Genomic DNA, 55,573 nt, shown 5'->3' on the forward strand with positions numbered 1-55,573 from the left:
AGTTAACCGTCCATCGTCTGGTGAGCATCACGGCAAAACCCTTTAAGGGCACCGGGACGGAACTCGGTGTCGCCGAGGTCTCCGGTAAAAAAGGCGACAGCGTACCGATTAATGTGCTGGGCATCATGGCGGTAGAAGCCGGTGCCGCGATTAGCGCCGGTGAACTGCTCAAGGCCGACAGTGAAGGCCGGGTGGTATCAGAAAGCGCATTAACCGGTGGCGGGCTGCCCGCTTCAACGGTGGGCGTGGCCCTGGATGCCGCCACCGCCGCTGGCGAGATTATCCGCATGGTCAGAGGTATCTGATGGCCTACTGCACGTTGGAGGATATCGGGCAATTGCTCTCACACCATACGCTGGTTCGGTTGACGCAGGATGTCTCAGGCGAAGCGCTGATGGGTAGCCTGCCCAATGTGATTCACGACAAGGTGCTGAGCGACGCTATCCGCTATGCCGATGAGCTGATTGATGCTGATCTGCGCGGGCGTTACGTCTTGCCGCTGCAGACCGTTCCCACGGTACTGCGCGATATGGCGGTCAATCTGGTGACGCATCGATTGTACCTGCGTCGTCCCGAAGGCCAACTGCCCGAGGCGATAAAAGAGGTGTATCGCGGCAGCCTGAAAATGCTGGAAGCCTTGCGTGACGGAAAATTGACGTTAGGTATCGCCGCAAGTGGTCAGGTGCTCCCCGAGCCGGGGGCTTTTCATGTCCGCGCCCGTCCGGCGCGCTTTAGCGGCCCCGGCGGCTTACTGGAGGACTTTGAATGACGCTCGATATCATGCGCGCCCTCCTGGGCCTGCTGAAACAGCGGTTGCCGCAACTGGACGTCACCTTCTTTCCTGAGCAGCCGGAACGCTTTCATCTCAATCATCCGCTCGGCGCGGTGCTGCTCAGTTTTGCCCGCTCGCGTTTTGGCGACATTCAGGATGTGGGTAGGGTGTTTCAGCCGCGGGTGCTGCATTTCACGCTGACCTTGGTGATGCGCCAGCTTAACGGTAACGAGGGGGCGATTGCCCTGCTCGATACCCTGCGTCAGGCGGTGGGCGGCTTTATGCCGCCGGACTGTCGCCGCCCACTGTGGCTGATTGATGAGGTTTTTTTGGGGCAATCGGAGGGTTTATGGCAATACGCGCTGACGGTCGCGACAGAAACCTGGTTTGTGCAGGACGCCCCGCACGACGCCTTACCGCGTACTCGGGAAGAGTTCATGAAGACAGAAAGTAATGAGGTGGTCTATGGCGAAGTTTCGCTACAACGGTGAATCCCCGAATGGGGCCCCCCTGCGTCTGGCTGATGGCCGTACCCAGGATGTGATGTTTTATCCCGGTCAGGTGGTCGATGTGCCGGTCGATCATCCGTTTATTGTCTCGCTGGAAGCGCAGGGCTATCTGACTTTTCTGGGCTTTGATTATCCCGATCCGCCCGTTGAACCGGCAAAACCGTTGACTGATTTTGAACAACGATCACAACAGGCTCAACAGCCGACCGGCAAACCGGCCCGTTATCGTTATGACGGCGAACAGATGGGGGGTGCTTCATTACGTTTACCGGATGGCCGCATCCTGGATGTGATGTTCTGGCCGGGTCAGGAAGTGACCTTGCCGATGGATAACGATTATGTGCTGGGGCTGGAAGCCCAGGGCTATTTAACCTTTCTGGGTCAGGAAGCAGAAACCCCCGTCAAACCCATCGTGGCTGCACCGTTGGCACCGGCAATCACCTCATCGGGCGACACCGCTGCTCCCCGCCCTGATGAGGCCAAACCCGTCGAAGTGCCGGTCAGCTCATCGTTAGCGATGCCCGCCAGAAAACGCGGCAAAGTACCAGCAGACACCAAAAGTAACGAGGTCACCCCATGAGTAGAGAACACCATCACGGCGTCGATACGCTGGAAATTGAACGCGGGACCCGTCCGGTCAAAACGGGAAAATCGTCCGTGATTGGCCTGGTCGGTACCGCGCCCAAAGGCCCGGTCAATACCCTGACCCTGTGCCTGTCGGAAGAGGATGCGGCGCAGTTTGGCGATGAGCGAAGTGGATTTACCCTGCCACAGGCATTGCGCGCTATCTATGACCACGGTGTCGGGACCGTTTTGGTGGTCAATGTGTTTGACCCCAAAAGCCATCAGAAAACGATAACCGCAGAAAGTGTCACCTTCGATAGCACGCACCACAGTGCCACACTGAGCCAGTTACCCGTGGGCGATATGGTGGTGAAAAGCGTCGATGGGCAGACCCCCTATCAGGTGGCGACCGACTATACCATGGCCGCCGCAACGGGCAACGTCACCCGTGTTACCACCGGCGGTATTGCCCAGGGGGCCACCGTCAGTGTGACCTATAACACCCCGGATGTCTCAAAAATCACCGCCGCTGACGTTTTGGGTGCCACCAATGCCGCCGACCAGCGTACCGGCATGAAAGCACTGGAAAATGCCGACAGCCTGTTTGGCTTTCGCCCAAAGCTGCTGATTGTGCCCGGCTTCTCGCACCAAAATGCGGTGGCTGCCGCCATGATTGCCCTGGCGCACCCCTGTGAAGCCATCGCCTATATTGATGCGCCTGCGGGGACGACGTTTGCCCAGGCGATAGCCGGACGCGGGCCACAAGGCACCATTAATTTTAATACCGCCTCTGACCGGGTACGCCTGTGTTATCCGCAGGTCAAGGTCTATGACAAGGCGACGAATCAGAATCGTCTGGAGCCGCTCTCAGCGCGCGCGGCGGGCCTGCGGGCAAAAATTGACCGGGAAAAAGGGTTCTGGTGGTCGTCTTCCAATCAGGAATTGATGGGCATTGTCGGGATTGAGCGCCCGTTAAGTGCGCGCATTGATGATGCCAATAGCGAGGTCAATCTGCTTAACCAGAACGGCATTACCACGGTGTTTAACCGCTTTGGTAGCGGATTACGCCTGTGGGGCAATCGCACCGCGGCCTGGCCGACCGTGACGCATCTGAAGAATTTTGAAAATGTGCGGCGCACCGGGGATATGATTAATGAATCTATCCGCCATTTCAGTCTGCAATATATTGATCGCCCCATTAATCAGGGGCTGATTGATGCGCTGACCGAATCCGTGAATGGCTATGGTCGGAGGTTGATTGCCGATGGGGCGCTGCTGGGTTTTCACTGCTGGTATGACCCGGCGAAGAACACCAAGGATGCGCTCAGTCTGGGGCAGTTGAAACTGAATTACAAATACACCCCACCGCCGCCGATGGAGCACCTGACCTTTGAGACGGAAATCACTAATGACTATCTCACCTTCCTGAAAAGTGGGGTTTCCACATGAGCGTGACGCACAGGGTCAATAAGATAACGATAAGGAGGAGATGATGGCGGGCAATGCACTGCATTTTATGACCAATGCCAACGTCTACCTGGACGGCAATAGCCTGATAGGTCGGGAAAAAGAAATCAAGCTACCGGAAATCAACGTGGTGCAGCAGGAGCATCAGGCGCTGGGGATGATAGGCAAAATTCAGTTACCGGCGGGGTTTGACAAGCTGGAAGGGGAGATTCACTGGACCAGCCTGTATGAAGAAGTGGCGCTGCGTACCGCCAATCCCTTCAAGGCGTATCCGCTGCAATGTCGCGGTAGCCTGCAGCGCTATAACCCGGCACAGGGTCGCCAGGATGAATTACCCGTCGCGGTGTTTATGACGGTGATGTTCAGCAAAAATAGTCTGGGCAGCTTTAAGCAGCATGAGGTGCCGGAGATGAGCAGCAGTTTTACCTGCAGCTATATCAAGCAGGTGATGGATGGCCAGGTGCTGCTGGAGCTGGATGTGATCGCCAATATTTTTAAAATCAACGGTGAAGATATGCTCACCGATTATCGCGCCAATCTGGGCGCTTGACAGTAACAGGTAAGGAATAACCCTCATGACACCGTCTTTACATTACACCTTGCAATACCCTTATGCCCTGGGCAGTGGTGAAAGGCTAACCCAGGTCAGCTTAAACCGGCTCAAGGTCAGTGACATCAAGGCGGTACGCCGCTTAAGTGAAAACGCCAATGACTGGGACAGTCTGTTGATTGCCCGTATGACCGGCCTGATACCGGAAGATATCGACAATATGGATTTGGTGGATTATCAGCAGTTGCAAGACCACTTTCGCCAGTTTGCGGGGCTGGATGCACTCGCCGAAGGCGCTGCGTCAGGCGCAGGCCCTGTTGGCGAGATGGTTCCGTTGGCAGCCGAGTGAGCTGGATGCGCTGACCGTGGTGGAATTTGAGGACTATTTACAGGAAGCCGCCGCCCAAATCCGGCAGGAGCACGGGCAACGCGGGACAAGTACTTAACCGTTAATCAGACGTAACACAGGCAGGTGACTCGGTGGCCAACACATTTTCGATTGGGGGTGGTGATTAAGGGGGCGGTGGCCAGTGCCTTTCGCTCGGCGATGGGTGACTCCCGACGTAGCCTCAATCTGTTAGGGGACACCACCCGTCGTCTGCAGACTCGTCAGCAACAACTGACCCAGGCAATGACCCGCTACGGTCAGTTGGGCGGTCAGGCTGCGCGTAACCTTAATAGCGAGCTGGGTCGGGTGGGTCAGACACTTTCCCGTCTCGAGCAACAGCATCGCCGTTTGCATCACACTATGATGGCCAGTCAGATTGCCGGGCAACAACGACAGGCCCTGATGGGGCAAGGACTGGCGTTAGGGGCCACCACGGCGGCAGCGGTGGGCGCGGTCGCGCCGTCTGTCAAGCAGTCGATGACCTTTCAGGACAATCTGGTCGATATGGGTATCACCGCCGGTTACGACGGTGCCACCCAGGCGGCGCTGGGTAAAGATATCCGCGCCTGGAGCCAGCAATACAACCAGACGCAGGATGATTTACAGGCCGCCACCCGTGCGCTTATTGGCAATAACATTGACAGCCTGGACGCTATTCGCGCCTACCTGCCACACATCGCCCGCGGCGCAACCGCCACCCGCACCTCCGCTGAACTGTGGGCACAGGCGGCGGTGACCACCCAGCAGTGGTTGGGCATTGCCGCGAAAGATTTTGCTGTGGTACAGAACATCATGGCGCAAGGGGGTAAGGCTGGGTCATTTGAAATCGCTGACCAGGTGAAGTGGTTGCCGGAGCTGGCACCACAAATGGCCAACATAGCCCAGGGTAAAGCGGCGGTGGCCGAGATGGTCGCTGCCTTGCAGGTAGCCAAAATGGGTGCCGGTAGCACCGATAAAGCGGCGAACAATTTCAATAACTTTCTGGAAAAACTGTACGCCCCTGAAACTAAAAAACGTTTTGGTGATGTCGGTATCGATATTGAAAAATCACTCATGCAGCAAAAAGCGCACGGGATTTCGCCGATTGAAGGGATGATGAATACCCTGCAAACCTATCTGGCGCAAAAGAGTCCCGAGGCGCTGGCGCAATTTAAATCAGCGATGGCGCTGCAGGACGATACCGCCCGCGATAAAGCGTTACTGGCCCTGCAGCAGAACTTTGGCTTAGGTGAACTGTTTGCCGATATGCAGGTGATGGCCTTTGTGCGTCCGATGCTGGCCAATATGGACAAGTACCGGCAAATCCGCGCCCAGGCCCTGGCGGCCGCGGACAAGGATGTATTAGGCAGTGACTATAAAAAACGGCTTGAATCCCCCATTGAACAGATGAAAAAGTTAGGCATTGCCAGTCAGGATTTGTCGCTGAGTCTCGGTGATGCACTAAAACCAGCGGTAGAGAATTTAGCCGCCACGGTACTCCCTTATGTGAACGCCGCCAATGCCTGGGTCAAAACCCACCCCCAGCTGGTCAGTGGTATGGCTAAAACGGTGGGCGCGCTCCTGTTGTTTAAGGGGGGATTGTTGGCCACAAGGTTGGCGTTCAATCTGCTGGGTTCGCCGATACGCCTGCTGTGGGGCGGGTTTACCCGGCTGCGTACCGGTTGGTTATTACTCAGCACCGCCTTTGGCATGGGTGGGCGCTTAAGCCGCTTCGCGGGCAGTGCGGGACGATTAGGTAAGGTGTTGGCCGGCGGACTGGTGACGGGCCTGCGCCTCGCCGGACACGCACTGCTGTGGCTGGGGCGGGCACTGATGTTTACCCCTATCGGCCTGACTATCACCGCGATTGCCGCCGGCGCTTACCTGATTGTCCGCTACTGGACGCCGATAAGCGCTTTCTTTCAGGCCCGTTGGGCCGAGGTGAAACAGGCGTTTTCCGGCGGTATTGCGGGCGTTGGGGCACTTATCCTTAACTGGTCGCCAGTGGGTCTGTTCTATAAAGCCTTTGCCGGGGTGATGAGCTATTTCCATGTTGAACTGCCCGCCCATTTTACCGATGCGGGTCGCCAGCTGATTGAGGGTCTGGTCAACGGGATCAAGAGTCGTTTAACCGCCGCCAAAGAGACGATTGTCCATTTTGGTGACAGTGTGTCGGGCTGGTTTAAGGAAACGCTGGGGATCCACAGCCCTTCTCGTGTTTTCGCCGGATTGGGGGACAATATTGTGCAGGGGGCGGTGCTGGGCATTACCCGCACCACGCCCGCGTTAGAACGCGCCGTCGGCGGCCTGATGCCGCTGATGCAACCGCCGTCCCCGCGTGTGCCCCACTGGCCTGATACCCCGATCTCCCCTGCCGGTCAGGGGAAGGCTTTTTCAGGCATGCAGATCACCTTTGCGCCGCAGATTGTGATGAACGGTCAGTCGCAGACGACCCCGGCGGCGTTGCGTGATGCATTGGCTATCAGTGTGCGTGAGCTGGAAAAAACGCCTGGCGCAGCTGATGCACCAACAACAACGGCGGGCCTTTCACTGATGCTGGCGATACTCGGTGAGATTGAAGTGCAGTTACAGACCGGCTTTACCGCGCTGGAAGCCATCCTTGGCGGTGAGTTTGCCGAGCAGGCGCGCATTGGCCGTAAACCGGGTCTGCAGTGGGTCGGCGACAAGTGCGATGAATACAGTTTAAGCGTGCGGTTTCATCAGCAGTACTGTCAACCGACCGCGCAATGGCAACGGCTACAGGCCGCCTGTCGTGCCCACCAGGCACTGGCGTTTGTGCTCGGCAATGGCGAGTACCTGGGGCATTTTGTGATCACCACGCTTACCGGTCGTACGGTGTTGGCGCATGCCGACGGTATCGCCCAATGCCTGGAGGTCGATATCAGTCTGCGTGAATTTACCGGCGATCTGCGCCAACCACTTAAGCCGCCGGCGATGGCCACGACACTGAACAGAAAAGCCGCCGGGCTAACCCGGGCAATAGCCACCGGTACACCGCTATCGCGGGCGGTGGGGTCTGGCCCGTCAGGCGCAGTCGGCACTGGCCACGGCCTCACAGGCGATCCGGGTGGTGCGCCAGATGAAAACGGATCCGGTCGCGGCGTTAACGCGCCTCCCTGGGGTCATTACTAGCTTAGGTGAGGTGGCCACCCCGTTGATACAGGCGCAGCCGTTGTTGGCCGGCCTGGAAGCCCATTTTCCTGCGGCCAGTCAGCTGACCCGAGCGGCGGGCAAGGTGGCGACCACGGCCAGCCAGGCGAAAAACACGCTCAGTGCTCTGACCCCCGGTACCGGCCAGGCACTGCCCGGTGCACTGGATACGGTGGCCGGTCAGGTGGGCGGTGCCCTCAGTACCTGGAACGACGTCACCCCGCTGCTGAGCCGTCTGACGAGCCATCTGGTGACGCGCCGCTAAAGGAGAACAGGACGATGTTTGCAAGCCAACAGGAAGAAGAACATAAGCCAGGTGTCTGGCAGCATATTACCCGTGAGGGCGAGCGCTGGGATACGCTGGCCGCCTACTATTACGGTGACGCATTGGGCTATGTGCGGATCATTGCCGCCAATCCTGATATCCCCATTACACCGGTGTTGCCTGCCGGCATCACCCTGGCTATCCCGTTGATTAACGCACAGGACAGCGTTGAGGAGACACCGCCATGGTTGCGTTAATGACACAACGACAGCAGGCGGTACCGGCCCCGACCTGGACCCTGCATTATGGCCAAAAGGACATCACGCACGATATCACCCCGGACGTGCTCGGGATCCGCTTTACCGATCAGCTCAGTGGCCAGTCTGATGAGCTGACGGTCGAACTGGAAGACAGCGCCGGGCGCTGGCGTGGGGCCTGGTATCCGGGTAAAGGCGACACGCTCTCATTGGCGCTCGGCAGGGTCGGCGCGCCATTACGTCCCTGTGGCACCTTTTCGATTGATGAAATAGAGCTTAGTGGCCCGCCGGATACGGTGTCGCTGCGTGGGTTATCCGCTTCGGTGACCACCGCGCTGCGAACCCGGAGCTACCGGGCGTTTGAGCAGACCAGCCTGGCGGCCATCGCCCGGCGGATTGCCCCAAAAACACCACCTGACACTGGAAGGGCTGATTGCGCCGCTGCCCCTTGACAGGGTCACGCAGCAACATGAAACCGACCTGGCTTTTTTGCGCCGGCTGGCGGAGGAGTACGGCTATATCGTTAAAGTCACGCCGAGCAGGCTGATTTTTTCTGAGCGCATCAGATTGCGAGAAGCCTCGCCAGTTAACGTCATTACCCCGCAAGCCGTCAGTCATTACAGCCTGCGCGATACGCTTAACCGTATCTACCAGCAGGGCAAGGTGAAATACCAGGACAGCCAGCGCAAACAACTGGTCACGGTCGGTATCAAGGCCGATGGCACGATAGGCGACGTGGCGCGAGAAACGGCGCCTCAAAAACAGGGACGTTCAACCAGCGCCGATACCTTAAGACTGCACAGCCGGGCACGGAGCCGGGAAGAAGCGACTGCCAAGGTGTGTGCGGGGCTGAACCGGCATAATGAATATCAACGGGTGGCGACGGTAGCGCTGGCGGGCAATACGGCGTATCAAGCCGGGTTAACCGTGCGCCTGGCCGATTTTGGTCGCCTGTCCGGGGTGTGGCTTATCACCGAAGTCCGCCATGCCCTGTCGCGCCAAAGCGGGTACACCTGTGAACTCACCTTGGGCCAGGGGCCGATGGCGCGCATGAACAGGAAAACGATTCGCGCGGATCAGTCGGCGACCCCACCGGTGATGGGGGTGAAAGCCGATGGCAGCGTGGGGCCGCTGAGTGAAAAAGAGATGACAATCGGAGAAAAGCCACCATGAAAGCACTGCAATTGATGTTCGGTACCATCAGCCAGATTGATGAGCAAAACGTCCGGGTACGGGTACGGCTGCCGACCTGTGATAACCTGCGCACCGCCTGGTTGCCGGTATTGCAACGCAACACCCAGGATAACAAGGATTACGGGCTACCGGATTTAGGTGAACAGGTGAGTCTGCTGCTGGATGCTGACGGTGATGACGGCGTGGTGTTAGGGGCGGTGTATTCCGAGGTAGACCCCCCCACGGTGGCAAACCGCGATAAACGTCGGGTGGATTTTGCCGACGGGACTTTTGTCGAGTATGACCGCAAAAACCACGCGATGGCTATCGGGGGCGAGATACAGGCCCTGACGCTGACCACCCAGACCACGGTGCTGATTCAAACGCAAAATGCGACGGTGAAGGCAAGTAAAACCCTGTTTTTGGATGCACCCGATACGGTCGCGACGGGCAACCTGACGGTGCAAAAGCAACTGACGTACCAGGGCGGCATGAGCGGTTCGGGCGGCAGTGGCGCGACAGCCATCATTGACGGCACGCTCCAGGCCAGCGGCGATATCCAGGCAGGTCGGGTGTCGCTGCAAGAGCATCAACATAGCAACGGGCATGACGGTAAACCCACCGGCAAGCCGTTATAAGTGAGGGAGGAACGCGTTTGATGAACACAATGACCGTCCTCAGCGCCGCAGACTGGCAACCCGCGCTGCATGCATCGGGTGAGCGGGTCAGTGGCGTCGAAGATATTCAGCAGTGCCTGCGACTGATTTTAGGCACCCCAAAAGGCAGCGACCCGCATCGACCGGATTTTGGCAGTGACCTGCATCGCTATCTGGATATGCCGGTTGAGCGGGCCTTGCCGCATGTGGTACGGGAAACGGTGGAGGCCATCAGGCGCTGGGAGCCCCGATGCGAATTACATCAGGTGCGGCTTAATGCGCAGGGTGAGCGGGTGAATCTCCTGCTGCGCTGGCGACTGCCGGGCAGTCAGGTCAACGCACAAACGGAGGTGGCATGGCGTTAACCCTCGAGAAGCCGGTTTTTATTGCAGCGGATGCGCAGACCATTACCCGCGAGATGATCACGGACTATGAAGCGGCCAGCGGCAAGACCCTGTGGCCGGCGCAGGCTGAGCGGCTATTGATTGACCTGTTCGCCTACCGGGAAACCCTGGTGCGCAGTGCCATTCAATCCGCCGCCGAACAAAACCTGGTGGCCTTTGCCCGTGCGCCAATGCTGGATTATCTGGCCGAGCTGGTCGGCGTTTACCGTCTACCGGCTCAACGGGCACGCACCACGGTGGAATTTTCACTGGCGGCCCCGCCCTCGGTGACGATACCGATACCAGCCGGCACACGGCTCAGCGCCACGGACAGCCTGCTATTTACCACCGACAGCGAAGTCAGGCTGACGCCGACGGCATCCACGGTGACGGTGAGTGCGACCTGCAGCGAGGCGGGAACAAAGGGTAACGGTTGGCAACCGGCGCAAATCAGCACCCTGATGGAGGCCATCGATGACGGGGATATTCAGGTCACCAATACCACGCCAAGCGAAGGCGGCTCAGACGCGGAGGATGATGAGCATCTACGCAACCGTATCCGTCTGGCTCCGGCGTCCTTCAGTACCGCCGGTTCCCGTGAAGCGTACCGTTTTCATGCCATGAGTGCCCATCCGGGGATTTGTGATGTGGCGGTGACCCGCCCGAAACCCGGCACGGTCAATCTATATCCGCTGCTGACCAGCGGGCTGCCGGACAAGACGGTGCTCAGCCTGGTGACGGCCCTGTGCTCGGAAGAGCGGGTGCGCCCGCTGAATGATACAGTGCAGGTGCTGACCCCTGAAAAGGTTGACTATACGATTAGTGCGCAACTGACCTGTTATGCCAGCCAGCCGGGCGAGCCGGTACTGAAACAGGCGCGGCAGGCCGCTGAGCAGTATGCGGCAAGCCAGGCTAAACAGCTGGGTCGGGATATTGTGCCCAGCCAGATTATCGCGGCACTCTCGGTCCCCGGCGTTTACCGGGTGCAGCTCACGAGTTTCACTACCCTTGAGCCGACGGTACTGGCCGCGCAGCAATGGGCGCATTGTAGCGACATTCAGTTGACCCTGGGCACGGAGAGCGGCGATGACCGATAACAGCCTGTTACCGCCGCTGCTGGCGGCAGAGAGCCATTTTCAGGCGCTGGCGGCACAGGCCGCGCGGTTGCAGCAGATTGACCTGACGCCGCTGCTGGTTTATCTGCTGGATATGACCGAGGCGTCGGCCTTGCCCTGGCTGGCAGAGCAGCTGGCGTTAACCGGGGTCAATGGCTGGTCTCTGGCAGAATCGGATGATGCGCGCCGGGCGATGCTGAAATCGGCCATCACGCTGCATCGCTATAAGGGCACCCCCTGGTCGATTCGTGCCATGATACGGGCGCTGGGATTGGGGGAGGTGACGATAACCGAAGGGGGAGCAGCCCTTAAACCTGAACAGGCCACCGCGTATCCCGATGGCGAGACTCACTGGGCACTGTACCGGGTCATTCTTAACCAGCTGATCACCAATGACCAGGCAGCAAAATTGCGCGAGACGCTGGCGGCCTTTGCGCCGGCGCGGAGCGAACTGGTGGCGCTGGATTATACGGCAGTGCCGCTGCGCTATAACGCTCAGACGACCTACCATGGGCGCTATAATCATGGCAGCAGTTAAAAGTATGCAAAAACAGTTAATCCATACACGAAAAAAGACTACACTGTGACCAACAATCCACCCATGATGGAATAAGCACGATGGAGAAAAAAGACATGAGCTATTTAAAAGAACAGGCCGAATGGGCGGACGGTATCTACCAGATAGAGACCTCCGACCCGGTATTGGGTGGGCCAGACGGTATTACCAACCGGCCCGCGCGTGAACTGGCGAATCGCACCGCCTGGTTAAAGCAGCAATTAAAAGCGGCGGAAGCGGCGTTAAGGGCGCATACACGCTCCCGAAACCACCCGGATGCGAGCGTAAGTGAAAAAGGTTTTGTCAAGCTCAGCAATGCCAATCAGAGCAGCAGTGAAACGGAAGCCGCAACCCCCAAAGCGGTAAAAATTGTCAATGACAGGCTGAATGCGGTGGTCGACCATGCGCCTTCCGATTTAGATACGTTGAACAAGCTGGCCCAGGCCATCAGTAATAACCCGAAATTTGCCGAAAGCGTGACCCAACTTCTGAGCCAAAAGTTGGCAAAAAATGAGAATGGGGCCGACATCCCAGACAAGAATCTTTTTCTAGAAAACCTTGGTTTATTGGAAACAGTAAATCTGGCTAAAAATGCAACGCCAAGTCAGCGTAAAATTAACGGTAAAACACTCACTCAGGATGTGCAGCTAACCGCCACCGATGTTCATGCTGTTACACCCGAAGTATTGCGTGTGGAAATCCCTGTAGGTGTTCCCCTGCCGTGGCCTGCTGAAACAGCGCCAACGGGTTGGTTTATCTGCAACGGTGAGCCATTCGATAAGAAAAAATACCCGCTCTTAGCACTCGCCTATCCATCAGGAAAACTCCCTGATTTACGGGGCGAATTTATCCGGGGCTGGGATGCAGGACGAAAAGTGGATAACGGACGCGAAATATTAAGCGTACAAGTTGATACCCTTCAACATTTCACTGGAAACATAACCGGCATTCAATTTGTCGGTCAATCATCAGCCAGTGGGATTTTCAAAATGGGAAGAAGAATGGTCAGTAGTAGCATTAATGGAGGAACCAGCGGCGTATTCGCTGTTGATTGCTCAGCCAGTTTTCAGTCTGGTTTGAGAACCGCTTCAGAAACAAGGCCGCGAAATGTCGCGTTTAACTACATTGTCAGGGCAGCATAAAGTTTTTATCTTTTCGGAGCTTCCGGCCACGCAACATCCAGCGTTTTGCTGATATCGACACGGTTTAGCAGCACGCGGTATTTTTTCCAGGCCAGCAGTGAAGTTTTTTCGGCGTCTGTCGCCATATCGAGGTCTACCGCATCCTGTAGCGGAGCAATAGCGATGCTCGCCATCTGCATCAGCTCTGCTTTCTCACGCTTAGCTTTCGCAACAAATTCACCCTGGGTCGGGATGCGGGGGACTACTTTTTGACCATCAAATAGCCAGCCACCCGAGATATCCACCCCACCAGGCAGTTCATCGACGTCGACAACGGTAAACCCGGCGGGGTACAGGGTGGATACATCTTCAGCCATTGAGCGAATGATACCGGTATCGGGTTCTATACAGAGTGTGTATTTTTTGGTGAACAGGTTCAGCGATTCATAAAAATCCTGCCCCTCTTCACTCTTAAAATACTGGACACCATGACCATAGGGCATGTTATCCGGGGAATAGCGGGAGACATTTTTTAATTCCATAGTGACCTCATTTTGAATCAGAAATGTCAGAAATCGTGCGCCATGCGCCATTGATTTTAATCTGCAACGGGCAATAACGAACCTGATAAACATGTGTACCCGAAGAGCCGTCACCACTCAGTGTCACCCCTACCATGACACACCCCTTCGAGGCATCAGTGGATACACCTTCTGGTGTGTAGATTGCGCTCACGGCACCACGCTGTACATCCCGAACATACCGGGCGTCTGATTCCTCCTTGGTGTAAGCCTGACCCACCCCCTTGGGCTGGAAGGTTTTTTTCAGGTAAGCGTCCAGCCACTGATTTCCCCATTGACTGCCGTAGATATTGCCGTCATGGGCTATCCTTGCAGCTCCGGCATACACGGAAGAAGGGGCATGAAAACCGCCATCTTTATGGAAAACGTACTCACCACCACCGTCACTGCCGTTGTTCAGTCGAACACCATCACCGCCCTTGTCTTTGAAGAGCCACATGCGAACGCTACCATCCTGATTATGAATACCCAGATGCTTGCGATCATCCCCCTTCAGTGAGAGTACACCACCTTGTGAAATAATGTCGCCATTGACCGTTCCGCCGGTTCGTTTGTCCAGTGCGTTTTTTGCACAATCTACCGTCTCCAATAAACCAAGGTTTTATTGAATTCAGAATTTAGCTAATATTTTGACCAAAACCAGGCATAATAAGTCTTTTAGAGGAAGGTTAAGGGGCTAAAATGGCAAAAATAGGCTATATGAGGGTGTCAAAAAATGACCAAAACACCGATTTACAGCAAAAATCCTTGATTTGCGCAAATTGTGAACAGATTTTTGAGGATAAAATCAGCGGAAAAACAGACCAGAGACCCGGATTAAAACGTGCTCTAAACGCACTGAAATCGGGTGACACATTGGTGGTCTGGAAGCTGGATAGACTGGGTCGCAGCATTAAACATTTGATTACTTTAATATCCAAACTTGAAGATGAAGGCATTCATTTTCATAGTTTAACGGATTCTATCGACACCTCTTCGTCAGCAGGTCGTTTTTTCTTTCATGTGATGAGTGCCTTGGCGCAAATGGAGCGGGAGCTTATTGTTGAACGTACTCAGGCAGGTTTGGCTGCAGCGAGAAGCAGAGGACGAAGAAAAAAAACCGCTTTACCACGACGGCTGAACTTATGTTGCAACTCTCAACTGCAAAACGACAAAATAAGCTCAAACAATATCTATCACGTTCGGTGATGGCCCCGAAGTTATTGATCATAGATTAGATTGCATATCTACCGTTTGGGCGAGAGGAAGCAAACCTATTTTTCAATGTGATTGCCAAACGTTAGCAAAGACTTGAAAAATTTAGTGGAGTGTGAGACTAAAGAGACTGTATTTATTTAAGGGGGATAATAATGAGTGAATTTTCGGGAAAGGATTTATATCAAATAAAAATCACACTAATTGATAGTAAACCACTAATTTGGCGACGTTTGATCGTTCTGAAGACAATACCTCTTGATGAACTACACATGGTTATACAATTAGCTATGGGTTGGACAAATGATCATTTGTACAGTTTTGAAAAAGGAGATTTGCGATATGGAATGATTATGGACGATTTTAAAGAAACATATCTGCAAGATAGTACAGGTGTGCCTTTGAGCAAACTCCTTCGTAAGAAAGGAGAAAAAATGGTTTACTTATACGATTTCGGAGACAACTGGGATCATTGCATTTTGCTTGAAGAATCATCATTGCCTGATCAGGAATTACTCCAGCTCCCCATCTGTATAAAGGGAGCGGAAGCCTGCCCATCTGAAGACTCTGGGGGGCTTTGGGGATATTACCAAAAGCTCAAAGATATTCAAGATGTTGATAATCCAGAGCGTGAAGAATTACACGAGTGGCTAATGTGCGACATAGCTGAACGAGCATATGACCTTAAAACTATCAATCAGCGGTTGATTAATTTTTACTCTTGAAATATACACATGGAGTGTCCATAGTTCAAAAGGTAGCATTTTAAGTGCTACCTCTGAGACTAAGGTGAGAACATGAGTGCTCTATTGACGAGCAGTTTGGTTAATAAATATTCGCTATCTTGCCCTCGCTGGGACACAGCATCAAGAATTTAATCGGTTTAATCTCTGAATTGAAAGATAAAGGGATTCATTTTCATAGTTTGACAGATTCTATCAACATCTATTCGTAAGTAGGGCGTTCTTTTATGTGATGAACGCTTTGGGGCTAATGGAGCTTACAGCGGCGAGAAGCAGAGAGAGCGTATCGGCGGTAGGTCTTGCTCATTTATCTTATGTATAGGAACAGTAGGCTCAAGAATTACTTGAGTCCTGCCATAGTAGAAAAAAGCTTGTATTACTTTATCTAGTTTCATCGGCCATCATCTACAAATATTGTCCCGTTGATCGTACCACTAGAACAGACCAAAGTGCCTCCGATGAAAAATAACAGTGTAATTCCGTTGCACTGATGGAAACAAGAGTAGCTCACCATTTATCGCACGTTTTGGCTTCAAATATCGCACGCCGCATCAATATGTGCAAAATATCCCGATAAGGCACGTGAAATTGTCACCGGTGCATTTGAGGCTGTCGCCAGTGAGTGTTTTACAACGATAGAAAGCACAGCAGAGGGACGGGCAGGGTATTTTTATGATTACTGTCAATCGGCTGAGAAAGCGCAAATTCAGGCAAAACCGCTTTCGCCATTAGATTGGAAGTTCTTTTTTTTCCCCTGGTGGAAAAATCCTGACTATTCAATGACGCCTGTTTCGTTATTACCTCAACGGTTAATCGATTATTTCGATGAATTGGCAGGAAAGCACGGTATTGAGTTAACCGACAGACAGAAAGCGTGGTATTACGCCAAAGAAAAAACGCTTGGCGATGATATCAAACGGGAATATCCCTCACTGCCATCTGAAGCCTTCCAACAATCAGTAGAGGGCGCTTATTATGCTAAACAATTTCGCTATCTCTATCAAAACAAGTGTATTGGACAACTGCCTGATAACCGCCATTTGCCCGTTCACACTTTCTGGGATATTGGGGTGGGAGATTCAACCTCAATCTGGTTTGTGCGTGAGGTGGGTAAGGAATTTCATGTTATCGATCACTACGCAAATAGTGGTGAGGGCTTACGGCACTATATGGAAGTGCTAAAAAATAAAGGTTACCGTTACGCCAGTCATCATGCCCCCCATGATATCGATAATCGTGAATTTGGCTCGGATGCGAAATCACGGCGTGAAATTGCCAGAGAAGGCTATGATATTGGTGGACAGAAATACACCATACGATTTGATGTCGTGCCAAGATTATCGATCGATGAAGGGATTGAGGCGGTACGTGAAATATTACCCAATTGTGTTTTTGATGAATATCAATGTGCTGAGGGTATCGCAAATCTAGAAGCTTATCGCAAAGAATGGAATGACAGGCTCGGCTGCTGGAAAGACAAGCCACTGCATGATTTCACTTCTCATGATCCCGATGCCTTCAGGTATTTTGCGGTTAGCCGAAAAAATAAACAGCGGCCCGCCTTTGAGATTAATTTAGGAACCACATTCTAATGAGTACGACTAATGTTGATTTTATCCGTCCTGAATATAAATTGTTTGCTCTGCAATGGTCATTGGTTAGGACAGTCTGTAAAGGGGATGATTCAGTAAAAAACTATCTCCCGATATTAGAAGAGTCGGATAAAGAACGGAAAAGGAAGCGTAATAGCGATTATCAAGATCGCGCGGTGTTTTATCCCATAACGGGTAATACCCGTAATGGGATGATAGGAATGGCTTTTAAAAAAGATCCGCTCGTGGAGATTAATGAAAGGCTGGCTTATCTTAAAGAAGATGCAGATGGAGCGGGCTCCAGTCTTTATCAATTAGCGCAATCATCATTGGAATCGATATTGGAAGTGGGGCGGCATGGCTTGTATGTCGATTATAATGATGAGGCAAACCAAGTTTATTTTTTTCAATACAAAGCTGAAGACATTATTAACTGGCAAACCCAACGCATTAATGGTCGTAATCGCTTAACGTTGGTGGTATTACGTGAAACAGTAGAAGAAAAAGTGGGTTTTGGGTTTAAGGATGTCTTTCAATACCGGGTTCTGGCTATTGAAGATGGGAAATTTATCTGTCGAGTGTATCGTAAACCCGCAGGCAGCAGTGTTTACCAAATAGATGTTGAATATATTCCAAAGCGTAAAATTGGCGGTGCGTGGGATGAAATTCCGTTTACCTTTATCGGTACTCAAAATAATGATCACACGATTGATGAAGCGCCGTTACTAGGACTCGCCAAAATCAATTTGGGTCATTATCGAAATTCCGCCGATTATGAAGATTCGGTTTTTTTCTGTGGCCAAGTGCAACCCTATATCAGCGGCTTGAAAGATGAATGGCGTGACTGGTTAGAGAAAAAGGGCATATTAGTCGGCTCCCGTTCACCCATTTTGTTACCTGAACAAGGTGCCTGTGTCTACATTCAAGCACAGCCTAACATGCTGGCGAAAGAAGCGATGGACAGCAAGCGTGATTATATGGTGGCGTTAGGGGCGCAGTTAGTCTCTGCGGACAGTAAAGTCAAAACGGTTATCCAGTCGGTGGGTGAATTAAGCGCCCAAACGTCTGTTTTAAGTCTCCGTTGCTCAAATGTGTCAGAAGCATTGACCAAGGGATTAAAATGGTGCGCTGAATATGCTAATGCTGAACCGGATAAATGTTCATTTGAAATTAACCGAGACTTGGTCAATCACATTGCCGATAGCACGATGATACGTGAGATAGTGGCAGCCTGGCAATCTAGCGCCATCCGTCAGTCTGACATGGTTCGTAACTTGCAAAAATTTGACATTATCAATCCGGCTGATGAGGTTGATGATGTCATTGACGAACTTAACAATCAGCAACCCACTATGATAGGTGAGCAATGAGAACGGTGAATGAGCGACTGATGGATGAGTTACTTGCACATTCGCTGTTTACCGGCCGATACGGTAGTGGGGTTGCTAAAAAGATGGTTAACACCCTGAATGCATATGATGCCCAACTCAGTGCATCCTTAATTGTTGCACTGGATGACGCTAACATCGATGCGGAGAGTTTTACTGTTAGGCGATTAGAATCTTTGCTTGCCAGTGTTAAAGCTATTAATAAGAATGCGGTAGCCAGCGCGTTTTCATTGTTAAGCGATGAAATGAAAGCGCATACAGAGTATGAGGTAAAGTATTATCCGGCTTTAATTGATTTTCTAATGCCAGAGGGTGTTCTTCGCCGCTATCCACTGATGAGTCTCACGGCAGATATGCTCTATTCAGCGGTGATAGCGCGTCCATTTCAGGGAAAACGGTTATCTGAGTGGGCCGATGGTTTGGAAAAAGACCGCATGATTCGCATTAGTAATACGGTTCGCAATGGGTATTTGAATGGCGATAGCGCTGTAGAAATGGGTCGTAAAATACGTGGTCATGTCAAGCAAGGCTATAAAGACGGTGTACTACAAATCAGTCGGGCAAATGCAACCAGTATTGCCAAAACCGCAATTAATCACCTACAAGCCACCGCCCGAAATCAGTTTGCTGAGGCTAATAAAAAACTCCTTGAGGGTAAGCAGTGGTTATCGACGCTGGACAACAAAACCTCTCATACCTGTATTGTTCGTGATCGGCTGAAATACACCATTGAAGGTAAACCAATAGGACACAAAGTACCTTATCTACAAGGTCCGGGTAAGATCCATTGGAATTGTCGTTCAACTGAAACATTGATAACCAAATCGTGGCGACAATTAGGGATTGATGTTGATGAGATGAATGAAGGCACACGGGCCTCGATGGATGGAGAGATACCTGAAGGCACAACCTTTCTTGAATGGATACAACGCCAACCCGTTTGGCGACAAAAGCAGGTATTTGGTGAAGTACGTTATCGGTTAATGAAAGAGGGGGATATGCATCCATCAGAATTTTATACCGATAAAGGTGAGTTTATTTCTTTGGCACAATTACGAGAGATAGACGAACAGGCATTTAAAGAGGCAGGAATGGGAATTTAACCAATATGCATGTCAATCAAGGTCACTTCGGTGGCCTTTTTTGTTCGCTAAATTCGGCTGAGGGCTGAGTTAATTTAACGCGCAAGGCGCATAGACAACATCCCAAGGGGACATAATGAGCATTTTAAACATCGATCGCAACTATCATTCATCAGTAGAAGACCCAAATGGTGGCGGCGGGGCTAGTGGCTCAGCAATCACACCGGAAGTTCAAGCTATTATTGATAAGCAGATTAATGAGCAGTTGACAGGACTAAAGGCAAAAAATAGTGAATTACTCGGTAAGCTTAAAGAGCAAACCGAGAATTTAAAGCGTTTTGAAGGCATTGATCCTGAGCAAGTGAAAGGTATTTTACAACGTTTTGAAAATGATGAAGAAGCGAAACTCATTGCCGCTGGCAAGATCGACGAGGTTATCAATAAGCGCACGGAACGATTGCGCCATGATGTAGAAAAAAAGCTTCAATCTGAAAAGCGACGGGCGGAAAAGGCAGAAGAATTTGCCAATAAATTCCGTAATCGGGTTTTAGGCGATGAAATTCGTGCCGCTGCAAGTCAATCCGGCGCGTTAGCCAGTGCTCAGGAAGATTTAATATTAACCTGAGTTCGGGATAAGCATTATCAATTATACTTGAAGATACGTACCTGCAACAGGTATCTTTGGTTTAGATGGCATTAAACAATATGCAACCAGTCCGCCTAATAAATTCACTACAAAGTTAGCCGGAGAGCGATGTCGCGTATGCTCTATTTGACAAAGATTTTTTAACTCATCAAATACCGTTTCAATGACAGAACGATGACGCAAGATGGCTTTGTCGAAACAAGTCTGTTTAATAGGCTTCATTTTCTTCTTGATATTCGTTATAAGGCTAATTCCCATCGTTTTGAGTTGCTGTTTCAGTGAAGCCGATAAATACCCTTTATCTGCGTACAAACAACCAGAAAGATCCTTTGTCAGCTCAGGCAATGGTTTCCGATCATCGGTGTTTCCTGGTGTGAGTCGAAAACTGAGTATTTCCCCCAAATGATTGATAATTACATGAAGCTTGAAACCAAAGAACCAACCTGTTGAATTTTTTCCCCGTTCAGCTATCCCATTGAAGACTTTATGTCTGCGGATCCGTAAGTTATCACACACCGCTATCGGAGTAGAATCGGCAACCGATAGCCCCGTGCATTTTCCCTTAATTGACTCAAACAGTGCCGTTAACGCTAAGGCACTACGCGGAAGTAACTCTACACAGCGTGAATAGGATGGCAAGTTAGGAAATTCCTTCCGGAGATATAAGCGGACATAATAGAGATAAAATACCTTGAATTGCCTGAATCGGAGTTGATGAAACAACACAACCAGTGTCATCATTTCCGCCAACGAAAGCTGAGTAGACCGTCTACGACGCTTAGTACCGTTAGTCAGCAAATATTCATGCATTTTTGGCTCGAAGTCTTTGCAAAAATCATCCATCAGGCAATAAAGTTCAGTAAGATTTTCCATAATTGTTTAACAATGCTCTACTCTTTAACCAGACTGTTAGAGTATTTTAACAAAACAGGCTCATTCAACTATTTGAATATCAAGACTTTCTCTTTATTTCTTATCCCGAACTCAGGTTAATATTACGTGCCAAGGGCATATTTAACATCAATGATGAAGGTCAGGCCGTCGCGGTTGATGAAGAATGCAATCTGATCATGGGTAAAGATGGTCGTACACCTTTAACCCCCGTTGAGTGGATTGATTCGCTAAAAGAAAGTGCCCCGCATTTATTTCCTTCTGCATCCGGTACCGGTGCGGGGAATAGTAAGTCAGGGGTCGCACATTTTAAACGTTCTCAGATGTCTTCAGCGGATAAGGCCGCCTATATCCGGCGTTTCGGTCGTGAAGCTTATCTGGGATTACCTAAGTAAGGAATTGAGATAATGGCAACCACGGTGAATAGTGATTTAATTATTTATAACGATTTGGCTCAAACTGCATTTTTAGAGCGCAGACAAGATAATCTTGAGGTGTTTAATCAGGCATCTAATGGCGCAATTGTACTCGATAATGTTTTTATTGAAGGCGATTTGCGTAAACGGGCATTTTATCAAATAAGCGGCTCGATTGAACATCGTGACGTGAATTCTACGGATAAAGTCAGCGGTAAGAAAATTGGCGCGGGCGAATCCGTTGATGTTAAAGCCCCTTGGAAATATGGGCCCTATGAAATCACCGAAGAGTCTTTTAAACGACGTGGTCGGGATGTATCGGAGTTTTCTGAGCTTGTGGGCACGGATGCTGCGGATGCTTCGCTTGAAGGCTATATCAAGTATTCCCTGGCAGCATTGGGGGCAGCGATTGGGGCGAACACGGATATGGTAGTGACGGCGAACATTGCTACCGATGGCAAGAAGACCCTCACGAAGGGGTTGCGCAAATACGGGGATAAATTTAACCGTGTCAATCTGTTTGTCATGCACTCAACAACCTATTTTGACATTGTTGACCAGGCGATTGATAACAAGGTTTACGAAGAAGCAGGTGTGGTGATCTACGGAGGCCAGCCGGGAACATTAGCACGAGTTTCGCACGGGCATATAAAATTCTAGAAATGGCTTCAGAACAATAATTAATCTGTAACTTGCTAAGACGTATAAATTTACTTAAATTACAATAAGTTATTTTCAATTTATGAGATTTTTTCTATTTATATATTATGCTGAATTAAACTTAAAAATAGAGCGTTTTTTTATTGGTGCGAAACTCGTGATTAGGTAAACCCGTATTAGTCACCGATACGGCGCCTGTTGATGCCATATTTGGTTTAGTCCCAGGCGCTATCACTATCACGGAATCACAGGAACCCCATTTTCGCTCTTATGAAATCAACGATCAGGAAAATTTAGGCGTTGGTTATCGGGGTGAAGGCGTAGTGAATGTGGGCGTGCTGGGTTATAGCTGGGATGAATCAAAAGGGACGAATCCTGATCTGACAAAATTGGGCACAGCTGGCAACTGGAAGAAACATTTCACCAGTAACAAATTAACGGCAGGCGTAATGATAAAATTGCAGCATGAAGCGAGTTTGGGGTTATCAGTGGATAAAACCACCGCGACAGCCAATAACAGCGATGCGGTGACCATTTCACTTGATTACACAAAAGATAATCAACCTGTTTGGGGTAGCAATGTTGAGTGGTCAAGCACCGGTGGAAAACTGAGTAAAGCGGCGACTAAAACCGATGCAAAGGGTAAGTCCAGCGTCAAATTAACCGCCAGTACGGCAGGACAATTTACCGTCACTGCGAAAGTGGATGGTGAGATGCGCACCACAGAAAGTCTCACTTTTTCATAAAGAAAAATGAAGTTAAGGGGACTTTTGTCCCTTGTATCTTGAAATTTGGTTATAATAATAGCGATTAGATTTGGCAAGGTGTATGTAATCCGATTGTCCCTGGGGTTTATAGCCCGTAGCAAAGCGAATGATGCATACACTTAGCCACTCATCTGAAACCCGAACAGTTGTCCGTAATTCATAACGTATTTGCAAGGATGGGTAATATGAGTCAGCTAAATCCAATTTGTGTAGGAATTGATGTTTCTAAAGCTTCATTGGATATTGCAGGCACCAATAACATTGAGCAGTTCAGAGTCAGCAATAACCCTGACGGGTTCGATACCATCATTTATCAACTGAAAAAGAACAACATAGCCTTGATTCTGATGGAAGCTACAGGTGGTCTCGAGGCAGCGATTGCATGCGCTCTTCAGGCTGAAGGTTTTGATGTTGCCGTTATCAATCCCAGGCAAGCCAGAGACTTTGCTCGATCCATGGGCTATCTGGCAAAGACTGATAGAATAGATGCCAGAGTTTTAGCTCAGATGGCTGATGTCATTAACCGCCATCCTGAGCGGTCACGTTTTATCCAGGCTATTCCTGATGCAGAGCGTCAGATTCTTGCTGCTATGGTGGTGCGCAGACGCCAGCTGATTGCAATGCTTGTAGCTGAAAGAAACCGGATGCATCCATCTCACCCGCAAAACAGAAAAAGCATCAGTAACATCATCAATGCACTAGAAAATGAACTTAAACGGATTGACGAGGATATGCATAAGCATATTACGGATCATTTCAACGAGCTTGCAGAGCGGCTAAGTACTATCAAAGGCATTGGTATGATGACTGCTGCTACATTGCTGGCAGAAGTCCCTGAGTTAGGGAAACTCTCGCGCAGGGAGATCAGTGCACTGGTTGGGGTAGCTCCTGTTAATAGAGACTCGGGAACCATGCGTGGCCGACGAACCATTTTTGGCGGTCGGGCCGGAGTTCGAACCTCTTTGTACATGGCTGCACTGGTTGCAACTCGTTTCAATCCGGTGATAAAAGCATTTTACACACGGCTGGTTGCAGCAGGAAAAGCCAAAAAAGTGGCGCTGGTTGCCTGTATGCGCAAACTGCTGACTATCCTGAATGCGATTCTCAGAAAGAACCAAGAATGGGATGAGTCGTATCATAACGTTGCTCCATAAATATACTGTTCAAGACAGTTGCTTTCTTACGAGGTGAATATGATTGATTCGGATAAAAATTCGCCAACATTTAATAGTTATGCCAGCGTTGAGGATTTAAAACGCTATGCCCGTGAAAGAGGGATAGATATACCCACTGATGACTCACCTATTGAGTCGATGCTGGTGACTGCGATGGATTATTTAACGTCACAGCCATTGTTAGGAAAACGAACTCGCTTAACCCAACCGCTATCTTTTCCACGCACAGGGTTATTTTATGACGGCGTACCCGTTGCTAATGATGCCATCCCTAATCAACTCGTTATGGCGCAGTGTCGGCTAGCGATTGAGTCAGAGAACGAGGATTTGCAGCCAACGTTAGGAGGCGAAGTGACCACAGAACGTATTGAGTGGGCTATCACGGTACAATATGCCTCGGGGACAAATTCGGGTTCACCCAAGTTTCCCTGATTAAATGGTTTACTCAATGGCTTGTTAGATACCCGCTCTGGATTTGCCATCAATACCTTTTCGGTGAGGTGATAATGCATCTTTATACTCGAATGGGTAAAACTAGTGAGCGCTTGATAAAGCAGTACGGCATGGACTATGTTTTAAAAAGAAAAGGCAAATTTTATGTTGATAAAAAGGGTCAGGAGATTATCGAACCCGATATGGCATTAACGGTGGTCGGTGTAAAGACACAGTTTGCTATCAATGAAGTAGACAATTCCCTCATTTTAACCAGTGATATTAAATTTATTGCAGATGCAAAGAGTAATATTCAAAAAGGAGATATTATTATCATCGATAACAGGAATTATCGAGTGATCGCTGTAAAAGAGATAAAGCCCCAACGTCAAACTATTTGTTTCATTGCACAACTGAGAGCTTGATATGGCAAACAATTTTACAGCCGCCATTAATGCGTTTATCAGCAAATCAGAAGAGAAAATGGAAGCGGTTACCAAGGTGACATTCATAAAGATACTTGCAAGGTTGATCATGATGTCGCCTGTCGGTAATCCCTCTATCTGGCAAGTGAATGCTAAAATAGCCGAAAAAGGGAAAGGAAAAGAAAGGAAGCCAGCAGGATATACGGGGGGGAGATTTCGTGGCAACTGGCAAGTGACGTTTGATGAAGTACCAATGAAAGAAACGGGACGAATAGATAAAAGTGGCGAAGTAACACAAGCTGAGGGTAATCTTGTTATCGGTCAGTTTAAAGTGGGCATGAAGTCGGTCTATTTTGCCAACGTAGTTCCTTATGCCTATCGGCTTGAGATAGGGCATTCAAAACAAGCACCGAAGGGTATGATAAGGATTACGGCACAGGAATTTCAGCAGTTTTTTCATCAGGCAATCGCTGAGCGTAAAGGATGAACCCGTTAACCATTAATGCCGCCATCCGTGCGCATATTGCTCAATTTGCTGAGTCTGAGAATATCAAGGTGGCCTGGCCAAATTGTGAATTCGATGATATCAATGAACCCTATCTACAATTGCACATCATGCCAGCGCCAACGAAAAATTTAAGTTTATCGCTCGATATGCCTGTATTCACCGGTGTCATTCAGATAAATGTGGTTGGCAAAGCTGGAACGGGCGATACAGCCGTCATGAATATTGCAAACCGTTTAATAAACTATCTAACAAATGGCTTTTCGATGACCGATAGCCTTTTTTTAAGCGGTGAGCCAAGTTTATTTCCAGCCATCAGTGATCAGGTTAATTATATCCTCCCGGTCAGCGTTCCTTATCGTTGTCACTCTACAATATAACATTACCGTCAGATGGCGGTTTTTATTAGTAAATAATGAGGTTTTATCATGGCCTATAATATTCCTAACGGTTCGCGTGTTTATGTCGCTAGTAAATATGGGGATGAAATAAATATCGAAGATGCGACAAATGCAGAAGAGAGTGTGTTAACCGTTGATTCTGTCGGTGACATAAAAGCCGGCGATGTGGTACAAATTGCATCCGGCTGGAAGAAAATGTCGGGGGCTTTTCGGGTCAAGGCAGCGGCTGATACCCGTATTACACTAGCATCAATCGATACCACCGATAAAACCGTTTTTCCTGTTGGTGGTGCTAAAGGAAGTTTGAAGAAAGTGGAAGAATGGGAGGCGATGCCGCAAGTCATGACATTATCGACGGAAGGCGGTGAGCAACAAACGCAGGAAATTCAATTTTTAGAAGATGAACAGGTAGAAACGGTTGACACGTTTAAAAATGGTATCACGCAGGTTTATACCTTTGCGCATGATGCAAAATTACCCATTCGTAAGTTATTGATGAAACTCGATGACAGCAAGCAAATTACTGCGGTGCGTTTTTTCAATAAACGCGCCAGTGAAGAGCGTTATTTTACTGCTTCGGTCTCTTTCCAGCGCGTGCCCAATACGGCCATCAATGAGGTTGAAAACGTGGTAGCCCGTTTCTCGCTTAAATCTGATATGCAAATCTATACAGTATAGTTAAGGATGTAGTATGGCCAAATTTACCCTGATACCCAAACCAACGTTTAAAGCCAATGTTCTCATTCCGGTGGCAGGCAAAAAAGAGCCAGAGGTGGTCACTTTCACCTTTAATCATAAAGCCATGAGTGAACTGGAAACCATGCGCGAGATGCCGATTGATGAATTTTATCGGCAGATTATTGCTGACTGGGCGATTGAAGCGCCTTATCACGCTGATAATTTAAAGTTGTTATTTGACAACTATCCCTCAGCTGCCAGCGCCATTAGTACAACGTATTATAGCGAACTATTAGGCCAACGCGAAAAAAACTCCTAGCGGTCGTTGAGGCCATGTATGGCAGCATGACCGAGACCGACATCCACAACTTTGAGGCAGCCTTCGGTTTTACGCCGGAAGACAGCGAGGTCGAAGTCTGGCCAGATGTCTGGGAGGCTTCTCTTACCTTTAATGCGCTACGTACTCAGTGGCGAATGGGGGTGAATGGGCCAACAGGGCTGGATTACAGCGTGTTATCCCACATCATCGATTTTTTGGGTATTAATCAGGATAAAGGCGCTTTATTTAATGATATCCGTGTGATGGAAGCAAAAGCCTTAGAGCTCATGCACCAATAAACCTGATTATCAATACCTTATGGGCATCAATCGTTATGTTGGTTATTTTTTATCATTATATAATTTAGTTAGAGTTTCTTCTAAGGCTTCTTTTATTTTATCTGCTTCTGTTTTAGCTATAGATTCAATCGTTTTACTTGTAGAGGTTTCATTTACCGCTGACTGTAATATCATAACTATCTCAGAGTTTAAGGAACGCCCATTTTGGGCAGCTCTTACTGTTAGCTTTTCTTTAAGATCGTCTGGCATTCTTACACCAAATGGAGTAATGCTTCTCATTCCCTTCATAATTCCACCTATATTGTGAATTGATTGCACAGTGTAGCCAATAAAAAATTGACTTCATATTATCACCGTGTTACTATAATGATAACGTAGTGTATGGAGTAATAACTATGAAAACGAGAGATATTGCGCCGCTAGGCGTGAGGATGCAGTCAGAAATAAAAGAGGCATTAAAGAAAGTAGCAAAAGAACAAGGAAGATCGCTAAACTCAGAAATAGTCCAAAGACTAAAAGAGAGTTTGAAGAAAGAAGGGGTTGTAATTGCTTAAATGGTCGAAGCCCCAACTATTAGTGGTAGTCAGGGCTTCCGGTTTAGTCCGAAACTTTAGAGAAACGAACTATGAATACTATATCAACAATTAACGTACCTTTCCACGGTAACAATTTATATGTTGTAAATTATAATGGCGAACCGTACGTGCCAATGAAGCCTATTGTTGATGGCATGGGAATGGATTGGGCATCCCAATTTACTAAGTTAAAACAAAAGTTTAATTCAACTATTGCGGAAATCACAATGGTTGCTGAGGATGGCAAGGAACGCAATATGATTTGTCTCGCGCTTCGTAAACTTGCTGGGTGGTTAGCAACGATTAGCCCAAACAAAGTTAAGCCAGAAATCCGTGACAAAGTCATCCAGTATCAACAAGAGTGTGATGATATTCTCTATGAATACTGGACTACGGGTCAGGTTAAAGCCAAACCACGTAAACAAGTTAAACAAATTGCTGGATGTATCACAGCAGAACAGCAAGAAGCTATCAAACAACTGGTACTGACTCGTGGTAAGAGTGTGGCACATGAACATCAGGGCAAGGCCACTATTACGCTCTGGTCAGCATTGAAAAGCCATTTTGGTTGCAGCTACAAAGAAATCGCCGAAGAAAAATTTACTGAAGCCTTATCGCTTGCTGCTCGCGTACCGATTGAGGGTGAATTTATCGGCAAAACTTCTTTGCAAAATAATTTACCCGCTATTTGTGGAAGAATTATTCTCGACTACGAAAATGGCAGTGTAACACGAACAGAAGTCGTCCCTTCTAATTATTTTATCGGGGATATTGAGACATTAATGGAATATTTAGAAAGACGGGGGGTCGTGGTGCTTGCTGATGAAACGGAACGCCGAAACTTTGTCAAAGAGAATCTCATGCGGTTGATTAACTGATTAAACGATAAATCAATCATTTGAGTACCTTAATGTATAAATCACTTACTCAGCCAGCCCTGTGCTGGCTTTTTGTTGCAAGGAACCCGTTATGACCGATATCGCCACGATTTCATTAAAAGTGAACACGGCGGATTTGGAAAGAGGTGAGCAGAAGTTAAAATCCTTTCAGGGCACAGCAGAAAAGGTTGAAAAGGCTTCCTCAAACCTGGAGGGCGGATTAAAAAAAGTCAGCCTGGCCTCATTAAGAAATGCCGAAATCATTAAGACGCAAAAAAGTGAACTTAATGACCTGTTAAATCGAATTAATCCCACCAATAAAGCGTTTGATGAACTGGATAAAATTAGCCGTAAGCTCGCCGCTTCACATCAAAAAGGTTTACTCCCGCTTGACCAGTTTGTTGATTACAACACGATACTGGAGGAATCAAGAGATAAGCTAAGCCGGATGAATCTGGCGCTTACCGCAGAAGGGAGAGCGTTCCTTGCCCAAGAAGAAGCCTCAAAACGAGCAAAGTTGGCCGCAGATAATTTTCTAAATACATTAAAACAGCAATTAGACACGATAGGCAAGACGCGAACTGAAATTCTTGAATTGAAAGCGGCCCAGATGGGTATTTCTCAACAAGCAGCGCCGATAATTGCCAAGTTAAAAGAACAAGAAAAAGCGTTTATGAATGGCGCGGTAACAATGGGGCAATATCGTCATGCAATGCGTATGTTACCGATGCAAATGACGGATGTTGTGACTTCATTGGCTTCTGGTATGCCCGCCTGGATGGTATTCGTTCAGCAAGGTGGACAGATAAAAGATTCGTTTGGCGGTGTGGGTAATGCCTTTAAAGCAATAGGCTCAATATTAACCCCTACCCGATTGTTGATGGGGGGATTGGCAGGTGTTACGGCAGCGGTTGCCATCGCCGCTTATAAAGGCTCTCAGGAATTTAGTGAATTTAACAAACATCTTATTTTAACGGGTGGTTATGCAGGTAAAACGGCGGGGCAACTTGACAGGTTGGCCAAACAGCTGTCAGGAAATGGCGTCACACAAGGGGGAATGGCGGATGTAATCACTAAAGTTGTGGGGTCGGGTTCATTTTCTGGCAATGAAATTGATAATATTGCCAATGTCGCTGCCAGAATGGAAAAATTGGTGGGTCAATCTGTTGATGAAACAATAAAACAGTTTCAGCGCATCAAAGATGACCCAGTTAAAGCGATTAACGAACTTGACAAAAGCCTGCATTTTCTGACTGCAACACAATTAGCGCAAATATCGACATTACAGGAACAGGGAAGAAAGCATGAAGCGGCTAAAGTTGCCATGGAAGCCTATACAAATGCAACGAATAACAGAACCCAGCAGATAAAAGCGAATTTAGGTTATCTTGAATCAGCCTGGGCAGCCGTTAACGATAAAGCAAGACTCGCCTGGGATAGCATGTTAGATATTGGTCGTGAACACACATTAGACCAGAAGATACGCGAATATGAAGAAAAATTAGTCGCATTCCAGGTAAATCCGGTTGCAAGATTAAATTATTATCATGCCTCAGGAAAAACAGAGACAGATATAAGGCGTGAACTTGATTTACTGAAAGAGAAAAAATATCAACAGGATATTGAAAATCAGAGAAAGCAAGCGGTTGTAAGGGCTCAAGAGGCAGAAAAAGCACGGTTCAGGGTTGACGAGGCGCTTAAACGCAAATATGAAAATGCGGAAGAAAAGCATCAAAGTGAGCTTGAAAGAATAAGAAATTCAGGCGGTTCAAAATCCGTAGTCGATGAAGCAATAAGGCGTGAAAATGCCCGTTATGCGAAAGAAAAATCAAGTCCAGATTCAAAAGCTGATACATACCGCCCGTCTTTAGGCACCCGTTGGGAAGAGGAAGCGCAAGCCAGAAACAGAGCACTACAGTCAGAACTACGAACGTTACAGGATGAAAGTCAATATGTTGGGATTATCAGCCAGCAACGCCGAGCGCTTTTTAAAACAGAAAACCAGTTAGCTATTCTTGAAGAGGCCAGAAGTGGCACACACCAACGCCGACTGAGTGAAGATGAGCAATCGTTATTATTAAAAAAAGAAGCGATTCTGGCACAAAAGCGTGAAGCCGCAGAAATAGGCGATAAAATTGAGAAGCAAAGACAACTTAATGCCTTGCGGTTATCGAACGATGGACTGAAAGAAGAAATCAGACTTCGGCTGGAGAGCATTGGCAAAACCGAGATGCAAATCGCTAAAGAGCACGAGCTAAAGAAATATCGTGAAGAAATGGCGCGTAAAGGGATTGAACAAGAAAATCCTGAGTATGGACGAGGCCTAACGCTCATTGATGAGAAGTACAAAAATGAGGAGTGATTGCGGAAAAACTGGGAAGCCGGGATTAAGCGAGGATTTACAAATTTCGAACAACAAGCGACTGATGCTTATGGCAATGTCGCCAATGTTACCCAATTTGCCTTTGAGGGAATGCGTCAATCACTGACTGATTTTTTGGTGACAGGGAAGGCTAATTTTGCTGACTTTACAAAATCATTACTTGAGATGATGGTGAAGTTAATGACGCAAATGGCGATGCTTCAAGCGATGAAAGCGGCTTTTGGTGGGCAAACCGAAGGTTGGCGCGGAGCAGTCGCGGGTATTTTAGGTTTTTCATCAGGCGGATATGTGGGCAGTGGGGGTAAATATGCCCCGAAAGGTATCGTTCATGGTGGGGAGTTTGTGTTTACCAAAGAAGCGACTCAGCGGTTAGGTATTGCTAACCTGTATCGTCTGATGGATGGAACCAGGCGGGGTTATGCGTCTGGTGGATATGTGGGCACGTCTTCAACGCCCATGTACGGTATGCAGCCCATAGCAAGCGGTATCAATGTCAATTTAGGCGGTATCCATGTTGATGGTCAACCGCAGCAATCCAGCCCTTCCAATGTCGATATGCGCGCAGCTGAACAATCCTTAACCCATAAAATTAAATCTGTTTTAGTCGCAGAGAGTCGAGATGGCGGTGATTTGCATAAAATTATCAAGGCGGTCAATGGTAGGTGTTATTAATCCGATAAGCGTATTTTCTATGCAGCAATTAGCTTCTTTTGATATAGTTACCTATGAATAAAATTAATGGTTAGCTAGATGATGGTTAAATTAAAGGAAAAACAATGAAAAAAACGTTATTGTTTTTAATTCCGACACTATTTTCTGGCGCAGTAATGGCAAAAGCCGGTGAGAGTACGCTATCTTTTGGGTATTTGAATGTAAAGTCTAATGAGGTTAAAGACCAAGTTAATCTGTTAAGAGAAAATGCAAGCAAAGCGGGTGATGAAATGAATCATCACTTTGGCAAATCGGCAACTCTTTCCTTAGATAGTTACCATAATTTAGGCGGCGCTTTTATGCGTTACCGGTATGAAATAGATGACGAATCGGGCATCATAAGCTCAATCGCTTATTCAACTAAAGACTACAATGCCACGGCAAAAGCGAATAAAAATGATAACAAAGATAGAATACATGCTAGAGGTAAAGTATCCGGTGATTATGTTTCTTTGATGGTGGGTCCCACTTATCGCGTTAATGACTATGTCAGCCTTTATGGACTAATCGGTGGCGCCTATAAGAAAGCTTCTTATGAATCGAATTCACAAGAGTTCAGAGATAATAAATTAGTTAATAGCGCTAAATATTCAAATTCAGATAACAAAACACAGTTAGCCTATGGGGTTGGTATGCAAGTCAACTTCTGGCAAGGGGCAACTTTAGACGTGGGCTATGAACGTTCAGGCAGTGGCGAGTGGAAAACGGACGCATTCACGGTTTGGCGTAGGGTATAAGTTTTAAGCTGTAGCTCAACCTGACAGTTACTCGCTATTACTGTTATGACTGTCAGGTAAATCCAAAACCTTAAAATTAGAAGTAATTGACGATTCAATTATGTATTCTTTTGACAAAGAACCAGTAATCGATAATGTTACTATTTGTTATTAGGGCTTTGTTATTTTTTTTCTTGGTCATATTTGTTAAGTAATTGCTGAAGCATAGAATAGATTTTGTTGAGTTTTTTTCCTGAAATTGAATCAATATCACTTGTAAGTTCTGTATTAGTTAAGTTTTCTCGAATAGATCCATTAATATTATTTTTAACAAAAGGTTGCTTAGGTATGTAATACTGAGCATGGATGGCTATACCAATAATTTTCATTTCATTGGTAAATTTTATAGTTGGATAAAATTCATTTAACGGGGATAAATACCATTCTCCTTGATCAATGATTAATTGCCTAAATGTTGAACCTAGCTTCATAGCGCCGTCGACTAAAACTAAATCTCCGCTATCTATTTTGTCATTAGGTTCAAAAGTAATTATCATTCCGTCATAGAAACCATTTCCATCGGGAGTAATCATTGAATTACCTCGTAACTCAAGTGCAAACGCTTTTTCGCTTGCATTTGAGGGTGCAGCTATAAAGCCTATGGGAGATATATTATTTGATCTATTCAAAAATGAAATTTGTATGTGAGTATAGATTGGTATTTCATGAACAGTAATTGTATTTTTGATATTGCGGAAATCAGGACTATCACCTATTCCCATTGATAGCCATTCAGCTGTAGTTCCTAGTGCAGCAGCCAATTTAATTAGTACTTTCTCTCTAGGTTTTGAATTTCCTGCTTCATAAGCAGCTATTTGTCTACGAACAACACCAACTTTTTTGGCTAAATCACCTTGAGTTAATTTAATGCGTCTTCTAGCCAGGGATATTCTTGATTTAAAATTGTCGTCAATTATCATATGTGAACTCTTTAAAATTCATATTGACACATTGTGAGTCATGGTTTATAAATAATATTATATCATGAAGATGTGAATTTGAAATAGTTCATAGGAGAGAAATGTGAAAAAGGATCACGAGTTTCGCACCAATAAAAAAACGCGCTATTTTTAAGTTTAATTCAGCATGATATATAAATAGACAAAACCTTATAAATTAAATACAAATTATTGTAATTTAATAAAATTTATGTGTTTTAGTAACTTACAGATTAACCATTGCTTTTAAGCCATTTCTAGAACTTTATATGCCTGTGCGAAACTCGTGAGGATGAAAGACCATCTCCGTATCCATTTAGAATGAAACCGGAAATGCGGGAATGGTTAGATGCTAAAGCCAAAGAGAAACGTAGATCTACGCAAGTTCAATTAGAATATATTCTAGAAATTGTTAAGGACAAGGAGATAAAAGGTGAATTTCAGGTTCCATAAATACGAAACCCCAACGGCTGCCACCATCAGGGTTTCTGAATCTTTAAACATCCCAACGAAAGGAAGTAAAGATATGTCAATCATACAAAATCAGACCAACACCACAAGTATTTTAGCATCTGCCTTACATGATGTCACTATGTCAAGTATTGACTTTCTGAACAACTTTATAAATCCAGCACGTGTATCAGCTGGTGAATCGGAGATAGAAAATCGTCATTTTATTGCTCGTATTGAAGACGAAATCGATGATTTAGGGGTCGCGGAAAAATTTTACGTGACCACTTCTCAGGGGGCAAAACGAGCTGTTAAAGGGTATGCTCTCAATATGGAACAAATGACTTTGGTTGGCATGCGTGAATCAAAATCAGTACGTCGTGCTGTATTACAAAAACTAAAGGCGCTTAATAAACCCATTATATCACTTGATGATCCGGAATTTCTTCGTAGTACACTTCTGAGTTACACTGAAAAAGTTCTTGAGCGTGACCATCAAATAGCGGAAATGAAACCGGATGTAGCCGCCTTAGAACGTATCGCTAAATCCAATGGTGCTATGTGCGTGACTGATACAGCCAAGCAGCTACAAATAAGTCCTAAAGCCCTGTTTGATTTCTTGAGTGGGAATAAATGGATTTATAGACGCTTGGGCAGTCCCTGGATTGGTTATCAGGACAAGATTCAACAGGGGTTGATTGAGCATAAACTGACAACCATTACCCGCACTGATGGAGTTGATGAAACTAAAACTCAGGTTCGTATCACACCAAAAGGAATTGCTAAATTGGCAAAACTGTTAAGCGTGGAGGTGGCAGCATGAATAACGCTCTCTCTACGCTAACCTTCCAGAATTTTACCTTTAATCCTATTGTTGATGGTGGTCAAATTTGGCTTACATCTACTGAGCTTGCCCAAGCATTAGGTTATAGCCGAACAGATAGCGTCAGTCGGGTTTATTCACGTAATTCAGATGAGTTTACTGACTCAATGACAATGACCGTCAATATGACGGTCGTTAGAAAAACGGGTGAAATTGATATGTTGGTGCGGTTATTTTCACTTCGAGGGGCTCACTTGATTGCGATGTTTGCAACGACGCCAATAGCCAAACTATTTCGTAAATGGGTACTGGACATTTTGGATAGAGAAGTCAATGGAAGTAATTTGGATGAGCATTTGCTGCTTAGAAATATCACAACAGCATTTACTCACATTAGTAGGATTAGAACTATATGGAATCAATCTCTTTCTCCTTCTTTGAGAAGATTAAATACAAAAATAGATTCAGAGTTAACAGGAAGATTAGCAGATCTCCATGGCTCAGTGTTTAGTTCTCTAAGACACCTTGAGATGCATTCAACGGTAAAATTGATAAATTAATTTTACTAAAAAACAAAAAAGTCACTTAATCGTGGCTTTTTTTATTTATGGAGTCAACTTAATGGACGAATTTAGATGGCGAACCCAGATTCAAGACAGCCCAACGGGCGAGTACAGGCACCGAATCAAAGAAGTTGAATTTGGTGATGGTTACAAACAGGTATCCGCCGATGGCATTCATCCCGAAACGCAATCATGGCCCTTCTCATATTTAGGTAAAAAAGCCGACGTGATGCCTATCTCTGATTTTATTCGCCAACACACCGTTAAATCATTTATCTGGATACCCCCATTTGGTGTCAAGGGAGTGTATCGGGTCAAAGCCGATTCAATCAAAATGACGCCGGTTGCGCGTGATGTCATGAAAATATCAGCCACGTTTGAGGAGGCTTTTTCGGCATGATAATCCATTCAGATGTACAAAAATTAGAACCCGGTGAAAAAATCCAGTTGGTGGAAGTCGATGGCAGTGCTTTTGGTGGTCCGGTTTTGCGTTTTCATGCTTACAATCTTCGTTACACCCCCGAAGAAATTGAAAAGGCAGAAGATAAATTAAAGCCGAAGCCTATCTGGTGGCAAGGTAACGAATATGGCGCATGGCCTTATGAAATTTCGGGTTTATCAAAAAGTAGTGAGGGCAGCCAAGCCAGACCGATTCTTAAAGTGGGGAACATTGATAGTCTGATATCATCACTGTGCCTGGAATTTGATGATATGGTTCAGGCAAAAGTAACCATTTATGAGACCTTTTCGCACTATCTGGATAGCAAATTTTCCTGATGATAATCCCACCGTAAATCCGGATGAATGCTTTAAACAGGTATTTTATGTTGACCGCAAAAGTCATGAGGAAGCGGGGGGAATTATTCAATTTGAACTGGCTTGCCCGTTTGATTTACAAGGCGTTATGTTGCCAGTGCGTCAAATTCATCATCTCTGTTACTGGTGCATGCGGGGTGGGTATCGTTCAGGCAATGGGTGTGCCTATAATGGCCAACGCTATTTTGACGAGAAAGGCAATCCGGTTAATGACCCCGCCTTAGATGTTTGTGGCGGCCTAATGAGCGATTGTAAAAAGCGATTTGGTGAAAATGCACCCTTGGATTTTGGCGGATTTCCTGCGGCAGGGTTAATACGATGATAACAAAAAGTCTTACCGAAGCAATATTTAATCACGTTAAAACGGCATTTCCGCAAGAAGCCTGCGGGGTTATTTGCCAAAAGAGCCGTGTAAAACGCTATTTTCCTTGCCGTAATCTTGCTTTAAATCCGACTGAATATTTTGAACTATCACCCGAAGACTATGCCAATGCGGAAGACTGGGGAACGCCTGTTGCTATCGTCCACTCACATTGTGGCGACGGCGTGACAACACACCCAAGTGAAATAGATAATCTGCAATGCGATGCCAGTGAATTACCGTGGATAATTGTGTCGTGGCCCGAGGGGGATTTGCGTATTATTCAACCAAGAGGGGAGCGTGAATTAACGGGAAGAGCGTTTGTTTTGGGTTACGCCGATTGCTGGACTCTGATTGTTGATTATTTTCGTCAAGAACACGGTATTACATTGAATAATTATAGTGTCACTTATCCATGGTGGGAGCAAGGTGAAAACCGTTACATGGAGAATTTCACCAAAGAAGGTTTCGTTGAAATTAATGACACACCAAAAGTAAGTGATGTGGTCATTATGCAGGTTCAGGCTGATGTCGCCAATCATGCGGGTGTTTTGTTGGATAAAGGTATGCTGTTGCATCATCTGTACGGGCAATTAAGCCGTGTCACGCCCTACAGTGATTACTGGCGCCACCGCACCGTCAAGATTGTCAGAAGGAAAGAATGGGCATGAGTGAACTAAAAACGGTTAGGCTGTATGGAAAACTGGGCGCAAAATATGGACGCGTCCATCAACTGGCCATTAGCTCCCCAAGAGAAGCCATTAAAGCGTTATGTGTGCTTTACTCAGGCTTTGAGCGTTATCTGGCGGATGCGCATTTGAGAGGCGTAGAGTTTGCGGTCTTCAAGGGAAAGCGGAATATAGGCGAAGATGAATTTCACCTGAACACAAAAGAGGATATTCGAATAGCGCCGATAATTAAGGGCAGCAAACCAGGTGGCTTCTTTCAGACGATGTTAGGGGTGGCCATGATAGGAGCAGCAATGATGCTGGGACCTGCTGGGTGGGCAGCGTTTGGGGCAGGCGGGTTTATGGGTGGTGCTTTAGCGTTAGGCGGTGCGTCAATGGCATTAGGCGGTATAGCGCAAATGTTGTCACCGCAGCCGCCTGGGGCTTCCGTTCGTCAGGACGCCGATAATAAACCGTCTTATGCGTTTGGCGGTGCGGTGAATACGACAGCGCAAGGTAATCCGGTGCCGTTATTGTATACCTTGGATAGAAAAGAGATAGGTGGGGCAATCATATCCGCGGGGATTTACACCGAAGACCAACGATAACATTCATTATGGACATTGAGTCGCTGAGGCGACTTTTTTTATGGGTGAAATATGACAAGTCTTATTTTTGGGGCTAAAGGCGGTGATGGCGGTGGACATAAACCCGTAGAGTCTCCTGATAGTTTGCTATCGGAATCAACCGCAAAATTACTCTTTGCTATTTCTGAAGGAGAAATTGCCGGGGGGTTAGATGCTACCCGTATTTTTCTAGATGGTACGCCTATCGGTAATGCTGACGGCAGTAAAAACGTTGAGGGCGTGACGTGGGAGTTTCGTCCGGGCAGTGAGCAACAGGCATACATCAAAGGTATTCCGTCAGTTGACAATGAAATTAGCATCAGCAGGGAGTTAAAAGATGAACAGCCGTATATCAGGTCGATAAATAATATCCAGCTATCCGCTATTCGGTTACGTTTTTCGGTACCACAACTTCTTGAACAACATGATAATGGTGATACCTCCGGTTACCGCATCGATTATGCCATTGACCTGTCAGCGGATGGGCGTGGCTACAAGGAAGTGTTGCATGCTGCCTTTGATGGGGAAACAACCAGTGAATATCAGCGCACACACCGTATCGATTTGCCTGCTGCCAAAACCGGCTGGCAATTGCGTGTTCGTCGTTTCACCCCTAACAAAAATACGGCGCGAATTGCCGATAAAGTGGTTGTTGCCGCCATTACTGAGGTGATTGACGCAAAATTAAGATATCCTAATACCGCTTTATTGTTTATCACCTTTGATGCAAGACAATTTAATAATCGCATCCCTAAAGTCAGTTTGCGCCCCAAAGGTGGTTTGCTGGTAAAAGTACCCGCAAACTATGACCCTGTAAACCGAACTTATTCGGGCGTCTGGAATGGCACCTTCAAGTTGGCCGCGACGAACAATCCCGCCTGGATTTTTTATGACCTGGTTTTGAATAACCGTTACGGTTGTGGAGAGCGGATTAATAGCACACAGATAGATAAGTGGGATTTATACCAGATAGCCCAGTATTGCGATGAAAACGTTCCTGACGGTCAGGGTGGTTCAGGTAAAGAGCCTCGTTTTTTATGTGATATTTATATTCAGTCTCAGGAATCGGCTTATCAGGTATTGCGTGATATTGCGGGCATTTTTAGAGGCATGACTTTTTGGGCGGATAATTCTGTCAAAGCGGTGGCTGATATGCCCTCGGATGTCTTTCGGATTTTCACGCAAGCGAATATCGTCGATGGAAAGGTGACATATTCAGGCGGTAGTCAGCAAAACCGTTATACGCAGGTGCTGGTTTCCTATTCGGATGCCGATAATCACAGTCATGATGGGATTGAGGCGGTCTCTGATAGCAAACTGCAGCGCCGTTATGGTGTGCGTAAAACGGATATTTCGGCGATGGGTTGCACTCGGCAATCAGAAGCAAACCGACGTGGACGCTGGATATTATTAACGAATGCTTATGACAGGACGATTACCTTTTCAACAGGGCTTGAAGGGGCTATTCCAACGCCTGGACAGATTATAGGGGTAGCGGATGCAAATCTTGCAGGGCGAATTATTGGTGGCAGGATTTCATCTGTTGATGAGAGAAAAATTACGCTCGACAGGCAGGCAGATGTTAAATCGGGTGACAGACTTATCATTAACTTACCCGATGGAAAATCAGAAGCAAGAACCGTCCAGACGGTTAACGACAATATTATCACTGTAACAGCCCGTTATTCTCAACCGATTGAAAAAAATGCGGTTTGGACAGTAGATGCCAATGACTTGGCGATTCAGCTTTATCGCGTAATTAGCCTTCAGGACAACGCCGATAATACATATACCCTCACGGGGACTTTCCATAATCCAGATAAATATGCGCATGTTGATTCGGGCGCCAGGATTGATAAAAGACCAATTACTGTCATCCCACCGGGTGTTCAATCGCCCCCTAAAAACGTACATATCTCTGCTTATACCCAAATCAGTCAAGGGATTGCTGTTACAACGTTAAGCGCTGACTGGGATGCCACAGAAAATGCGATTGCCTATGAGGCGCAATGGCGAAGAGGAAATAATAACTGGGTAAGTATACCTCGAACATCTACATCCAGTTTTGAAGTTCAAGGGATATATGCCGGACGTTATCAGGTAAGGGTAAGAGCCATAAACTCATCGGATATCTCATCAATCTGGGCGAATGCGCCTGAGACAATACTGAAAGGTAAGGAAGGCGAACCCCCTACACCTGTGAATTTCAGCGCTTCCACGTTGGTGTTTGGGATTAAGTTAGACTGGGGATTCAACGAAAATACGGAAGATACGTTAAAAACAGAGATTCAGTACAGCAAAACCAATGACGGCGAAGGCTTGATATTACTGGCTGATATCCCATATCCATCAAAAAGTCATGAAATGTCTGGGTTGGCCGCAGGTGTAGTCTTTTATTTTCGCGCAAGACTCGTTGATAAATCCGGTAACCCGTCACCGTGGACAGAATTTGTGCGGGGTGAGTCAGAATTCGATGCCAGCAGTATCATTGATGAAATTGATAAAAAAATTAACGATACGGAAGCGATTAAGTAGCTAAAGAAAGGGATAGACAGTAGCACAGAAGCGATACTCGAAAACGCGAAGGGACTTAACGGCAATACGCAGTATTTCATGCGTCAAAATGGCAAGATTAAGGCGGAAATTGTCAGGGTTGACAATTATGTGGTAACCGAGACTAAAGCCTTGGCTGAATCTATCCATCAGGTCAGAGCGACAGCAGATAAGTCCTGGGCAGCCGCGCAAAACTCGCTACAAGCCAAATATGACATGAAAAAGGGTGAGGCTTCTGCAACCTGGACATCGTTAGTCAAGATTGTTTATGACGGCGTCTCTTATGATGCAGGCATGGTGATTGGTGCTGAGCTTAAAAACGGTAAAGTCAGCACACAAATTGGCTTTAGCGCCCAAACATTCATCGTATACAATCCGGCTAATGGCAAGATGGAGCCGGTTTTTGCCATCAAAAACGGTCAGGTTTTTTTACGCACAATATTTATTGATAAAGGAACGATTGAAGAATTATTAATCGGCTCTGTTATTCAGTCAAAAAATTATCAGGCGGGAAACACGGGTTTCAAGATAGATAGTGAAACAGGTATCGCAGAGTTTAATCGCTTACTCATTAATAAAGACTTTAAAATTATGGGTGACGCCTCAAAAATTGTGTTGGATAACACAGGGCTTGCCGTTTATCCCACTTCTGGTGGCGTAATAAAATTAGGCAGGAGGCCATAATGTCAGATTACGGTTTGTTTGTTGATTTGAAAGACGGTTTTAAAACCTTTGAAATAACCAGTAAAAGTCGAATACTGACAAAACTTTTAAGTACAAATAACCACGATCTAAAAAAAAGAGATCATAGCTTCACCATTCCTGAGGCAGATAAATATAATCTAATCATCGTCCCTAAAGTCATATCTAGACTTTATCAAGTATCCAGGAGTTATGCTGTACGTCAACTGAGACTTGAAAATATAGGAGTTGAAGGAAATCAATTAAAGTGCAATTGGGATCGTTGGGGTATTCACTGGTTTTGGGGTGGCAGAGGCGGAGGGGTTTCAGAGCGAGGAACATTTTTGTACGGTGAACAGTACGAAAATGTGTATAAAATAGATGTTTATGGCTATCCAAAACAAGCAACGAGGGGTGACTATGGATTATTTATGGGTGGTTTAGGCAATGCAGTAGCAATAACTCAGCAATCAAAGTTAGGGTATTGTGTTTTTAGAAAGAAAATATCGATAAGTGCTAATGGCACTTATAAAATCCCTAACACTGTTCCAAGTATTGGTAAAAGTCTCGTTTTTATTAGACCAACAAATCAAAATGCAGTTGTTTCTATCGCTAGAGACAATAAAAATATTTATAGCAATGCGAAAACAGATGTTTACGTACTGGTATTCACGACGGATTTTACGCTAGTACCCGCGGATTACGGCCTACATATTTATAATACAAAAGGCACACTAAGTTATTCATCGCATTATTTGCCGTTTTTAGTAGGCGCTAATATAACATTAACCCAATGGGGAGTAACGGCGCCATTTGCACGCCCAATGTTACAAGCAAATGAATGTGCAGAAATGATAGATCGCGTCTATCAGGGCTGGACATATTGCAAAGCAGGCGGTTATCGTTTTCAAGGAAATAAAATAACTATTGAGCAGGGAAGAAATCTTGAATGGGTATTTGTGGATACATCAGCCATTGATGATATCACTTATAGCACTCCCTCATACGTTATTGACTTCGATCTTTACTTCTAGAGAAAAATTATGATTTATTCAGATGGCACAGTCACAATAGTGTCAGGGTCTTCTATTGTAAAAGGCTCAGGCACCAAATGGAATAGCAATAATCCACTCATATCACCCGGCATGTTAATGTTGATTAAAAATGGTGACGTGAATTATCCTTACATGATATTGGCAGTCAACAGTGATACTGACACGAGTTTCGCACCAATAAAAAAACGCTCTATTTTTAAGTTTAATTCAGCATAATATATAAATAGAAAAAATCTCATAAATTAAAAATAACTTATTGTAATTTAAGTAAATTTATACGTCTTAGCAAGTTACAGATTAATTACTGTTCTGAAGCCATTTCTAGAATTTTATATGCCCGTGCGAAACTCGTGACTGAATTAACGTTAGCAGATAAGCCGACTTTTAGCGCAACAGAGACCACTTACAGCATTAATCTCACTGAACCCAATAATAATTCTGACGCTGCACGCGCACTGGTTGCCGCTAACACTTACATCCTCTATTTTTTGCAAAACATGGATTTGTGGATGGGGGATAATGGTGTCGTTGAAATCACGTTGCCGAGCGGTAAAACAGTCAAGTTAGCGTCAATTAAAGCGCTACAAGCGCTAGTGGAAGGAAAAGCTGATGCAAGCAGTGTTGAAGAGATAAAAACAGCACTAGAAAGTCCCGCGGACAAAAAAAGCGTAGAAGACATAAACAAAACCGTCGCAGATAAATTTGATAAAAATAGCGTTTTGCAAGCAGTAGGTAATGCTACTGATAAAGTCATGAGTCAAAAAGCATCCACTGATATTCTTGCGAAAAAAGATTCAAATGAACAACTTAGAGCTGGAAAAATAAGTGTCTCACATTCTACCGGTGACTCAGTTATATGGTTAGGCGATGCTAAAGAGGGTTATGATTTAGTCTATGTCCGTTCATCTAAACGTGGTTTTATACGTAATAATAGGCTTAGCGTAGCCACTTATTTTCCAGATAAAGATGGAACATTTGCTTTATTGTCAGACATTCCAAAAATGATAGCGGATGCTAACGGTTTTTTTAAAAGAGCCTCGCCGATAGTAAAAATCCATCCCGATGGTAGTTTTGAAACCAACGAAGAATCAGAAGGGGCAAGAGTCCGACGAACTGGAATTGGCAGCTATTTTATTTCCGGCGTCATGGGTTATAACGCTGATGGAGCATGGGGTGTGAATGGCGGAATATCAATCCCTAAAGATATTAATGGATTAGAACTTATCTACGTCAGAGACAAAATCTTATCCAATGGTGATATTGAGATTCAAACATTTCACCGACAACACACCCATTTACCTAAAGATTTTCAAAACTGGCGAATTAAAGAAATTATTGACGGCAAACCAGTTTATTACGCTGACGGTGAGCAAGTTGATATCCCACCCTCGACATGGTTAGACGTGCGGGTGCAAATGCCCGTTGATTCAATTTGGGAGCAGCAGCAAAGATTGAAAGCGAAATAGCCCTTCACAAAAATTTTTATCTGAAAATCGGATACATTGAACATCAAAAAGACTTTCCTTCTTACTCGAAAATTTCGTTAGTTGATTAAACCCTATCATGGGATAGCGGGTGTGGTAAACAACTTTTCACATTAAAAAATCGATCGAATCGATCAAAATAATTCATTTTATTTTTGTATTAGATTTATGGAAAACTAAATACCCATGCGGCATTTACTTCTAAATATCAGTTTTATTTAGTTAAATAAATCAAAAAATGGAGATAAAGTGAAGAAAAAGACTATACTAGCCTGTGCGATTATGGGAATTCTGGCAAATGTTAACGCTGAAGAAGTTAAAACCAAGGGTGAGTTTTCATCAGTATTGGGTACAACAGCCGAAGCTTCCGGATACGCAAGCACTGCTATTGGTGAAGAAAGTAAAGCCACCGGTACGTTTTCATCAGCATTAGGTGAAGGAGCCGAAGCTTCCGGATTCGCAAGCACTGCTATTGGTAGGCAAAGTAAAGCCACCGGTAAGTTTTCATCAGCATTAGGTGAAAGAGCCGAAGCTTCCCAACCCGGAAGCACTGCTATTGGTGAAGCAAGTAAAGCCACCGGTAAGTTTTCATCAGCATTAGGTGCAAAAGCCGAAGCTTCCGGATACGCAAGCACTGCTATTGGTGAAGGAAGTAAAGCCACCTGTAAATTTTCATTAGCATTAGGTACAAGAGCCGAAGCTTCCAGATACGCAAGCACTGCTATTGGTGAAGGAAGTAAAGCCACCGCTCACTTTTCATCTGCATTAGGTAGAAGAGCCGAAGCTTACGGTGAAGAAAGTACCAGCATTGGCGTAAACAGTAAAGCAGCCAATCACCTTTCATCTGCATTAGGTTCAGCAGCCGAAGCTTCCGGATACGCAAGCACTGCTATTGGTGGAGCAAGTAAGGCAACTGGTAAAGACTCAATTGCAGTTGGCTCAAAATCAATAGCACAAAGAGAATATACCAGAGATATAACTGATACATTAAGAAAACAACTTCCTTATAAAGATGCATTAATTAGAGAGTTCTCTATGGGTTCTGTTGTTCAAGATAATAAGAGTAGCACTGCTGGCACGAATGTAATATTGAGTCAAATCACTAATGTTGCCCCGGGTACTGAAGACACTGATGCGGTTAATCTTTATCAATTAAATAAAGTAAAACGGGACGTTGATGAGAGAATCGGCGAAGTAGACAAAATCAAAAATGATGCTAAGGATGCATTGGATGTAACAACTCAACACCGTGATAATGCTAATCTAGCGCTAAAGGAAACTGAGAAACACCGTGATAATGTTTATGGTGCCTTGACAAGTGTAAAAATGCATGAAAATAGCGCTGATTTACTCGTTAAACGACTAAAAAGAGAGGCATCATTGGTAGACGGGAAAATTACTCAGAGTTCCGATGGGACAATGTATATTGGCAAGGAGTTAGAAGGCAGTCAAATTTTTGTCTCTGGCAAGCAGGGTGACAGAGTGATAAGCGGTGTGGCTAGTGGTGCAAGAAACAGTGATGCAGTGAATGTTTCTCAATTAAACACGGTCAGAACAGCTGCCAATTATGCAAGCCAACTGGCGCAAAAAAACAGCTCACGGATAAATCATCTTGAGGATAAGTTATCGAAAACTAACACGAAAATTGAACGAGGACTCGCGACCTCTGCGGCGCTGACCGGACTTTTCCAGCCTTATGGGGTCGGTAAAGTGAATTTCACGGCAAGTATTGGGGGATATGGTGCTTCTCAGGCCCTGGCGGTTGGTACAGGCTACCGTATCACTGAAAATGCCGCCGTTAAAGCGGGGGTTGCTTATTCTGGCGGTAATCATGTGATGTATAACTCGTCATTTAATTTTGAGTGGTAATCCTGTTAAGTTTTACAACAGTCCCCAGAAAAACGCTGGGGACTTTTATCTTTTCTCAATTACCCCATTCAAGGGGCATCCTATTAGCAGCGTTGGAGGAAATGGGTCAATTCCGCTTTATGCCAGTTTGAAAGGGCACCATTTAGCATTAACTGGTTATCCTGTGTAGTCTGAGATAACAGAGTTTCTATCTCAGCAATAACTCTATCTGCATTTTCGCGTTTGCGGATAATCTGTTTAATTGCTAATTTCTCTGCATCGGCTATTTTATCTTGAAGCTCTTCCGTTACATGCCAGATACGCTCACACTCAGAAGCGATAGAAGGGACTAGCCGTACTTCCATCGGATAGGGTGAGGGAATGCCGGTGACTTCTCTTAGTGCATACCAGATAGCATTATTCCATGCATCTCTGAAACGAAAGTTTTGAGTCATCAGCGCAATGATACGAGCGAGATTTTGCGTATCTTTATTACTGAACTTTTCGTGAGCTTCGGGTTGGTATTTTGGTACAGAATGTAACTCTGCTTCCATGCGGTTAAATTCAGCAATGTAGGCTTCTTTAAATGCAGCTGCTTTTTTGCCAGTAAATCCCATAACCAAGAATACGAAGCCATCTTTGGTCATTTGGTACATGGGACGTTTTTCACCTTTTGCGTCGATATAATTAACCTCCGCAAAATTGCGGGCGTTAAATTCTGCTGAAGAGTCAATGTTACGCAGTTTCTTTAAAATATCATCGTGACGTTTGCCAAAGTAATCGGCGACATCTCTAGAATTAGTAATAGCTTTGCCATTGTGAACAGTAACTTTTGGATTAATAGTAGATAATTGAAGTGTCATAAGACCTCCGATGGTTACTTTATTTTACCACCACCTAGAGGTTTCCAATCTCGTTGGGTGGTGAACTGAACAGGGTTGGAAACTACCGGAGTAACCGCCGGCCAGCTTTTCAGCTGCCCCATCCAGCCCACCATTGAATTGTGGCTAGATTTACGACACTAAAAAGCGCGCTCGCGGTGTGTACATGTCGCGGTTACTAACACGGGGTTTCCAATCCCGACATCTGATTTATCAGATGCAAATAAACTATAGCGCATGATTTCTTCTTTCGTCAATGGTTATTATGCTGCAATCCCGTTCATCATTACACCTAACAATCTAGGAAACTGGTTATCGTAGAAATGGGGTTGAGTCTGACGGGGATTATTAGGGTCAGTTAGATTTTTACCAAACTGTAATCCTTTTTCTGTCAATGACCAGAATAGTTTTTCTTTATCAGGATGCTTACCGCTCGGGCGTGATTTACGTTCAGCAAGTCCTAGCAGTTGTAGCCGCCGATAACCAGATTGTGCCGTATAGGGTTTGCCATGAAGCAATAAAAGCTCCGTAAAAGAATGCGTCACTTCGCTTGAACCCGTTAAACTCCCTTCTGGTGCATCAATAACGTAAGCTGGCAATATATCCGGCATACCAAGCGATGACTGTAGCTTTTTCATCGCGCCAAGTAGACCAGAAGGGGCGATACGTAGCTCCTGCTTGTAAAAAGCGATCATGGCCAAGCCAGCTTGTACTTTTTCGACAAGTACCCCGTTATTGCTTTTTACCGAATCCCTGAACCGCTCATAAACTTGAACTTCAAAAGCGGGGTCTATCCATGCTGCATATCGAATGGCGATAATTTCAACAGCCCAGCTGCCAGATTCAAGGCCACCTTTGATGATATTGACCGAAGCTATTTTCGTAGCTTCGCTTGCTTTTTGTACAAAATTACTTACTCCTTCTGATTTAAGGAAGTTTGATGGGCGCTGAGATTCTGTCGCTTTACCTTGCGCAACGGCAGCACGATGTAAATCATTCAGACAATACCGCCCGAAAGCATCTTGACGAACAACGGTATTTTCAATAACAACTAATTTAGACATAACTATTTCTCCGTAATGAAACGAATGGTTAAAGTGGTTTGGGGATTAAAAAAGAGGGTAAATTTAAACTGAGATTTCAGTCAAAATTAGGAACTCACTATAAGCTGCAAGTAATTGATTTATAGTGAGTGAAATCGCTTATTTTCGCGTGTAAATACGTATATTAAATGAGCTATATTTTTTTAAGCAATTGATATATAAATATTTTATTTTTGTTAGGTAACTACCTAATGAATAGTTTCATAAAATAAAAATACTTATATATCAAATATATAAAAAGTGATTATCACTATAATTCACTATAATTCACTATAAATTTTAAATTTCAATCCAACTATTATTCCTATCATCCTGATATTTAGCTGTCATTTCTGCTGATTTATGGCCTAACAATTTGCGAGTAAATTCACTTCCATTTTTATCTGTATGCAATCTTGCAGACAAACTTCTTATTTCATGAAAAGAAGGTGGCGTTCCTTCCCATGTTAATTTTGTTTTATCTCTAAAATTTGTAAATTCTGTTGATATTCTTACTGCTGTAATTTGTTTTTTATTTTTTGTAATAACAAAGTTAGCTTCATGATTAATGTTTTTCAAAATATTGCATAATTTTGTAGACTCAATTTCAAGATCCAGTGGAATAGCTATTTTAGTTTCGGTTTTTTGTTGAACAATCCACAATTTCCCATCATGAATATCTTCCCATTTCATTTTTGAAATATCAGATACCCTCTGACCTGTAACTAAAGCCAGTTTCATTGCATGAGTTAACCAATGATTATCATGGTTAATAAAGTTTAAAATAGTATTAAAGTCATCGAGAGACAGTCTGGCTCTCCGAATTTTGATTTTTGGTGTTTTTGTTAGCTCAGCAGGGTTTAATTGTACTAAACCACTAGCTAATGCTTCTTTGAAGCAGTCAATTAAGGATATTCTCAATACTTTTGCTGTTGTTATTTTTCCATCTTTAATAAATTCATGAATAAAATCAGCAATGTTTTTTGTTGTAATATTTTGAATTGGTGCATCAATAAATCCTTTTCTGATTACACCTATTCTCTGTCGATAGTCTTTTAATGTTTTCTCTCTCAATCCTCTTGTTTTCAATATTTCTTCGTATCTATCTAAAAACTCATGGAAATAGACAGATCCCTGTCCATCGATCCTTTCTGTTAGTGGTTTTACCTTGTCTGCATTGAGTAACAACTGATTCGCACTGATAGCCTCGCTAATTGCATAGGCTTTGTTTCTGCCTAAACCGTATTCTTTACGGGTACGTGGGTCTCTATACGAATAGTAGCCATTTCTTTTATACAGGTTAGGGGGTAAATCCCGATTTTTTATCTTTCTGGTTCTGGTCATGACCTATCCTTCCTAGCAACAAACTCTGATGGCTAATTTCGTTAAGACTGTTGACCTTGACGGCATATTCTTCGACAAGGTACTCTCTACCGTCCTTGATGGGTGGTGGCTGTATGAGTCCATTTCTTGCCCAAATTCTGACGGTATCCATTCGGCGTGGTCTATCCCTTCGAGCGTTCCATTCCGCTAAAGTAATCATGTTTATTTATCCTCATTCAAAAACTCACACTATTCTCAGGCGCTTCATTGCCCGACAAAAACAGATAGCCTAAGCACGAATGATTATCTTCGTGCTTTGTTAGGTTAGGGCATATGATTTGTGGGGAAGATATTAGGATTTATTTGCTGCATCGTTTGATGCTTTGTTTTGATATTGCCAGGGTGGGTCTGCGAGTATCAGGTCATACTTCACGTCATCTCCTGTTAAACATACCCGCTTTTATTTTTATGCAAGTCGTCTGTTTTTTCTAATACAGTGATTTTATTGCCGCCATTTCCGGTTAATGTTCCGTTTTCTCCATTGGTATCAAATTGATATACCAATCCTTTGTTTGTTAATTTTTTCTTCCTCAATCTAATTATTTTCATCATTTCACCATAATAAATAACCTGCATCCCTGCTTTGACATGATGTAACGTTGTTCTGTATTCATGGGTGTTATTCATAGGATTTCTCCGGTTATTGATTAAATAAATGTAAGCTTTGATCAAAAAGTGATCATTTATGAATTATTTGTGATAATATCATTGCCGTTGTGTGTTGGTTAGCAGCAACATTTTTCCTGGTGTTGGCCAGCCTTGCGCTGGTCTTTTTTGAGTGATGCGGAAATACCAAATAGCAGTTGATTTATTGAATAATTGCTAGTGAAGTATGACAGGTAATGGCATACCTTCATCTTGCAGCATCTTTAAATAGCCTTCATGGAGAGTTGTCAGACTTTCACGACCAAAATCAGATAAAATCATCCCGTCTTCGGGTGTAGTCGTAATAAAACCGTTATACATCCCGATGGCCATTTCCAGCCCTTGCTCTCTGCCATACTTCTCAATAGCAATGCTTTCAACATGATTAGCTAAAGCAAAGCGTTCAGCCGCAGGGTAAATGGTTATTGATGATGTGTCGTTCGCGTAAAGCGCAGCAATATCGATGCCACCCTCCTCATTTTGAACTTCAACTGTTCCGTTCTTTTGGGTTTGCTCGATAATAAAGCAAGCGGCCACTATCCAGCGCCAGATGCTTACACGTTGGTCTACAGTCGGTGAAAAGTAATTATGCTCCCATCCCTTGGATATGGCTCCTACAAGCGTGCATCCAGATTTTAAATCGTTATCAAATTTACCAGAGTCGAGCATATTGATAGCATCGGCATAAGTGAAACATCCTTGTTTCTCGTTAAAAATACCGGTTGATATCGGCACAAAATCATTCATTATTTAGTTTCCTATTCTGAAATAGCAAAGCGCCCCATTTTGGGATGATACCACTGACTGCCACGTTTCTCAGCCTGAAGCATCATGTTATGCCGTGTTTTTTTAAAGGCTTCCTCATCAACCACCGACATTTGGGTAATTTGGCCGCCTGGGGCAACATGGGGCACTTTTTTGCAAGGCACATTCCACGCCATGACTAACTGGCGACATTTCGCATCACTTAAGCCATACTTTGTTTTAAGATAGCTATAGCCCTGGAAACCTGCTGGGATAGTGCCTTTTTTGATATGTTCGATTTCTTCTGAAACTTGCTCTACCTGATGTTCAATACTCTTTAACCGACGCTCCTGTGCAACGTTAGCTAATGCCATTGCGGCGATAATTTCATTGGCGCTTTGTGGTTTACTTTGCTGCTCCAGTTTATCAATTAGCGAGCGGCGAACCGCTTTAGATTCACGGGTGGCAACGCGGAGGGCTTGTTTAAGAGCCATTTCGATAATTTCAATATCAGCGCCGTTTTTTTGACCTACGAAAATTTCGTAGGTCTCTCCTTCGAGTTCATCTTTAATTCTGGCGATGAAATCGTTATTACGAATAGGATTTTCACCATATTCTTTTCTTGTCTCGTTAACCATGAACAGCAATTGTTGAGAATCTATTGTTTCACTGTTAGGAAGCATAACATTTTGTATATTTATTAAATTTTGCATAGAGTAATTTCTCAAAGTTAATTGATGAATGAGTATTGATTAAGTGGAATAGGTTAGGTGGGGTAATGACTTCTTGCTTTGTAACTATTTCTTCAATGTGTCGAGAAATACCCCCAAATAGACCAAGAGTGCAGGGACTATCATGATGCCAATAACCAGTAGCTCTTGCCCGCCTAAATGAATATTGCCTAATTCGCCACGTTTAAACCTGATTTGCGGGTCAATGACGGCATCGGCATGTGCAAGATGTCCCACTATCAGTTCGAAGGCAAACGCTGCGCTGATAAACAATAATGTCGTGATTAGTAATTTGATGATGTTAAGTTTCATGGTTGAACCTCGGTAAAATTAGCTTATTTCTTAACGCAAATCGCTTTGGCGTTAATATCCTTGAAAGTTTCAAATTCCCGCTGAAACTGTTTAGCGGCGAATTGGCACATATTTTCAGTGTCAAATTCCTGAGTATGAACACTTGTAAAGTCATTTGATGAGTAAGGGCTGGCGTACATGGTTAAGATTAAAATCCACATGGTAGGGCTCCTTGTCTAAAAGGGGATAGAATCATCAAAATCGGGCTCGATAATTGTGTTACTGTTTGGCTGGTTAGTGGTTGGTATACCCGTTTTACCTTGGCTTTCCTGCGGTTTCTTCTCTTTCCGGTTGCCCAATATTTCAACGTCATTGACTAAAAATTCGGGCGATATCCTTTGCTGACCGGATTTGTCTGTCCATTTATTCTCTTGATAGGCAGTGGTAACACGAACAAAAGTACCTTTTTGTGCATGCTTCTCAATATATTCGGCTATTTGTTTAAATGCCTTACAATTAATCCATGTCGTTTCGTCCATCCATTGACCGTTACTATCTTTCCTTGATTTACTAATAGCTAGAGAAAATGTGGTAAATGGAATAAAAATATCGTTACTGGGAATATAGCGGATATCTAATTTGCCGATGCGTCCGGTAAAGTTACATTGGTTCTGGTTTGCCATGGAGCCTCCACATATTGATTAATTTTGCTGAGTTCTGCTTTCAGTTTTTCAATAAATGCTTGAACGGCTTGTTCAATTTCGTTAACTAAATCATCATCCTTGATAATTCGGATTTTGTAGTAGGCCAGGTTAGGGGGGAGTCTGTCATCATAGCTGACAAAATCGCACCAGTTTCTGCCTGTACACATCATTTGCCCATGCATTTGTAACAGGTATTCGTGTTTGGGTTTTCCTGTGATAATGGTTTCAATGTGGGTAGTGGTGTTGGGGCATTTTATTTCGATAAGTCCATCATCATTCACCAAACCGTCAGGACTGGCACCAAATAGCGCAATAGTCGGGTGGGGAATAAAGCCCACTTCGGTAACTGTGACATCAAACTCATTGAGGCAATATCGTGCTCTGGCTGTAGGTTCAAGGGCAATGCCCCGTTCAATGGCCTGATTGGTTTTAATTTCTTCTCGTCGTCCGGTGAGCGTTTCACAGACTAATTGCATGAGGTAATTTCGTTGTGTTGTTCCCTTGCCTTTGGATAACACCTTGTGTAAATTGCTGGCGGTGACTTTCCCAAGTCTTGCCTGAAACCACTCGTCCGTTCTCTGCTTCATGATTAGCCTCATTTTTCATTGCAATGTTGCGATAAATAGCCATTTTATTTTCTTCGCCAATGATATCCGTCTCTTCTGGTTTTAATTGCAGCCAATGGGATTTCATTGATTCAACACCGCCTTTTGCTGCTATTTCTAATTCCTTGATTAATTAATTGTAACGAGCCTTTTGTTGGGCTTCTTCTTTCTGCATCACAACTTTTTCCTGCTCAGGTAAATCTTCACCCGCATAGATATAAAATCCTAATCCAAACATCGAAATGGCTTTAGTGAGGCAGCGCATCAGCGCTTTGTTGATATCAACGGCGTTAGGATTGGAAATAGCCTGATTCCGGTAATCCATAACGGGTAACCACATTTTGCGGAGACATTCGTTATTACCCTGTTTGACGGTGAGGGTTAATGACACCATCGCACTGCCATCATTGTTATAGCTAACGGCATCAATGACATAGTAGGATTCTGGGTAATGTGCCATTAATACGCCCCACGCCCACGCCCACGCCCATGAGAGATAAGAAAGGCCGTTTTTCTTTTCAACTTTATCGTTAACATTAATCGCCGACAGCGTTTCCCAAACCTGTTGTTGAAAACTGCTCTCTTTTTCGGTATGTTGTGTTTCGCTCATAGATATTTCCTCTTAGGCGCTCGAAGTGCTTTGTACTGATGGATATTCTCATTTTTGAAATGGTCAAACAGTGCCTTCCAGATATCGTCAAAATCCTCAATACTGAGTTTTCGCATCACTGAGGAAGGCAGGCAGTCATAAACAGGCTGGACAAGTTCGCTGATTTCGTCGTCCAGCCTGTCCTCCCAATAAGCAATTTCTTGCTGTTGTTCGTACCAGTAATCTTCCATGGCGTAAGGGTTCATTTGACCTCCTCGAACTGAAATAGCATCCTGTTTTTTCTGGTTTTAATCTCTGCAACTAATAACTCGATTTCATTTTGTGAAAAGTGTGAGTTCAGTAGCAGGGTGATAATTTTTTCTTTAATATGACGTTTTTTCGCCTTTTCAGATTTAAGGGGCATGATGATTTTTTCCATAAGCTTTTAGTTGCAGTGATAAAGCGATTAGCCATATATCTTGTCGTTGGGTATTAATCGCTAACTTTGCTGCCTGTCTTGCCAGTACTAATAGGTTTCTATCTTTGTTCATATATTTAGCCCTTATGCCACCTGACTATATTTGTCGTGGGTAAATTCACCGTTCCAGTCTTTCTTCATCGGTAGCTTACTTTTGAGGTATTGGTTATATAGCCATGTAGCCCCCTTTTTTAGCAGAATGATTTTGTAACACTGACGTTGCCCATAATCGTTTGTCATGATGAAGGGTGATTCGGTTAAATATTTATCTCTTGCATAAGAATGAACACGCCAGACATGAGCCTTGCTGATATCCTTTTCTGCATCGTAGAGAAAATGACGCGATTCTAGAAAAAGGTTAACCTGGTTAATATTTACGCCATTAAGTTGTTTGCAAAACTGAACGGGTGACATACCAACCTGAAACAGGTTTTTTAGGCTATCGATTTCTGTTGTGAGGTTCTTGTTTTCTAGTAATAGCTTTTCTTTATCTTCCTCAGCCCGAACAACCATGAGTGCCAGTTCTTTGGTTGTTGGTAGCAATGTTTGAGGTTGTAAAATCCGTCTTTCGCATTCAATAAAATACTGTCTGGCCTGTTTCCCTTTTTCGTTGCGTTCAACCATGGATAGTTCTTTCGCCATATCGAGGGAAATGTGGTATTCCTTTGCTGGACGGCCTCCGAAGGGGTTTTCCCCAGAATTGGTGAAAACTATAAAGTCGATATTTTCAGCAAATCCATATTGTTTAATTCTGTCTTTTATCCATGTGGTAAAATCTTTCCCAATATCGAAAAACGCATGTAGATCACGAGCATTTAGCGTTTGGATTAATTCATCATTGATATTTTTTGTTTCGATATTAATTAAATTTTGCATAAGGGGATCCCTCAAAGTTAATTGATGAATGTATATTGATGTTTGTGAATGAGGTGCACGCTTCCGTTTCAAACGGGGACGTGCTAAAGAAAAATCAGCTATTCAGAAAGTTTTTTGATTAATTCATCTTTGTGAATAATCATATAACCCGCGCGACGACCAATTTCGAACAATGACTCTAGTGAAGCAACATATTCATTATCATGAATCACTCTTGCGCTATCAACTTTGCCGTTGGGTAGTAAGGTGAGCAGAACTTTATTGGTTGCTCCGGTTACAGCGATAGAATTGTTAAGTTGTGCTTCCATGCGATTGAATTCAGCAATGTATGCTTCTTTGAATTGTGCTGCTTTTTTTCCGGTAAATCCCATAACTAAGAATACGAAGCCGTCTTTGGTCATATGATAAATTTTTGATTCACGAGTTGCTCCATTACCAATTTCGATGCTTGAGTACATCTCCTCAAAATTGAGGGCATGAAAATTAACTGAACAATCAAGAGAATCTATCGCTCTCAATACGTTGTCGTGACGTTTGTCAAAGTAATCGGCAACATCTTTGGATGTGGTAATAGCTTTACCGTTATGAATAGTAACTTTCGGAACAGCAAGGGATTTTTGAAGTGTCATGATGAACTCCGATGGTTTTCTGGATTATTCACCACCTGAGTTGATAATCTCGTTGGTGGTGGACTAAATAGGGTTATCAACACCGGGAAAACCAGCCGGCCAACCTTTAGGTTGCCCCATCCAGCCCACCATTGAATTGTGGCTAGATTACGACATTAAAAAACACGCTCGCGGCGTGTACATGTCGCGGTTTTCTCTACGGGTTGATAATCCCAGCATCTGATTTTGCAGATGCAAATAAACTATAGCGCATGATTTCTTCTTTCGTCAATGTTTTATTATGCTGCAATCCCGTTCATCATCACACCTAACAGCCTAGGAAACTGGTTATCGTAGAAGTGAGGTTGTGTTTGACGGGGATTATTAGGGTCAGTCAGATTTTTACCAAACTGTAATCCTTTCTCTGTCAGTGACCAGAATAGTTTTTCCTTATCAGGATGCTTACTGCTCGGGCGTGATTTACGTTCAGCAAGTCCTAGCAGTTGTAGCCGCCGATAACCAGATTGTGCCGTATAGGGTTTGCCATGAAGCAATAAAAGCTCCGTAAAAGAATGCGTCACTTCGCTTGAACCGGTTAAACTGCCTTCTGGTGCATCAATAGTGTCACCGATCATGCAAAACTGATC

Annotated in this window: 65 protein-coding genes and 10 pseudogenes; 52 read left to right on the forward strand and 23 right to left on the reverse strand. The window is 45.3% G+C overall.

Going from position 1 to position 55,573, the window contains the following annotated elements; all coding sequences use genetic code 11:
• The 19 genes and pseudogenes from V3224_RS08050 to V3224_RS08140 form a co-directional block, all read left to right on the forward strand.
• The coding region (locus tag V3224_RS08050; protein WP_334469780.1) for a capsid cement protein at nt 1–305 on the forward strand (305 nt) is incomplete at its 5' end.
• Nucleotides 305–769 (forward strand): gp436 family protein, encoded by a 465-nt coding sequence (locus tag V3224_RS08055; protein ID WP_334469196.1) that lies wholly within the window; start codon nt 305–307, stop codon nt 767–769. The genes V3224_RS08050 and V3224_RS08055, both read left to right, overlap by 1 nt.
• The gene (locus tag V3224_RS08060; protein WP_334469194.1) at nt 766–1,263 is read left to right on the forward strand and encodes a Gp37 family protein; all 498 of its coding nucleotides are present in this window, start codon (nt 766–768) and stop codon (nt 1,261–1,263) included. The genes V3224_RS08055 and V3224_RS08060 overlap by 4 nt, the downstream gene beginning before the upstream one ends.
• Nucleotides 1,238–1,861 (forward strand): hypothetical protein, encoded by a 624-nt coding sequence (locus V3224_RS08065; protein ID WP_334469192.1) that lies wholly within the window; start codon nt 1,238–1,240, stop codon nt 1,859–1,861. The genes V3224_RS08060 and V3224_RS08065 overlap by 26 nt, the downstream gene beginning before the upstream one ends.
• Nucleotides 1,858–3,294 carry a phage tail sheath subtilisin-like domain-containing protein gene (locus V3224_RS08070; protein ID WP_334469190.1) on the forward strand — a complete coding sequence of 479 codons (1,437 nt, stop codon included), beginning with the start codon at nt 1,858–1,860 and terminating at the stop codon, nt 3,292–3,294. Before V3224_RS08065 ends, V3224_RS08070 begins: the two co-directional genes overlap by 4 nt.
• A 43-nt stretch (nt 3,295–3,337) precedes the next feature.
• Complete coding sequence (locus tag V3224_RS08075; protein ID WP_334469187.1) at nt 3,338–3,862, forward strand: phage major tail tube protein; 525 nt, start codon at nt 3,338–3,340, stop codon at nt 3,860–3,862.
• Between the two features lie 25 nt (nt 3,863–3,887).
• On the forward strand, nt 3,888–4,211 hold the full coding sequence (locus V3224_RS08080; protein ID WP_334469186.1) for a phage tail assembly protein: 324 nt from the start codon (nt 3,888–3,890) through the stop codon (nt 4,209–4,211).
• Nucleotides 4,180–4,308 (forward strand): hypothetical protein, encoded by a 129-nt coding sequence (locus tag V3224_RS08085; protein ID WP_334470379.1) that lies wholly within the window; start codon nt 4,180–4,182, stop codon nt 4,306–4,308. Before V3224_RS08080 ends, V3224_RS08085 begins: the two co-directional genes overlap by 32 nt.
• A gap of 101 nt (nt 4,309–4,409) precedes the next feature.
• A pseudogene (locus tag V3224_RS08090) lies at nt 4,410–6,783 on the forward strand (phage tail tape measure protein).
• Complete coding sequence (locus V3224_RS08095) at nt 6,783–7,382, forward strand: phage tail protein (protein ID WP_334469782.1); 600 nt, start codon at nt 6,783–6,785, stop codon at nt 7,380–7,382. Before V3224_RS08090 ends, V3224_RS08095 begins: the two are co-directional and overlap by 1 nt.
• 43 nt (nt 7,383–7,425) lie before the next feature.
• On the forward strand, nt 7,426–7,665 hold the full coding sequence (locus V3224_RS08100; RefSeq protein ID WP_334469784.1) for a hypothetical protein: 240 nt from the start codon (nt 7,426–7,428) through the stop codon (nt 7,663–7,665).
• 14 nt (nt 7,666–7,679) lie between these two features.
• Entirely contained in the window at nt 7,680–7,922 is a 243-nt protein-coding gene (locus V3224_RS08105; RefSeq protein ID WP_334469180.1) for a tail protein X, read from the forward strand.
• Between the two features lie 209 nt (nt 7,923–8,131).
• Nucleotides 8,132–8,374, forward strand: a complete 243-nt coding sequence (locus V3224_RS08110) for a hypothetical protein (protein WP_334469786.1) — start codon at nt 8,132–8,134, stop codon at nt 8,372–8,374.
• The gene (locus tag V3224_RS08115) at nt 8,319–9,095 is read left to right on the forward strand and encodes a phage late control D family protein (RefSeq protein ID WP_334469788.1); all 777 of its coding nucleotides are present in this window, start codon (nt 8,319–8,321) and stop codon (nt 9,093–9,095) included. The genes V3224_RS08110 and V3224_RS08115 overlap by 56 nt, the downstream gene beginning before the upstream one ends.
• Nucleotides 9,092–9,733: a phage baseplate assembly protein V gene (locus V3224_RS08120; protein ID WP_334469539.1), complete on the forward strand. Its 642-nt coding sequence runs from the start codon at nt 9,092–9,094 to the stop codon at nt 9,731–9,733. Before V3224_RS08115 ends, V3224_RS08120 begins: the two co-directional genes overlap by 4 nt.
• 20 nt (nt 9,734–9,753) lie before the next feature.
• Nucleotides 9,754–10,116, forward strand: coding sequence for a GPW/gp25 family protein (locus V3224_RS08125; RefSeq protein WP_334469176.1), 363 nt, complete (start codon nt 9,754–9,756; stop codon nt 10,114–10,116).
• A complete protein-coding gene (locus tag V3224_RS08130; protein ID WP_334469174.1) occupies nt 10,107–11,231 on the forward strand; it encodes a baseplate assembly protein in 1,125 nt (374 codons plus the stop codon). The genes V3224_RS08125 and V3224_RS08130 overlap by 10 nt, the downstream gene beginning before the upstream one ends.
• Nucleotides 11,221–11,787: a phage tail protein I gene (locus V3224_RS08135; protein ID WP_334469790.1), complete on the forward strand. Its 567-nt coding sequence runs from the start codon at nt 11,221–11,223 to the stop codon at nt 11,785–11,787. Before V3224_RS08130 ends, V3224_RS08135 begins: the two co-directional genes overlap by 11 nt.
• 95 nt (nt 11,788–11,882) lie before the next feature.
• Entirely contained in the window at nt 11,883–12,947 is a 1,065-nt protein-coding gene (locus V3224_RS08140) for a tail fiber protein (RefSeq protein ID WP_334469792.1), read from the forward strand.
• 5 nt (nt 12,948–12,952) lie between these two features.
• Here the strand turns inward: V3224_RS08140 and V3224_RS08145 are convergent, their stop codons facing one another.
• Together V3224_RS08145 and V3224_RS08150 are read right to left on the reverse strand one after the other, a co-directional pair.
• Nucleotides 12,953–13,468, reverse strand: coding sequence for a tail fiber assembly protein (locus tag V3224_RS08145; protein WP_334469794.1), 516 nt, complete (start codon nt 13,466–13,468; stop codon nt 12,953–12,955).
• A gap of 7 nt (nt 13,469–13,475) precedes the next feature.
• Nucleotides 13,476–14,096, reverse strand: a complete 621-nt coding sequence (locus V3224_RS08150) for a tail fiber protein (RefSeq protein WP_334469796.1) — start codon at nt 14,094–14,096, stop codon at nt 13,476–13,478.
• Nucleotides 14,097–14,188: 92 nt separating this feature from the next.
• Here V3224_RS08150 and V3224_RS08155 point away from each other — a divergent pair.
• The 7 genes and pseudogenes from V3224_RS08155 to V3224_RS08185 form a co-directional block, all read left to right on the forward strand.
• Nucleotides 14,189–14,596: pseudogene (locus V3224_RS08155) on the forward strand (recombinase family protein); the annotation flags it as partial.
• Nucleotides 14,597–14,598: 2 nt separating this feature from the next.
• A pseudogene (locus V3224_RS08160) lies at nt 14,599–14,787 on the forward strand (ATP-binding protein); the annotation flags it as partial.
• A 69-nt stretch (nt 14,788–14,856) separates the two neighbouring features.
• Nucleotides 14,857–15,426: a plasmid pRiA4b ORF-3 family protein gene (locus V3224_RS08165; RefSeq protein ID WP_334467940.1), complete on the forward strand. Its 570-nt coding sequence runs from the start codon at nt 14,857–14,859 to the stop codon at nt 15,424–15,426.
• A 566-nt stretch (nt 15,427–15,992) separates the two neighbouring features.
• A pseudogene (locus V3224_RS08170) lies at nt 15,993–17,036 on the forward strand (terminase); the annotation flags it as partial.
• Nucleotides 17,036–18,406, forward strand: a complete 1,371-nt coding sequence (locus tag V3224_RS08175) for a DUF4055 domain-containing protein (protein WP_334469797.1) — start codon at nt 17,036–17,038, stop codon at nt 18,404–18,406. The pseudogene V3224_RS08170 and the gene V3224_RS08175, both read left to right, overlap by 1 nt.
• Complete coding sequence (locus V3224_RS08180) at nt 18,403–19,527, forward strand: phage minor head protein (RefSeq protein ID WP_334469799.1); 1,125 nt, start codon at nt 18,403–18,405, stop codon at nt 19,525–19,527. Before V3224_RS08175 ends, V3224_RS08180 begins: the two co-directional genes overlap by 4 nt.
• 115 nt (nt 19,528–19,642) lie before the next feature.
• Nucleotides 19,643–20,125: pseudogene (locus V3224_RS08185) on the forward strand (hypothetical protein); the annotation flags it as partial.
• A 27-nt stretch (nt 20,126–20,152) separates the two neighbouring features.
• On the opposite strand, the gene V3224_RS08190 reads toward V3224_RS08185, so the two are convergent.
• The gene (locus tag V3224_RS08190) at nt 20,153–21,025 is read right to left on the reverse strand and encodes an IS982 family transposase (RefSeq protein WP_334467716.1); all 873 of its coding nucleotides are present in this window, start codon (nt 21,023–21,025) and stop codon (nt 20,153–20,155) included.
• Nucleotides 21,026–21,141: 116 nt separating this feature from the next.
• Here V3224_RS08190 and V3224_RS08195 point away from each other — a divergent pair.
• From V3224_RS08195 to V3224_RS08250, 11 genes and pseudogenes are all read left to right on the forward strand, one after another.
• Nucleotides 21,142–21,438 (forward strand): annotated as a pseudogene (locus tag V3224_RS08195) (hypothetical protein); the annotation flags it as partial.
• Nucleotides 21,439–21,450: 12 nt separating this feature from the next.
• A pseudogene (locus V3224_RS29840) lies at nt 21,451–22,580 on the forward strand (major capsid protein); the annotation flags it as partial.
• Nucleotides 22,581–22,610: 30 nt separating this feature from the next.
• A pseudogene (locus tag V3224_RS08210) lies at nt 22,611–22,865 on the forward strand (Ig-like domain-containing protein); the annotation flags it as partial.
• Between the two features lie 206 nt (nt 22,866–23,071).
• Nucleotides 23,072–24,040 carry an IS110 family transposase gene (locus tag V3224_RS08215; protein WP_032115191.1) on the forward strand — a complete coding sequence of 323 codons (969 nt, stop codon included), beginning with the start codon at nt 23,072–23,074 and terminating at the stop codon, nt 24,038–24,040.
• 39 nt (nt 24,041–24,079) lie between these two features.
• Nucleotides 24,080–24,493 (forward strand): DnaT-like ssDNA-binding protein, encoded by a 414-nt coding sequence (locus V3224_RS08220; RefSeq protein WP_334469801.1) that lies wholly within the window; start codon nt 24,080–24,082, stop codon nt 24,491–24,493.
• 74 nt (nt 24,494–24,567) lie between these two features.
• Complete coding sequence (locus tag V3224_RS08225) at nt 24,568–24,918, forward strand: hypothetical protein (RefSeq protein ID WP_334469803.1); 351 nt, start codon at nt 24,568–24,570, stop codon at nt 24,916–24,918.
• Nucleotide 24,919: 1 nt separating this feature from the next.
• Nucleotides 24,920–25,405, forward strand: a complete 486-nt coding sequence (locus tag V3224_RS08230) for a hypothetical protein (protein ID WP_334469804.1) — start codon at nt 24,920–24,922, stop codon at nt 25,403–25,405.
• Complete coding sequence (locus V3224_RS08235) at nt 25,402–25,803, forward strand: phage tail terminator-like protein (RefSeq protein ID WP_334469806.1); 402 nt, start codon at nt 25,402–25,404, stop codon at nt 25,801–25,803. The genes V3224_RS08230 and V3224_RS08235 overlap by 4 nt, the downstream gene beginning before the upstream one ends.
• 48 nt (nt 25,804–25,851) lie before the next feature.
• Complete coding sequence (locus V3224_RS08240; RefSeq protein WP_334469808.1) at nt 25,852–26,502, forward strand: phage tail tube protein; 651 nt, start codon at nt 25,852–25,854, stop codon at nt 26,500–26,502.
• A gap of 13 nt (nt 26,503–26,515) precedes the next feature.
• Nucleotides 26,516–26,821 (forward strand): phage tail assembly chaperone, encoded by a 306-nt coding sequence (locus tag V3224_RS08245; protein WP_334469810.1) that lies wholly within the window; start codon nt 26,516–26,518, stop codon nt 26,819–26,821.
• A gap of 26 nt (nt 26,822–26,847) precedes the next feature.
• The gene (locus V3224_RS08250) at nt 26,848–27,120 is read left to right on the forward strand and encodes a DUF1799 domain-containing protein (protein WP_334469812.1); all 273 of its coding nucleotides are present in this window, start codon (nt 26,848–26,850) and stop codon (nt 27,118–27,120) included.
• Nucleotides 27,121–27,162: 42 nt separating this feature from the next.
• On the opposite strand, the gene V3224_RS08255 is transcribed toward V3224_RS08250, so the two are convergent.
• Nucleotides 27,163–27,408 (reverse strand): Arc family DNA-binding protein, encoded by a 246-nt coding sequence (locus V3224_RS08255; protein WP_180560256.1) that lies wholly within the window; start codon nt 27,406–27,408, stop codon nt 27,163–27,165.
• Nucleotides 27,409–27,515: 107 nt separating this feature from the next.
• On the opposite strand from V3224_RS08255, the gene V3224_RS08260 reads away from it, so the two are divergent.
• The 5 genes from V3224_RS08260 to V3224_RS08280 all read left to right on the forward strand — a co-directional run bounded on the left by V3224_RS08260 (nt 27,516) and on the right by V3224_RS08280 (nt 32,404).
• Nucleotides 27,516–27,674, forward strand: coding sequence for an Arc family DNA-binding protein (locus V3224_RS08260; RefSeq protein ID WP_334469816.1), 159 nt, complete (start codon nt 27,516–27,518; stop codon nt 27,672–27,674).
• A gap of 71 nt (nt 27,675–27,745) precedes the next feature.
• A complete protein-coding gene (locus tag V3224_RS08265) occupies nt 27,746–28,573 on the forward strand; it encodes a phage antirepressor N-terminal domain-containing protein (protein WP_334469818.1) in 828 nt (275 codons plus the stop codon).
• Between the two features lie 91 nt (nt 28,574–28,664).
• Nucleotides 28,665–30,935: a phage tail length tape measure family protein gene (locus tag V3224_RS08270; protein WP_334469820.1), complete on the forward strand. Its 2,271-nt coding sequence runs from the start codon at nt 28,665–28,667 to the stop codon at nt 30,933–30,935.
• A complete protein-coding gene (locus V3224_RS08275; RefSeq protein ID WP_334469822.1) occupies nt 30,936–31,628 on the forward strand; it encodes a phage tail tape measure protein in 693 nt (230 codons plus the stop codon).
• A 104-nt stretch (nt 31,629–31,732) separates the two neighbouring features.
• Complete coding sequence (locus V3224_RS08280) at nt 31,733–32,404, forward strand: Ail/Lom family outer membrane beta-barrel protein (RefSeq protein WP_334469824.1); 672 nt, start codon at nt 31,733–31,735, stop codon at nt 32,402–32,404.
• 161 nt (nt 32,405–32,565) lie between these two features.
• On the opposite strand, the gene V3224_RS08285 is transcribed toward V3224_RS08280, so the two are convergent.
• The gene (locus V3224_RS08285) at nt 32,566–33,363 is read right to left on the reverse strand and encodes a LexA family protein (protein WP_334469826.1); all 798 of its coding nucleotides are present in this window, start codon (nt 33,361–33,363) and stop codon (nt 32,566–32,568) included.
• Nucleotides 33,364–33,973: 610 nt separating this feature from the next.
• On the opposite strand from V3224_RS08285, the gene V3224_RS08290 reads away from it, so the two are divergent.
• From V3224_RS08290 to V3224_RS08340, 10 genes and pseudogenes are all read left to right on the forward strand, one after another.
• Nucleotides 33,974–34,654, forward strand: coding sequence for a phage antirepressor KilAC domain-containing protein (locus V3224_RS08290; protein ID WP_442890171.1), 681 nt, complete (start codon nt 33,974–33,976; stop codon nt 34,652–34,654).
• Nucleotides 34,651–35,214, forward strand: a complete 564-nt coding sequence (locus V3224_RS08295) for a BRO-N domain-containing protein (RefSeq protein WP_334469828.1) — start codon at nt 34,651–34,653, stop codon at nt 35,212–35,214. The genes V3224_RS08290 and V3224_RS08295 overlap by 4 nt, the downstream gene beginning before the upstream one ends.
• Nucleotides 35,215–35,275: 61 nt before the next feature.
• Complete coding sequence (locus tag V3224_RS08300; protein ID WP_334469830.1) at nt 35,276–35,617, forward strand: phage tail protein; 342 nt, start codon at nt 35,276–35,278, stop codon at nt 35,615–35,617.
• Nucleotides 35,614–36,355, forward strand: a pseudogene (locus V3224_RS08305) (phage minor tail protein L). Before V3224_RS08300 ends, V3224_RS08305 begins: the two are co-directional and overlap by 4 nt.
• Complete coding sequence (locus tag V3224_RS08310; protein ID WP_334469832.1) at nt 36,352–37,065, forward strand: C40 family peptidase; 714 nt, start codon at nt 36,352–36,354, stop codon at nt 37,063–37,065. Before V3224_RS08305 ends, V3224_RS08310 begins: the two are co-directional and overlap by 4 nt.
• Nucleotides 37,062–37,670, forward strand: coding sequence for a tail assembly protein (locus tag V3224_RS08315; protein WP_334469570.1), 609 nt, complete (start codon nt 37,062–37,064; stop codon nt 37,668–37,670). The genes V3224_RS08310 and V3224_RS08315 overlap by 4 nt, the downstream gene beginning before the upstream one ends.
• A 51-nt stretch (nt 37,671–37,721) precedes the next feature.
• Nucleotides 37,722–40,925: pseudogene (locus tag V3224_RS08320) on the forward strand (host specificity protein J).
• The gene (locus V3224_RS08330) at nt 40,925–41,956 is read left to right on the forward strand and encodes a DUF6453 family protein (protein WP_334468305.1); all 1,032 of its coding nucleotides are present in this window, start codon (nt 40,925–40,927) and stop codon (nt 41,954–41,956) included. Before V3224_RS08320 ends, V3224_RS08330 begins: the two are co-directional and overlap by 1 nt.
• 371 nt (nt 41,957–42,327) lie before the next feature.
• Nucleotides 42,328–43,443, forward strand: coding sequence for a phage tail fiber protein (locus tag V3224_RS08335; protein WP_334468307.1), 1,116 nt, complete (start codon nt 42,328–42,330; stop codon nt 43,441–43,443).
• Between the two features lie 267 nt (nt 43,444–43,710).
• Nucleotides 43,711–45,330 carry a YadA-like family protein gene (locus V3224_RS08340; RefSeq protein WP_334469837.1) on the forward strand — a complete coding sequence of 540 codons (1,620 nt, stop codon included), beginning with the start codon at nt 43,711–43,713 and terminating at the stop codon, nt 45,328–45,330.
• An 83-nt stretch (nt 45,331–45,413) separates the two neighbouring features.
• On the opposite strand, the gene V3224_RS08345 is transcribed toward V3224_RS08340, so the two are convergent.
• From V3224_RS08345 to V3224_RS08430, 18 genes are all read right to left on the reverse strand, one after another.
• Entirely contained in the window at nt 45,414–46,172 is a 759-nt protein-coding gene (locus V3224_RS08345) for a Rha family transcriptional regulator (protein WP_334468311.1), read from the reverse strand.
• Between the two features lie 281 nt (nt 46,173–46,453).
• Complete coding sequence (locus V3224_RS08350; RefSeq protein WP_334468313.1) at nt 46,454–47,254, reverse strand: KilA-N domain-containing protein; 801 nt, start codon at nt 47,252–47,254, stop codon at nt 46,454–46,456.
• 318 nt (nt 47,255–47,572) lie between these two features.
• A complete protein-coding gene (locus V3224_RS08355; RefSeq protein WP_334469839.1) occupies nt 47,573–48,616 on the reverse strand; it encodes a tyrosine-type recombinase/integrase in 1,044 nt (347 codons plus the stop codon).
• Nucleotides 48,573–48,767 (reverse strand): excisionase, encoded by a 195-nt coding sequence (locus tag V3224_RS08360; RefSeq protein ID WP_334469841.1) that lies wholly within the window; start codon nt 48,765–48,767, stop codon nt 48,573–48,575. Before V3224_RS08360 ends, V3224_RS08355 begins: the two co-directional genes overlap by 44 nt.
• Before the next feature lie 272 nt (nt 48,768–49,039).
• A complete protein-coding gene (locus tag V3224_RS08365) occupies nt 49,040–49,282 on the reverse strand; it encodes a hypothetical protein (protein ID WP_334469843.1) in 243 nt (80 codons plus the stop codon).
• A 195-nt stretch (nt 49,283–49,477) separates the two neighbouring features.
• Nucleotides 49,478–50,047: a hypothetical protein gene (locus V3224_RS08370; protein ID WP_334469845.1), complete on the reverse strand. Its 570-nt coding sequence runs from the start codon at nt 50,045–50,047 to the stop codon at nt 49,478–49,480.
• Between the two features lie 11 nt (nt 50,048–50,058).
• Nucleotides 50,059–50,757, reverse strand: coding sequence for a phage antirepressor Ant (locus V3224_RS08375; protein ID WP_334469846.1), 699 nt, complete (start codon nt 50,755–50,757; stop codon nt 50,059–50,061).
• Between the two features lie 84 nt (nt 50,758–50,841).
• Nucleotides 50,842–51,087, reverse strand: coding sequence for a hypothetical protein (locus tag V3224_RS08380; protein ID WP_334469847.1), 246 nt, complete (start codon nt 51,085–51,087; stop codon nt 50,842–50,844).
• 23 nt (nt 51,088–51,110) lie between these two features.
• Nucleotides 51,111–51,287 (reverse strand): hypothetical protein, encoded by a 177-nt coding sequence (locus V3224_RS08385; protein ID WP_334469848.1) that lies wholly within the window; start codon nt 51,285–51,287, stop codon nt 51,111–51,113.
• 15 nt (nt 51,288–51,302) lie between these two features.
• Complete coding sequence (locus V3224_RS08390) at nt 51,303–51,749, reverse strand: single-stranded DNA-binding protein (RefSeq protein ID WP_334469850.1); 447 nt, start codon at nt 51,747–51,749, stop codon at nt 51,303–51,305.
• A complete protein-coding gene (locus V3224_RS08395) occupies nt 51,701–52,369 on the reverse strand; it encodes a lambda exonuclease family protein (protein ID WP_334469852.1) in 669 nt (222 codons plus the stop codon). The genes V3224_RS08390 and V3224_RS08395 overlap by 49 nt, the downstream gene beginning before the upstream one ends.
• 139 nt (nt 52,370–52,508) lie before the next feature.
• Nucleotides 52,509–52,985: a Sak single strand annealing protein gene (locus V3224_RS08400; protein WP_334469854.1), complete on the reverse strand. Its 477-nt coding sequence runs from the start codon at nt 52,983–52,985 to the stop codon at nt 52,509–52,511.
• A complete protein-coding gene (locus V3224_RS08405) occupies nt 52,982–53,230 on the reverse strand; it encodes a hypothetical protein (RefSeq protein ID WP_334467955.1) in 249 nt (82 codons plus the stop codon). Before V3224_RS08405 ends, V3224_RS08400 begins: the two co-directional genes overlap by 4 nt.
• Complete coding sequence (locus tag V3224_RS08410) at nt 53,227–53,388, reverse strand: hypothetical protein (protein WP_334469856.1); 162 nt, start codon at nt 53,386–53,388, stop codon at nt 53,227–53,229. The genes V3224_RS08405 and V3224_RS08410 overlap by 4 nt, the downstream gene beginning before the upstream one ends.
• Nucleotides 53,378–53,515: a hypothetical protein gene (locus V3224_RS08415; protein WP_334469858.1), complete on the reverse strand. Its 138-nt coding sequence runs from the start codon at nt 53,513–53,515 to the stop codon at nt 53,378–53,380. Before V3224_RS08415 ends, V3224_RS08410 begins: the two co-directional genes overlap by 11 nt.
• Nucleotides 53,516–53,526: 11 nt before the next feature.
• A complete protein-coding gene (locus V3224_RS08420; protein ID WP_334469859.1) occupies nt 53,527–54,318 on the reverse strand; it encodes an antA/AntB antirepressor family protein in 792 nt (263 codons plus the stop codon).
• A gap of 98 nt (nt 54,319–54,416) precedes the next feature.
• Nucleotides 54,417–54,947 carry a Rha family transcriptional regulator gene (locus tag V3224_RS08425; protein ID WP_334469861.1) on the reverse strand — a complete coding sequence of 177 codons (531 nt, stop codon included), beginning with the start codon at nt 54,945–54,947 and terminating at the stop codon, nt 54,417–54,419.
• Nucleotides 54,948–55,225: 278 nt separating this feature from the next.
• Nucleotides 55,226–55,561, reverse strand: a complete 336-nt coding sequence (locus V3224_RS08430; RefSeq protein ID WP_334469863.1) for a hypothetical protein — start codon at nt 55,559–55,561, stop codon at nt 55,226–55,228.
• Nucleotides 55,562–55,573 lie beyond the last annotated feature (12 nt).

Origin of the sequence: Arsenophonus sp. PmNCSU2021_1, assembly GCF_036919435.1 — a bacterium.
GTDB lineage: Bacteria > Pseudomonadota > Gammaproteobacteria > Enterobacterales > Enterobacteriaceae > Arsenophonus > Arsenophonus nilaparvatae.

Excerpts from the sequence above, each read along its gene's own strand:
- V3224_RS08360 (WP_334469841.1), bottom strand. The coding sequence starts at position 48,767 with ATGGATACCGTCAGAATTTGGGCAAGAAATGGACTCATACAGCCACCA.
- V3224_RS08280 (WP_334469824.1), top strand. The coding sequence starts at position 31,733 with ATGAAAAAAACGTTATTGTTTTTAATTCCGACACTATTTTCTGGCGCA.
- V3224_RS08145 (WP_334469794.1), bottom strand. The coding sequence starts at position 13,468 with ATGGAATTAAAAAATGTCTCCCGCTATTCCCCGGATAACATGCCCTAT.
- V3224_RS08180 (WP_334469799.1), top strand. The coding sequence starts at position 18,403 with ATGAGAACGGTGAATGAGCGACTGATGGATGAGTTACTTGCACATTCG.
- V3224_RS08425 (WP_334469861.1), bottom strand. The coding sequence starts at position 54,947 with ATGACACTTCAAAAATCCCTTGCTGTTCCGAAAGTTACTATTCATAAC.
- V3224_RS08220 (WP_334469801.1), top strand. The coding sequence starts at position 24,080 with ATGATTGATTCGGATAAAAATTCGCCAACATTTAATAGTTATGCCAGC.
- V3224_RS08130 (WP_334469174.1), top strand. The coding sequence starts at position 10,107 with ATGGCGTTAACCCTCGAGAAGCCGGTTTTTATTGCAGCGGATGCGCAG.
- V3224_RS08390 (WP_334469850.1), bottom strand. The coding sequence starts at position 51,749 with ATGGCAAACCAGAACCAATGTAACTTTACCGGACGCATCGGCAAATTA.
- V3224_RS08140 (WP_334469792.1), top strand. The coding sequence starts at position 11,883 with ATGAGCTATTTAAAAGAACAGGCCGAATGGGCGGACGGTATCTACCAG.
- V3224_RS08260 (WP_334469816.1), top strand. The coding sequence starts at position 27,516 with ATGAAAACGAGAGATATTGCGCCGCTAGGCGTGAGGATGCAGTCAGAA.
- V3224_RS08250 (WP_334469812.1), top strand. The coding sequence starts at position 26,848 with ATGACCGAGACCGACATCCACAACTTTGAGGCAGCCTTCGGTTTTACG.
- V3224_RS08215 (WP_032115191.1), top strand. The coding sequence starts at position 23,072 with ATGAGTCAGCTAAATCCAATTTGTGTAGGAATTGATGTTTCTAAAGCT.
- V3224_RS08270 (WP_334469820.1), top strand. The coding sequence starts at position 28,665 with ATGACCGATATCGCCACGATTTCATTAAAAGTGAACACGGCGGATTTG.
- V3224_RS08365 (WP_334469843.1), bottom strand. The coding sequence starts at position 49,282 with ATGAATAACACCCATGAATACAGAACAACGTTACATCATGTCAAAGCA.
- V3224_RS08230 (WP_334469804.1), top strand. The coding sequence starts at position 24,920 with ATGGCAAACAATTTTACAGCCGCCATTAATGCGTTTATCAGCAAATCA.
- V3224_RS08265 (WP_334469818.1), top strand. The coding sequence starts at position 27,746 with ATGAATACTATATCAACAATTAACGTACCTTTCCACGGTAACAATTTA.
- V3224_RS08175 (WP_334469797.1), top strand. The coding sequence starts at position 17,036 with ATGAGTACGACTAATGTTGATTTTATCCGTCCTGAATATAAATTGTTT.
- V3224_RS08310 (WP_334469832.1), top strand. The coding sequence starts at position 36,352 with ATGATAACAAAAAGTCTTACCGAAGCAATATTTAATCACGTTAAAACG.
- V3224_RS08405 (WP_334467955.1), bottom strand. The coding sequence starts at position 53,230 with ATGAACCCTTACGCCATGGAAGATTACTGGTACGAACAACAGCAAGAA.
- V3224_RS08240 (WP_334469808.1), top strand. The coding sequence starts at position 25,852 with ATGGCCTATAATATTCCTAACGGTTCGCGTGTTTATGTCGCTAGTAAA.
- V3224_RS08345 (WP_334468311.1), bottom strand. The coding sequence starts at position 46,172 with ATGACACTTCAATTATCTACTATTAATCCAAAAGTTACTGTTCACAAT.
- V3224_RS08080 (WP_334469186.1), top strand. The coding sequence starts at position 3,888 with ATGACACCGTCTTTACATTACACCTTGCAATACCCTTATGCCCTGGGC.
- V3224_RS08225 (WP_334469803.1), top strand. The coding sequence starts at position 24,568 with ATGCATCTTTATACTCGAATGGGTAAAACTAGTGAGCGCTTGATAAAG.
- V3224_RS08095 (WP_334469782.1), top strand. The coding sequence starts at position 6,783 with ATGCTGGCGATACTCGGTGAGATTGAAGTGCAGTTACAGACCGGCTTT.
- V3224_RS08235 (WP_334469806.1), top strand. The coding sequence starts at position 25,402 with ATGAACCCGTTAACCATTAATGCCGCCATCCGTGCGCATATTGCTCAA.
- V3224_RS08415 (WP_334469858.1), bottom strand. The coding sequence starts at position 53,515 with ATGAACAAAGATAGAAACCTATTAGTACTGGCAAGACAGGCAGCAAAG.
- V3224_RS08315 (WP_334469570.1), top strand. The coding sequence starts at position 37,062 with ATGAGTGAACTAAAAACGGTTAGGCTGTATGGAAAACTGGGCGCAAAA.
- V3224_RS08285 (WP_334469826.1), bottom strand. The coding sequence starts at position 33,363 with ATGATAATTGACGACAATTTTAAATCAAGAATATCCCTGGCTAGAAGA.
- V3224_RS08400 (WP_334469854.1), bottom strand. The coding sequence starts at position 52,985 with ATGAGCGAAACACAACATACCGAAAAAGAGAGCAGTTTTCAACAACAG.
- V3224_RS08165 (WP_334467940.1), top strand. The coding sequence starts at position 14,857 with ATGAGTGAATTTTCGGGAAAGGATTTATATCAAATAAAAATCACACTA.
- V3224_RS08120 (WP_334469539.1), top strand. The coding sequence starts at position 9,092 with ATGAAAGCACTGCAATTGATGTTCGGTACCATCAGCCAGATTGATGAG.
- V3224_RS08350 (WP_334468313.1), bottom strand. The coding sequence starts at position 47,254 with ATGTCTAAATTAGTTGTTATTGAAAATACCGTTGTTCGTCAAGATGCT.
- V3224_RS08430 (WP_334469863.1), bottom strand. The coding sequence starts at position 55,561 with ATGATCGGTGACACTATTGATGCACCAGAAGGCAGTTTAACCGGTTCA.
- V3224_RS08060 (WP_334469194.1), top strand. The coding sequence starts at position 766 with ATGACGCTCGATATCATGCGCGCCCTCCTGGGCCTGCTGAAACAGCGG.
- V3224_RS08070 (WP_334469190.1), top strand. The coding sequence starts at position 1,858 with ATGAGTAGAGAACACCATCACGGCGTCGATACGCTGGAAATTGAACGC.
- V3224_RS08420 (WP_334469859.1), bottom strand. The coding sequence starts at position 54,318 with ATGCAAAATTTAATTAATATCGAAACAAAAAATATCAATGATGAATTA.
- V3224_RS08065 (WP_334469192.1), top strand. The coding sequence starts at position 1,238 with ATGGCGAAGTTTCGCTACAACGGTGAATCCCCGAATGGGGCCCCCCTG.
- V3224_RS08290 (WP_442890171.1), top strand. The coding sequence starts at position 33,974 with ATGTCAAGTATTGACTTTCTGAACAACTTTATAAATCCAGCACGTGTA.
- V3224_RS08375 (WP_334469846.1), bottom strand. The coding sequence starts at position 50,757 with ATGCAAAATTTAATAAATATACAAAATGTTATGCTTCCTAACAGTGAA.
- V3224_RS08255 (WP_180560256.1), bottom strand. The coding sequence starts at position 27,408 with ATGAAGGGAATGAGAAGCATTACTCCATTTGGTGTAAGAATGCCAGAC.
- V3224_RS08410 (WP_334469856.1), bottom strand. The coding sequence starts at position 53,388 with ATGCCCCTTAAATCTGAAAAGGCGAAAAAACGTCATATTAAAGAAAAA.
- V3224_RS08330 (WP_334468305.1), top strand. The coding sequence starts at position 40,925 with ATGTCAGATTACGGTTTGTTTGTTGATTTGAAAGACGGTTTTAAAACC.
- V3224_RS08135 (WP_334469790.1), top strand. The coding sequence starts at position 11,221 with ATGACCGATAACAGCCTGTTACCGCCGCTGCTGGCGGCAGAGAGCCAT.
- V3224_RS08385 (WP_334469848.1), bottom strand. The coding sequence starts at position 51,287 with ATGTGGATTTTAATCTTAACCATGTACGCCAGCCCTTACTCATCAAAT.
- V3224_RS08295 (WP_334469828.1), top strand. The coding sequence starts at position 34,651 with ATGAATAACGCTCTCTCTACGCTAACCTTCCAGAATTTTACCTTTAAT.
- V3224_RS08300 (WP_334469830.1), top strand. The coding sequence starts at position 35,276 with ATGGACGAATTTAGATGGCGAACCCAGATTCAAGACAGCCCAACGGGC.
- V3224_RS08125 (WP_334469176.1), top strand. The coding sequence starts at position 9,754 with ATGAACACAATGACCGTCCTCAGCGCCGCAGACTGGCAACCCGCGCTG.
- V3224_RS08380 (WP_334469847.1), bottom strand. The coding sequence starts at position 51,087 with ATGAAACTTAACATCATCAAATTACTAATCACGACATTATTGTTTATC.
- V3224_RS08355 (WP_334469839.1), bottom strand. The coding sequence starts at position 48,616 with ATGACCAGAACCAGAAAGATAAAAAATCGGGATTTACCCCCTAACCTG.
- V3224_RS08370 (WP_334469845.1), bottom strand. The coding sequence starts at position 50,047 with ATGAATGATTTTGTGCCGATATCAACCGGTATTTTTAACGAGAAACAA.
- V3224_RS08055 (WP_334469196.1), top strand. The coding sequence starts at position 305 with ATGGCCTACTGCACGTTGGAGGATATCGGGCAATTGCTCTCACACCAT.
- V3224_RS08395 (WP_334469852.1), bottom strand. The coding sequence starts at position 52,369 with ATGAGGCTAATCATGAAGCAGAGAACGGACGAGTGGTTTCAGGCAAGA.
- V3224_RS08190 (WP_334467716.1), bottom strand. The coding sequence starts at position 21,025 with ATGGAAAATCTTACTGAACTTTATTGCCTGATGGATGATTTTTGCAAA.
- V3224_RS08105 (WP_334469180.1), top strand. The coding sequence starts at position 7,680 with ATGTTTGCAAGCCAACAGGAAGAAGAACATAAGCCAGGTGTCTGGCAG.
- V3224_RS08075 (WP_334469187.1), top strand. The coding sequence starts at position 3,338 with ATGGCGGGCAATGCACTGCATTTTATGACCAATGCCAACGTCTACCTG.
- V3224_RS08245 (WP_334469810.1), top strand. The coding sequence starts at position 26,516 with ATGGCCAAATTTACCCTGATACCCAAACCAACGTTTAAAGCCAATGTT.